This is a genomic window from Streptomyces sp. NPDC001770 (assembly GCF_053596135.1).
The window spans coordinates 57,672-114,703 of record NZ_JBSFFN010000004.1; the positions used below are offsets into that span (position 1 = coordinate 57,672).

At 71.6% G+C, this 57,032-nt stretch carries 51 protein-coding genes and 2 pseudogenes (2 of these 53 cut by a window edge); 6 read left to right on the top strand and 47 right to left on the bottom strand.

Translation table 11 applies throughout. The annotated features are described in order from the left end of the window. Positions 1-1,291 carry the 5' portion of a gamma-aminobutyraldehyde dehydrogenase gene (locus ACWCSV_RS05370; RefSeq protein ID WP_451138743.1) on the bottom strand. It extends 149 nt beyond the left edge of the window, so only the first 1,291 of its 1,440 coding nucleotides appear in the window; the start codon lies at positions 1,289-1,291; its stop codon lies off the left edge, out of view. Between the two features lie 395 nt (positions 1,292-1,686). Here ACWCSV_RS05370 and ACWCSV_RS05375 point away from each other — a divergent pair. Both ACWCSV_RS05375 and ACWCSV_RS05380 read left to right on the top strand, forming a co-directional pair. Beyond that, positions 1,687-2,340 (top strand): annotated as a pseudogene (locus tag ACWCSV_RS05375) (ABC transporter ATP-binding protein); the annotation flags it as partial. After that, positions 2,322-3,491 carry a hypothetical protein gene (locus ACWCSV_RS05380; RefSeq protein ID WP_451138745.1) on the top strand — a complete coding sequence of 390 codons (1,170 nt, stop codon included), beginning with the start codon at positions 2,322-2,324 and terminating at the stop codon, positions 3,489-3,491. The pseudogene ACWCSV_RS05375 and the gene ACWCSV_RS05380, both read left to right, overlap by 19 nt. 79 nt (positions 3,492-3,570) lie before the next feature. On the opposite strand, the gene ACWCSV_RS05385 is transcribed toward ACWCSV_RS05380, so the two are convergent. The 12 genes from ACWCSV_RS05385 to rpsB all read right to left on the bottom strand — a co-directional run bounded on the left by ACWCSV_RS05385 (position 3,571) and on the right by rpsB (position 15,638). Then, a complete protein-coding gene (locus ACWCSV_RS05385) occupies positions 3,571-4,023 on the bottom strand; it encodes an SRPBCC family protein (RefSeq protein ID WP_451138747.1) in 453 nt (150 codons plus the stop codon). A 96-nt stretch (positions 4,024-4,119) separates the two neighbouring features. Then, a complete protein-coding gene (locus ACWCSV_RS05390) occupies positions 4,120-5,031 on the bottom strand; it encodes an alpha/beta hydrolase family protein (protein WP_451138749.1) in 912 nt (303 codons plus the stop codon). A gap of 133 nt (positions 5,032-5,164) precedes the next feature. Beyond that, entirely contained in the window at positions 5,165-5,581 is a 417-nt protein-coding gene (locus ACWCSV_RS05395; protein ID WP_451138751.1) for a hypothetical protein, read from the bottom strand. A gap of 68 nt (positions 5,582-5,649) precedes the next feature. Continuing rightward, positions 5,650-6,681 (bottom strand): ABC transporter ATP-binding protein, encoded by a 1,032-nt coding sequence (locus ACWCSV_RS05400; RefSeq protein WP_451138753.1) that lies wholly within the window; start codon positions 6,679-6,681, stop codon positions 5,650-5,652. Between the two features lie 2 nt (positions 6,682-6,683). After that, positions 6,684-8,297 carry an ABC transporter permease gene (locus tag ACWCSV_RS05405; protein ID WP_451139094.1) on the bottom strand — a complete coding sequence of 538 codons (1,614 nt, stop codon included), beginning with the start codon at positions 8,295-8,297 and terminating at the stop codon, positions 6,684-6,686. Between the two features lie 97 nt (positions 8,298-8,394). Next, entirely contained in the window at positions 8,395-9,489 is a 1,095-nt protein-coding gene (locus ACWCSV_RS05410; protein WP_451138755.1) for a thiamine ABC transporter substrate-binding protein, read from the bottom strand. A gap of 299 nt (positions 9,490-9,788) precedes the next feature. Further along, the gene (gene rlmN / locus ACWCSV_RS05415; RefSeq protein WP_386894067.1) at positions 9,789-10,895 is read right to left on the bottom strand and encodes a 23S rRNA (adenine(2503)-C(2))-methyltransferase RlmN; all 1,107 of its coding nucleotides are present in this window, start codon (positions 10,893-10,895) and stop codon (positions 9,789-9,791) included. 165 nt (positions 10,896-11,060) lie between these two features. After that, positions 11,061-12,167 (bottom strand): phosphatidate cytidylyltransferase, encoded by a 1,107-nt coding sequence (locus ACWCSV_RS05420; protein ID WP_451138757.1) that lies wholly within the window; start codon positions 12,165-12,167, stop codon positions 11,061-11,063. Then, positions 12,167-12,724 carry a ribosome recycling factor gene (gene frr, locus ACWCSV_RS05425; RefSeq protein WP_327178244.1) on the bottom strand — a complete coding sequence of 186 codons (558 nt, stop codon included), beginning with the start codon at positions 12,722-12,724 and terminating at the stop codon, positions 12,167-12,169. Before frr ends, ACWCSV_RS05420 begins: the two co-directional genes overlap by 1 nt. 120 nt (positions 12,725-12,844) lie before the next feature. Next, positions 12,845-13,618 carry a UMP kinase gene (gene pyrH / locus ACWCSV_RS05430; RefSeq protein WP_327178243.1) on the bottom strand — a complete coding sequence of 258 codons (774 nt, stop codon included), beginning with the start codon at positions 13,616-13,618 and terminating at the stop codon, positions 12,845-12,847. A 160-nt stretch (positions 13,619-13,778) separates the two neighbouring features. Then, complete coding sequence (tsf, locus tag ACWCSV_RS05435; RefSeq protein WP_386894062.1) at positions 13,779-14,615, bottom strand: translation elongation factor Ts; 837 nt, start codon at positions 14,613-14,615, stop codon at positions 13,779-13,781. 102 nt (positions 14,616-14,717) lie between these two features. Further along, positions 14,718-15,638, bottom strand: a complete 921-nt coding sequence (gene rpsB, locus ACWCSV_RS05440) for a 30S ribosomal protein S2 (protein WP_451138759.1) — start codon at positions 15,636-15,638, stop codon at positions 14,718-14,720. 275 nt (positions 15,639-15,913) lie between these two features. Here rpsB and ACWCSV_RS05445 point away from each other — a divergent pair. Then, a pseudogene (locus ACWCSV_RS05445) lies at positions 15,914-16,567 on the top strand (peptidoglycan DD-metalloendopeptidase family protein); the annotation flags it as partial. 155 nt (positions 16,568-16,722) lie between these two features. Here ACWCSV_RS05445 and ACWCSV_RS05450 read toward each other — a convergent pair. From ACWCSV_RS05450 to ACWCSV_RS05530, 17 genes are all read right to left on the bottom strand, one after another. Next, positions 16,723-17,280: a TetR/AcrR family transcriptional regulator gene (locus tag ACWCSV_RS05450; protein WP_451139096.1), complete on the bottom strand. Its 558-nt coding sequence runs from the start codon at positions 17,278-17,280 to the stop codon at positions 16,723-16,725. A 118-nt stretch (positions 17,281-17,398) separates the two neighbouring features. Then, the gene (gene whiG / locus ACWCSV_RS05455) at positions 17,399-18,235 is read right to left on the bottom strand and encodes an RNA polymerase sigma factor WhiG (protein WP_266709661.1); all 837 of its coding nucleotides are present in this window, start codon (positions 18,233-18,235) and stop codon (positions 17,399-17,401) included. Between the two features lie 250 nt (positions 18,236-18,485). After that, positions 18,486-19,682 (bottom strand): DNA-processing protein DprA, encoded by a 1,197-nt coding sequence (dprA, locus tag ACWCSV_RS05460; protein ID WP_451138761.1) that lies wholly within the window; start codon positions 19,680-19,682, stop codon positions 18,486-18,488. Positions 19,683-19,777: 95 nt separating this feature from the next. Then, positions 19,778-21,400 carry a YifB family Mg chelatase-like AAA ATPase gene (locus ACWCSV_RS05465; protein ID WP_451138763.1) on the bottom strand — a complete coding sequence of 541 codons (1,623 nt, stop codon included), beginning with the start codon at positions 21,398-21,400 and terminating at the stop codon, positions 19,778-19,780. A 1-nt stretch (position 21,401) separates the two neighbouring features. After that, positions 21,402-21,764, bottom strand: coding sequence for a YraN family protein (locus ACWCSV_RS05470; RefSeq protein ID WP_451138765.1), 363 nt, complete (start codon positions 21,762-21,764; stop codon positions 21,402-21,404). A gap of 359 nt (positions 21,765-22,123) precedes the next feature. Then, the gene (locus tag ACWCSV_RS05475; RefSeq protein WP_043444228.1) at positions 22,124-22,432 is read right to left on the bottom strand and encodes a DUF2469 domain-containing protein; all 309 of its coding nucleotides are present in this window, start codon (positions 22,430-22,432) and stop codon (positions 22,124-22,126) included. Between the two features lie 64 nt (positions 22,433-22,496). Beyond that, positions 22,497-22,985 (bottom strand): NUDIX hydrolase, encoded by a 489-nt coding sequence (locus ACWCSV_RS05480; protein WP_451138767.1) that lies wholly within the window; start codon positions 22,983-22,985, stop codon positions 22,497-22,499. Further along, positions 22,975-23,811, bottom strand: coding sequence for a signal peptidase I (gene lepB / locus ACWCSV_RS05485; RefSeq protein ID WP_451138769.1), 837 nt, complete (start codon positions 23,809-23,811; stop codon positions 22,975-22,977). Before lepB (ACWCSV_RS05485) ends, ACWCSV_RS05480 begins: the two co-directional genes overlap by 11 nt. A 49-nt stretch (positions 23,812-23,860) precedes the next feature. Continuing rightward, entirely contained in the window at positions 23,861-24,748 is an 888-nt protein-coding gene (gene lepB, locus ACWCSV_RS05490) for a signal peptidase I (RefSeq protein ID WP_451139098.1), read from the bottom strand. Then, the gene (gene lepB, locus ACWCSV_RS05495) at positions 24,651-25,814 is read right to left on the bottom strand and encodes a signal peptidase I (protein ID WP_451138771.1); all 1,164 of its coding nucleotides are present in this window, start codon (positions 25,812-25,814) and stop codon (positions 24,651-24,653) included. The genes lepB (ACWCSV_RS05490) and lepB (ACWCSV_RS05495) overlap by 98 nt, the downstream gene beginning before the upstream one ends. Further along, positions 25,807-26,679 carry a signal peptidase I gene (lepB, locus tag ACWCSV_RS05500; RefSeq protein WP_451138773.1) on the bottom strand — a complete coding sequence of 291 codons (873 nt, stop codon included), beginning with the start codon at positions 26,677-26,679 and terminating at the stop codon, positions 25,807-25,809. The genes lepB (ACWCSV_RS05495) and lepB (ACWCSV_RS05500) overlap by 8 nt, the downstream gene beginning before the upstream one ends. Before the next feature lie 45 nt (positions 26,680-26,724). Then, positions 26,725-27,075 (bottom strand): 50S ribosomal protein L19, encoded by a 351-nt coding sequence (gene rplS / locus ACWCSV_RS05505; RefSeq protein WP_266709644.1) that lies wholly within the window; start codon positions 27,073-27,075, stop codon positions 26,725-26,727. A gap of 130 nt (positions 27,076-27,205) precedes the next feature. Further along, positions 27,206-28,027, bottom strand: a complete 822-nt coding sequence (gene trmD / locus ACWCSV_RS05510; RefSeq protein ID WP_451138775.1) for a tRNA (guanosine(37)-N1)-methyltransferase TrmD — start codon at positions 28,025-28,027, stop codon at positions 27,206-27,208. Continuing rightward, positions 28,027-28,623, bottom strand: a complete 597-nt coding sequence (gene rimM, locus ACWCSV_RS05515) for a ribosome maturation factor RimM (RefSeq protein WP_451138777.1) — start codon at positions 28,621-28,623, stop codon at positions 28,027-28,029. The genes trmD and rimM overlap by 1 nt, the downstream gene beginning before the upstream one ends. A gap of 199 nt (positions 28,624-28,822) precedes the next feature. Further along, positions 28,823-29,062 (bottom strand): RNA-binding protein, encoded by a 240-nt coding sequence (locus ACWCSV_RS05520; protein WP_014153811.1) that lies wholly within the window; start codon positions 29,060-29,062, stop codon positions 28,823-28,825. A 2-nt stretch (positions 29,063-29,064) separates the two neighbouring features. Further along, entirely contained in the window at positions 29,065-29,496 is a 432-nt protein-coding gene (gene rpsP, locus ACWCSV_RS05525) for a 30S ribosomal protein S16 (protein ID WP_390962406.1), read from the bottom strand. Positions 29,497-29,652: 156 nt separating this feature from the next. Continuing rightward, on the bottom strand, positions 29,653-30,246 hold the full coding sequence (locus ACWCSV_RS05530) for a hypothetical protein (protein ID WP_451138779.1): 594 nt from the start codon (positions 30,244-30,246) through the stop codon (positions 29,653-29,655). Positions 30,247-31,032: 786 nt separating this feature from the next. Between ACWCSV_RS05530 and ACWCSV_RS05535 the strand changes: the two genes are divergently transcribed. After that, on the top strand, positions 31,033-31,914 hold the full coding sequence (locus ACWCSV_RS05535; protein WP_451138781.1) for a methyltransferase domain-containing protein: 882 nt from the start codon (positions 31,033-31,035) through the stop codon (positions 31,912-31,914). 134 nt (positions 31,915-32,048) lie between these two features. On the opposite strand, the gene ftsH is transcribed toward ACWCSV_RS05535, so the two are convergent. From ftsH to nsdA, 6 genes are all read right to left on the bottom strand, one after another. Beyond that, positions 32,049-33,977 carry an ATP-dependent zinc metalloprotease FtsH gene (ftsH, locus tag ACWCSV_RS05540; RefSeq protein WP_451138783.1) on the bottom strand — a complete coding sequence of 643 codons (1,929 nt, stop codon included), beginning with the start codon at positions 33,975-33,977 and terminating at the stop codon, positions 32,049-32,051. A 269-nt stretch (positions 33,978-34,246) separates the two neighbouring features. Continuing rightward, a complete protein-coding gene (ffh, locus tag ACWCSV_RS05545; protein WP_327178228.1) occupies positions 34,247-35,803 on the bottom strand; it encodes a signal recognition particle protein in 1,557 nt (518 codons plus the stop codon). Between the two features lie 175 nt (positions 35,804-35,978). After that, a complete protein-coding gene (locus ACWCSV_RS05550; RefSeq protein ID WP_451138784.1) occupies positions 35,979-38,429 on the bottom strand; it encodes a [protein-PII] uridylyltransferase in 2,451 nt (816 codons plus the stop codon). Between the two features lie 31 nt (positions 38,430-38,460). After that, positions 38,461-38,799: a P-II family nitrogen regulator gene (locus ACWCSV_RS05555; RefSeq protein ID WP_299533529.1), complete on the bottom strand. Its 339-nt coding sequence runs from the start codon at positions 38,797-38,799 to the stop codon at positions 38,461-38,463. Beyond that, positions 38,796-40,145 (bottom strand): ammonium transporter, encoded by a 1,350-nt coding sequence (locus ACWCSV_RS05560; RefSeq protein ID WP_451138787.1) that lies wholly within the window; start codon positions 40,143-40,145, stop codon positions 38,796-38,798. Before ACWCSV_RS05560 ends, ACWCSV_RS05555 begins: the two co-directional genes overlap by 4 nt. 345 nt (positions 40,146-40,490) lie before the next feature. Then, positions 40,491-41,966: a transcriptional repressor NsdA gene (gene nsdA, locus ACWCSV_RS05565; RefSeq protein ID WP_451138789.1), complete on the bottom strand. Its 1,476-nt coding sequence runs from the start codon at positions 41,964-41,966 to the stop codon at positions 40,491-40,493. 450 nt (positions 41,967-42,416) lie between these two features. Here nsdA and ACWCSV_RS05570 point away from each other — a divergent pair, with 450 nt between their 5' ends. Beyond that, positions 42,417-43,064 carry a bifunctional DNA primase/polymerase gene (locus ACWCSV_RS05570; RefSeq protein WP_450772902.1) on the top strand — a complete coding sequence of 216 codons (648 nt, stop codon included), beginning with the start codon at positions 42,417-42,419 and terminating at the stop codon, positions 43,062-43,064. Between the two features lie 83 nt (positions 43,065-43,147). Here the strand turns inward: ACWCSV_RS05570 and ftsY are convergent, their stop codons facing one another. From ftsY to ACWCSV_RS05595, 5 genes are all read right to left on the bottom strand, one after another. Further along, entirely contained in the window at positions 43,148-44,350 is a 1,203-nt protein-coding gene (ftsY, locus tag ACWCSV_RS05575; protein ID WP_451138791.1) for a signal recognition particle-docking protein FtsY, read from the bottom strand. A gap of 228 nt (positions 44,351-44,578) precedes the next feature. Next, complete coding sequence (locus ACWCSV_RS05580; protein ID WP_451138793.1) at positions 44,579-45,997, bottom strand: sugar porter family MFS transporter; 1,419 nt, start codon at positions 45,995-45,997, stop codon at positions 44,579-44,581. 208 nt (positions 45,998-46,205) lie between these two features. Beyond that, positions 46,206-49,955, bottom strand: coding sequence for an AAA family ATPase (locus ACWCSV_RS05585; protein WP_451138795.1), 3,750 nt, complete (start codon positions 49,953-49,955; stop codon positions 46,206-46,208). 460 nt (positions 49,956-50,415) lie between these two features. Further along, positions 50,416-50,625: a hypothetical protein gene (locus ACWCSV_RS05590; RefSeq protein WP_275491857.1), complete on the bottom strand. Its 210-nt coding sequence runs from the start codon at positions 50,623-50,625 to the stop codon at positions 50,416-50,418. 438 nt (positions 50,626-51,063) lie between these two features. Beyond that, entirely contained in the window at positions 51,064-51,345 is a 282-nt protein-coding gene (locus tag ACWCSV_RS05595) for an acylphosphatase (RefSeq protein WP_451138797.1), read from the bottom strand. 166 nt (positions 51,346-51,511) lie between these two features. On the opposite strand from ACWCSV_RS05595, the gene ACWCSV_RS05600 reads away from it, so the two are divergent. Next, entirely contained in the window at positions 51,512-52,426 is a 915-nt protein-coding gene (locus tag ACWCSV_RS05600; RefSeq protein ID WP_451138799.1) for a CAP domain-containing protein, read from the top strand. Positions 52,427-52,506: 80 nt separating this feature from the next. On the opposite strand, the gene mutM is transcribed toward ACWCSV_RS05600, so the two are convergent. The 6 genes from mutM to coaD form a co-directional block, all read right to left on the bottom strand. Next, positions 52,507-53,364: a bifunctional DNA-formamidopyrimidine glycosylase/DNA-(apurinic or apyrimidinic site) lyase gene (gene mutM / locus ACWCSV_RS05605; RefSeq protein ID WP_451138801.1), complete on the bottom strand. Its 858-nt coding sequence runs from the start codon at positions 53,362-53,364 to the stop codon at positions 52,507-52,509. A gap of 132 nt (positions 53,365-53,496) precedes the next feature. Further along, positions 53,497-54,321: a ribonuclease III gene (gene rnc / locus ACWCSV_RS05610; RefSeq protein ID WP_386886188.1), complete on the bottom strand. Its 825-nt coding sequence runs from the start codon at positions 54,319-54,321 to the stop codon at positions 53,497-53,499. Between the two features lie 19 nt (positions 54,322-54,340). Next, complete coding sequence (rpmF, locus tag ACWCSV_RS05615; RefSeq protein ID WP_003965982.1) at positions 54,341-54,514, bottom strand: 50S ribosomal protein L32; 174 nt, start codon at positions 54,512-54,514, stop codon at positions 54,341-54,343. A gap of 2 nt (positions 54,515-54,516) precedes the next feature. Then, positions 54,517-55,125 carry a YceD family protein gene (locus ACWCSV_RS05620; RefSeq protein WP_451138803.1) on the bottom strand — a complete coding sequence of 203 codons (609 nt, stop codon included), beginning with the start codon at positions 55,123-55,125 and terminating at the stop codon, positions 54,517-54,519. A gap of 239 nt (positions 55,126-55,364) precedes the next feature. Further along, positions 55,365-56,468 (bottom strand): cell division initiation protein, encoded by a 1,104-nt coding sequence (locus tag ACWCSV_RS05625; RefSeq protein WP_451138805.1) that lies wholly within the window; start codon positions 56,466-56,468, stop codon positions 55,365-55,367. A 97-nt stretch (positions 56,469-56,565) separates the two neighbouring features. Beyond that, a protein-coding gene (coaD, locus tag ACWCSV_RS05630) for a pantetheine-phosphate adenylyltransferase (protein ID WP_451139100.1) crosses the window boundary here: on the bottom strand, positions 56,566-57,032 show its 3' portion. Its footprint extends 13 nt past the window's final position; the window shows 467 of its 480 coding nt (coding positions 14-480); its start codon lies beyond the right edge, outside the window; the stop codon is at positions 56,566-56,568.

Consider the following 57,032-nt stretch of genomic DNA (forward strand, 5'->3'; position numbering starts at 1 on the left):
CGAAGTCGAGGTTCTTCGACATCCGCATCGCGCGGGCGTGGTCCTTGGTCCACACCGAGGAGGCGAGCGCGTACTCGATGCCGTTGGCGAACTCCAGCGCCTGTGCCTCGTCGGTGAAGGACTGCACGGTGATGACGGGGCCGAAGACCTCGTTCTGGATGATCTCGTCGTCCTGGCGCAGGCCGGAGACGACGGTCGGCGCCCAGAAGTAGCCCTGGTCGCCGACGCGGTGGCCGCCCGCCTCGACGGTGGCGTGCGCCGGGAGGCGGTCGATGAACCCGCTGACCTGGGCGAGCTGGTCGGCGTTGTTGAGGGGGCCGTAGAGCACGTCCTCGTCGTCCGGCAGCCCCGTCTTCGTCTCCTTGGCCGCCACGGCCAGGGCCGCGACGAAGGCGTCGTGCACCGACTCGTGCACCAGCACCCGGGTCGCCGCCGTACAGTCCTGGCCGGCGTTGAAGTAGCCCGCCTCGGAGATGCCGGCCACCGCCTTGTCGATGTCCACGTCCTCGAAGACCACGACGGGCGCCTTGCCGCCGAGCTCCAGGTGGACGCGCTTGACGTCCTTGGCCGCCGAGGCGGCGACCTGCGCACCGGCCCGTACGGAACCGGTGATCGAGGCCATCGCGGGGGTCGGGTGCTCCACCATCGCGCGGCCGGTCTCGCGGTCGCCGCAGATGACGTTGAAGACACCGGCGGGGAGGATCTCGCCGATGATCCCGGCGATCAGGACGGTCGACGCGGGGGTGGTGTCGGACGGCTTGAGGACGACGGTGTTCCCCGCCGCGATGGCGGGGGCGAACTTCCAGACCGCCATCATCATCGGATAGTTCCAGGGCGCGACCTGCGCGCAGACACCGACCGGCTCGCGCCGGACGATCGAGGTCAGGCCCTCCATGTACTCCCCGGCCGAGCGGCCCTCCAGCATCCGGGCAGCGCCCGCGAAGAAGCGGATCTGATCCACCATCGGGGGGATCTCCTCGCTGCGGGTGAGCGCCAGCGGCTTGCCGGTGTTCTCCGACTCCGCCGCGATCAGCTCCTCCGCGTGATCCTCGAACGCGTCGGCGATCTTGAGCAAAGCCTTCTGCCGCTCGGCGGGCGTGGTGTCGCGCCACCCGGGGAACGCCGAGGCGGCTGCCGCCATGGCGGCGTCGACGTCGGCCGGCCCGGAGAGCGGCGAGGTCGCGTAGACCTCCTCCGTGGCCGGGTTGACCACGTCGATGGTCCGCCCGTCGGCGGCGTCCCGGAACTCCCCGTCGATGTAGTTGCGCAGACGGCGCACCTCGGTGGTCACAGCCACCACTCCTTCTCGTCGGTCTCTCGTCGGTCTCTCGTCGGCCCGGTCCTGCATGGCCAGCGTACGTACAGCAGCCGGTCGGCCGGGGCGTCCTGCGGATCGCTGCCCTCACGACCTGCGCACACCAGCTAGCCCCTCGTGGCCACCTCGGCCTGAATGCACCCGATCGAGTGAGAACAAACTCGTCCGGGCCGCGTGCTGTTCGCACACCCCGTTCCCACTCCCTACCGTGCCCAGTGACCGATCGGCCGCGTCTTCGTTCCCCCGTACGGGGGAACGGGAAACTGACCTGAACCGAGGTGTACGCCATGGTGGCCCCGCCGGACAACGACGTGATCTGGGCACGCTCCCTGCATCACTCCCACAATGGATCGCCGGGCCTCAGCGGTGTCTCGCTCGGCGTCCGGGACGGCGAGATCCTCGCGGTCACGGGGCCGCGCGGCAGCGGAAAGTCCACGCTGCTGCACTGCCTCTCCGGCCAACTGGTGCCGCAGCAGGGCGAGGTGTGGTTCAACAGCGTGCCCGTCCACACCATGGGCCCCCGCCTGCGCGAACAACTGCGTCGCGACCGGTTCGGCTGGATCGCCTCCGATCCGCAGCTCGTCCCCGAGCTCAGTGCCTGGGAGAACGCGGCGCTGCCGCTGCTGCTGCGCGGCGTCTCCCACCGCACCGCGAAGAAGGCCGCCATGGAGTGGCTGGAGCGCATGGACATCGGACCGCTCGCCAAGAAACGGCCCCACGCGCTGCTCCAGATCCAGCGTCAGCGGATCTCCGTCGCACGCGCCCTCACCGCCGCCCCTTCCGTGATCTTCGCGGACGAGCCGACCGCGACCCTGCACGGAGCCGACCGCAACCAGCTGCTGCGCACCCTCACGGCGGCGGCGCGTTCGCACGGCATCACGGTGGTGATGGCCACCCACGACGCGGAGATCGCCGCACTCGCCGACCGTACGGTCCCGATGCTGGACGGCCGCCGGGTCGCCACCGTCAAACTGCCCGCCGTGGCCGACACGGAAGGCCGTTCGGCGTGCTCGCTCTCCGTCTAGCCCGCGGCTCCCATCCCCTCGTCCTGGTCAGGCGGCTGCTGGTCGCCTCTGCCTCCGCCGGGGTGGGCTTCCTCCTGCTGAGCACGCTCGGGCACGCCTCCGGGCACCCGTCCCAGGCGGCGGGCTCGGTGCTCCGGCTGCTGTGGTGTTCGGTACCGCTGGCGGCCACCGTGCAGTTCGCCGTCGCGGTCGCCCGTACGGACCCGAGTACCAGACCGCGCCCCGGGCTCTCCGCCCTCGGTCTCGGGCCGGTCCGGCTGTCGGTGCTCGCGGCGGTCTCCACCGCGGTCGCCACCACGCTCGGCTCGATGGTCGCCCTGCTCTTCTTCCTGCACCTGCGCGGCGATCTGACCGGAATGCCCTTCGACGGCGGCGCGGCGGAGTTCCTGGGCGCCGGTACCCCGCTGCCGCTCGCCGCCGCGCTGGTGCTGCTGGCACTCGTCCCCGTCTCGGCGTCCGTGGCGAGCGCGCTGGCCCTGCGGTCCCGGCCCACGGCCCCGGCGCCGGACGAACCGTTCGCGGCGGAGGAACCCGCCTCTCCCGCGGCCGCTCCGGCTGGACTGCCCTGGGGTGTGGCGCTGGCCGCCGCCGGTCTTGCCGTGGAGGCGTACGCGAGCCGGGGTTCGGGGGGCAGTCCCTTCCCGCTGCCCGGCCGGCTCGACTCCACCCCCGCCGGTGTGCTGGCCGGCTGGGTCCTCACCGCGACCGGCCTGGCGCTCGCCGGGCCCGGCCTCACCCACCTCTGCGGCCGGCTGCTGCAGTCGGCACGGCCGGGGGCCGTGCGGCTGCTGGCGGGCCGGGTCCTGATGGACGAGGCCCGCCGTATCGGCCGGCCGCTCGGCATCGTCTGCGCCGTGGTCTCGGGCGCCGTCGCGGCGATGGCGTTGTACGAACCGGGGTCGCGCCCCTACGGCCCGCTCACCGCGCTCGGAGCGGTCCTGGTCCTGGGCTGCACGACGGCGTCCCTGCTCACCTCGGCCATCGAGGCGCGACAGGACCGGGCACGGACCTCGCAGACGCTGCACCGGATGGGTGCCCATTCGTCCGTCCTGCGCTCCGCGACCGCGCTGCGGGCGGTGGCCCTGCTGCTGGTGTTCGCCCCGCTGACCTGGGTTCTCGCCCAGCTGGCAGCCCTGCCGTTGTCGGGCTGAGAAGGCCGAGAAGGCCGAGAAGGCCCGAGAGCGCCGGGATCCCGCCGTACGCCGGGCCCCGGCGCTCTCGTGCGGGACCTCAGGGGCGCGCTGCCAGGCGGGCGGCGAGGGCGTCGAAAAAGGCCTCCCAGCCGTCCTCGGCGGCGGCGTACTGCTCGGACGTGAGGTGGCCGCCGCGCTGCTGGAAGACCAGCTCGGTGGTGGAGCCCGGGCGCTCGTGGAAGGTGGCGGTCACGGTCTCGCCGTCGCCCTCGGGCGCCGTCGCGTCCTGGAGCGTGAAGACGATCCGCTCCGGGTCCGCCACTTCGAGGTACGTCCCGTGGAACGGCATCTCGGTGCCGGGCACCACCAGCACCAGGCTCCAGGTGCCTCCAGGGCGTACGTCCATGAACATCCGGTCGAGCGGTACCTCCGCGTCGCCGCCGTACCAGGCCGCGAAGTCCTCCGGATCGGTCCACGCCCGGAAGACGCGCTGCCTGGGGGCGTCGAGTACGCGGGTGATGTCGATGCCCTCGCGCGCTGACTGGCTCATGATCCGCGTCACTGTCCTTCCCGGTCGGCCCGCTTCCGGTGCCGGCGGGGCCCGTCTCCAGCTTGCGCCGACCGCCCGGGGCTGTCGCGGCGGCGGTCAGGACGGGCCGGGGCTCGGGGACGTCCAGGAACCCGGAGTGTGTCCGGTGAGATGGTGCCGGAAGAACGCGGCGGCGTCCGCCCCCGTCCGCGCCCTGGCCCCCTCACCGCCCGGCAGGTGCTCGAAGAAGTCCTCGTGCCGGACGCCGGGTCCCACGCAGAGCCCGGTGATCCCGGGGATGTGGTCCAGGTACGGTGCGGTGTCCTCGGCGTACGGGGTGACGGCGTCGGCGCCGCCCCAGCGGAGCGCCACCGGAATCCGGATCGCGGCCAGGCTGCCGGGGGTCAGCAGCGATCCCAGGCCGGGTGCCACCTGGAAGACGGCCCGCACCCGCGGGTCGGACACGTCCGCCCCGGAGTCCTGGACGGCCGCCGCCAGCTCCTCGGGCGTCCGCTTCTTCCGTACCGCCGCGAGCAGGTCCGGGAACTCCGGAATCACCGGCTCCGGCAGCTTGCCGTCGAGCACGGCAGCCACCACGTCCCGGTCGACGCGCGCCCCCGCGAGGGCGGCTGCGGTGTACCCCCCGAACGAGAACCCGGCGACCCCGACCGGCCCCAGGGGCTCCCGGGCCGCCAGTGCGTCGAGCGCGAAGGTGACGTCCCTCGGGCGCTCCCAGCCGAGGAGGAAGCCCTCGGGCTCGTATCCGTCGACGAAGTTGTTGCCGTGGTGGTCGAGCGCGACCACCCGGAGGCCCGCCTCGACCAGCGGACGCACCAGCCAGTTCATCGCACTGCCGGAGCCGCCCGTCCCGTGCGACACCACGACCAGCGGACCGGCGTCGGTCGCGCGGCGGACCGGCTCCCACACGTAGAGCCTTACCGGGCGGGGCGCGGCGGGATCGCGCAGGTCGCGTCGGGAGTCGTCGTACAGGACGGATATGCGCGGCTCGGCCGGCCCCTGGATCGTCATGGACGGCAGCGTAGGCCCCGGTCCGGCGCTCCCGTACGCGGTTCGGCCCCTTCGGAGCCCGGACCGGCGGCCGGACCCGCTCCCGTGCGCGGTTCCGCTCTTCGGTAGAGCGGACCGGCGGCCGGAGCACGGCTCACGCCCTGGCGGCCACGGCCTCGATCCCGGCAGCCCGGAGCCTGCGGGCCAGGCGCTCCATCTCGGGCATCGTGCCCACGTACGTGCCCGAGACGACCTCGCTCAGCACGGTCCTGACATCGGCCAGAGCCAGGCCGAGGCCGGCCCTCAGCACCCGCATGACCGCGGCGCCGCTCGCCGCCGGGTCCACGCGGAGCCGCACCGGACCGTGCTCGGAGAGCAGGCGGTCCCGCAGGCCGGCGGACAGCTCACCGCCGCACACGGCCAGCCGGAGGCCGCAGGCCGGACAGTTGGTCTCCGTGTCCCAGGTCAGGGAATCGTCCACCAGCGCGTGAACGCCCGAGCACTCCGTCTCCGCACCGCAGTCCTGGCACGCGACCGGGTAGGAGAGGTACTCGACAACCATCGGCTCCATGGCCACCCCCGCGGAAAGAGTAGGCCGCGTGCCGGGACACGCCGGAACTGCCGCCGGGCAGCCGCCCGTCAGGCCCCCGGCGCCGCCGCCAGGACCACCGTCCCCGCCGCGTCGAAGGCGACCCCGACGACCGCGCCCTCGGCCGGGGTGTCGGCGAGCGCGCACTCCGCCTCCACGACCGGACCGTGCTCGGGGCTCAGCCGTACGGCGACCCGGTCGCCCCGGAACGTACGCGCTCCGGCCACGCACCGCAGGCCGTCCTCCGGGGCACCGATCCGCACGCCCGCGGGCCGTACGAGCAGGTCGCAGCGGCCCTGCGGTGATTCCTCCGGTACGGGCACCTCGCCCCACGGGGTCCGGGCGGTGGTGCCGGTGACCGTCGCCTCGACCACGTTGTCGAAGCCGAGGAAGCGGGCGACGAAGGCGGAGGCGGGGCGCTGCCAGACCTCCAGCGGGGTGCCCGCCTGCGCGATCCGGCCGTCCCGCATCACCACGACCCGGTCGGCGAGCGCGAAGGCCTCGCCCTGGTCGTGGGTGACGGCGAGCACGGTCGTGCCCAGTTCCGTGAAGAGCGAGCGGAGTTCGACGACGAGGCGTTCGCGCAGCCCCCGGTCGAGCTGGCCGAGCGGTTCGTCCAGCATCAGCAGTCTCGGGCTGGGCGCGAGAGCGCGGGCGAGCGCCACCCGCTGCTGCTCACCGCCGGACAGCCCCGCGACGGCCCGGGGGCCCGCGCCGGACAGACCCACCAGATCGAGGAGTTCAGCGACGCGATCGCGCCGGCCGGCCCGGTCGACTCCGCGCATCCGCAGCCCGAAGGCGACGTTGGCGGCCACGTCCCGGTGCGGGAAGAGCTGGTGGTCCTGGAACATCAGCCCGAGGCCGCGCCGGTGCACCGGGACGCCCTCCTGGTCCGCGCCGTCGAGGAACACCCGGCCGCCGTCGAGCGTCTGGAGCCCGGCGACGACGCGCAGCAGGGTGGACTTCCCACTGCCGCTCGGGCCGAGCACGCAGACGATCTCGTGGTCGGCGACCGAGAGGTCCACCGCGTCCAGCACCGCCCGTCCGCCGAAACGGACCGTGGCCGCGTCCAGCTCCAGCATGGTCAGAACTCCCCGGATCGGTCGGTACGGATGCGTTCGAGGAGCAGCAGGGAGGCGGCGCACACCAGCATCAGAATCGTGCTGAGGGCCATCGCCTGGCCGTAGTTGAGCTCCCCCGAACGGCCCAGCAGGCGCGCGACGGCGACCGGCAGGGTCGGGCGGTCGGGACGGGCGATGAAGACGGTGGCGCCGAACTCACCGAGCGAGACGGCGAAGGCGAAGCCGGCGGCGACCAGCAGCGCCCGGCGCACCAGCGGGAGGTCCACCTCGCGCCAGGCCCGCAGCGGCGAGGCGCCGAGGACGGCCGCCGCCTCCCTCAGCCGCGCGTCCACCGCGCGCAGGACCGGCAGCATGGTCCGTACGACGAAGGGAACGCCCACCAGAGCCTGGGCGAGCGGCACCAGGATCCAGGAGGTGCGCAGGTCGAGCGGCGGTTCGTCCAGGGTGATCAGGAAGCCGAAGCCCACGGTGACCGCGGAGACGCCGAGCGGCAGCATGAGGAGCGCGTCGAAGCCCCGGACCAGCCGCCCCGCCCGGCGGGTGAGCGCGGCGGCGGCGAGCCCCCCGACGACGAGGGAGATGCCGGTCGCGGCGAGGGCGTACTGGAGGGAGTTCCAGATCGCCTCCAGCGGGGCGACCAGGAAGGTGGAACCGCCGGCCTCGGCCGATCCCAGGGCCCGGTAGTAGGCGAATCCGTGCCCCCCGGGCTGGTCGAAGGACCGCTCCACCAGCACCCCGAGGGGCAGCAGGATGAGCACCAGCACGGTCAGCAGGAGCACGCCGAGGAGCGCCCACTGGCCGGCGCCGCGCGGGCGGCGGGCGGTCTGCGCCGGGTCGACGAGGCGCAGGGCCCGCTCCCGGCGGCGTACCGTACGCGCGTGCACGGCCAGGATGGCGCCGACGGCGACGAACTGGACGAGGGTCAGCACCGCGGCCGTGGGCAGGTCGAGCAGCTGCGCGGTCTGCCGGTAGATCTCCACTTCGAGCGTGGCGTAGGCGGGTCCGCCGAGGATCTGTACGACACCGAACGAGGTGAACGTGAACAGGAAGACCATGAGGGCGGCCGCGCCCACGGCGGGGGCGAGCGCGGGCAGCGTCACCCGGCGCCAGGCGGCGAACCGCCCCGCGCCCAGCACCCGGGCGGCCTCCTCCTGGCGCGGGTCGAGCTGCGACCAGAGCCCGCCGACCGTCCGTACGACCACGGCGTAGTTGAAGAAGACGTGGGCCAGCAGGATCGCCCAGACGGTGGTGTCGAGGCGTACGCCCCACAGCTCGTCGAGCAGCCCGCCGCGCCCGAGCAGGGCGAGGAAGGCGGTGCCGACGACGACGGTCGGCAGCACGAACGGCACGGTGACGATCGCGCGCAGCAGCTGCTTGCCGGGGAATTCGAGGCGGGCGAAGACGTAGGCGCCGGGCAGGGCGATGAGCAGGGTCAGCGCGGTGGAGGCGAACGCCTGCCAGGTGGTGAACCAGAGGACTTCACCGAGGTCCGCCCGGCCCAGGACCTCGCCGAAGCGCGCGAACTGCCAGCCGTCCTCGGTCTTCAGCCCCCGGGCGACGATCGCGGCGACCGGGTACGCGAAGAACAGCGCGAAGAACACGACGGGCACAGCCATGAGGCCGAGCCGCGTCGCGAGGGAGCGCGCGCCGCCGGTGGTGCGGCGCCGCGCTGCGGGTACGGCGGTCTTCGACACGAAAGGCCCTGGGCCTTCGTCACTTCACGACAAGCGAGGTCCAGGTCTGGACCCACTGCTCACGGTTGGCGGCGATCTTCTCGGGGGCCACGGTGAACGGCTTGTCCACGGTGGCGCCGAACTTGGTGTAGACCTCCGGCAGCTTCGCGTCCTTGACGACCGGGTCGACGAACATCTGGAGCGGCATGTCCTCCTGGAACTTCTTGCTGATCAGGAAGTCCAGCAGCGCCTTGCCGCCCGCCTCGTTCTTCGCCCCGTCCAGCAGACCGGCGAACTCGATCTGGCGGAAGCAGGTCGCGGTGGCGACGCCGGTGGGGGCCTCGGCCGGCTGCGGGTCGGCGTAGTACACCTCGGCCGGCGGGCTGGAGGCGTAGGAGACGACGAGCGGGCGGTCGGCGTTCGCCTTCTTGCCGCCGGCGGAGCCCGAGAACTCCTCGTTGTACGCCTGCTCCCAGCCGTCGACGACCTTGACGCCGTTGGCCTTCAGCTTCTTCCAGTAGTCCTGGTAGCCCTTCTCGCCGGAGTCGGCGATGGTGCCGAGGAGGAAGCCGAGGCCGGGCGAGGAGGTGGCGGCGTTCTCGGTGACCAGGAGGTTCTTGTACGCGGGCTTCAGCAGGTCCGCGAAGGACTGCGGCGGGTCCAGCTTCTTGTCGGCGAAGTACTTCTTGTCGTAGTTGACGCAGATGTCGCCGGTGTCGATCGGGGTGACCCGGTGCTTGGCGTCGAGCTGGGTGCCGGCCGGGACGGCGTCCAGTCCCTTCGCCTTGTACGGGGTGAAGAGGCCCTGGTCGAGGGCGCGGGAGAGCAGCGTGTTGTCGACGCCGAAGAAGACGTCGCCGCGCGGGGATCCCTTGGTGAGGATCTCCTGGTTGAGGGCCGCTCCGGCGTCGCCGCTCTTGAGGACCTTGACCGTGTAGCCGGTCTCCTTCGTGAACGCCTTGAGCACGTCGTCCGAGGCGGTGAAGGAGTCGTGGCTGACCAGGGTGACGGTCTTGGCGCCCTTGGACGTGCCCGAGCCGGACGTGTCGTCGTCGGAGGTTCCGCAGCCGGCGAGCGCGGTGACGCCGAGTGCGGCGGCGAGCGCGGTCGCCGCGTACTTCGTCGTGGTGTGCATGTGATTCCTCCTGGAGGTGACCAGGAAGAGACGCGGCCCCGCGCGCCCCGGCGGGTGCCGGAAGCGGGCAGGGCGCAACAGCTTGAGTAATGACCGAACTTCCTACCCGGAATGACCCGGGCGAGGTTCAGAGGGTCTGCGGCCATCCGTTCACCGGTGCCGCACTCTCAGCGCTGTGGCGCTCCCCTGTCGGAATATGAAGTTGGATGCGGGGCCAGGCTACACGGACCCTGTGCGGGGGTTCTGCCCGGTCAGGCCGGCAGAGGCGGCCTGACCGGGGCAGTCCCAGAGCCTGAGGCTCAGCGCTCGGCTGCGGCCAGCTGCCCGCAGGCGCCGTCGATCTCCTGGCCACGGGTGTCGCGCACCGTGACGGGCACGCCGTGGGCGGCGATGGCCTCCACGAACGCCTTCTCGTCCTCGGGGCGGGAGGCGGTCCACTTCGAGCCGGGCGTCGGGTTGAGCGGGATCAGGTTGACGTGCACCCGCTTGCCCTTGAGCAGCCGGCCGAGCCGGTCGCCCCGCCACGCCTGGTCGTTGATGTCGCGGATCAGGGCGTACTCGATGGAGATCCGGCGACCGGACTTCTCGGCGTACTCCCACGCGGCGTCGAGGACCTCGCGGACCTTCCAGCGGGTGTTCACGGGTACGAGGGTGTCGCGGAGCTCGTCGTCCGGGGCGTGCAGCGAGACGGCGAGACGGCACTTGAAGCCCTCGTCGGCGAAGCGCAGCATGGCGGGCACCAGACCCACGGTGGAGACGGTGATGCCGCGCTGGGAGAGGCCCAGGCCGTCGGGCTCCGGGTCGGTCAGCCGGCGGATGGCGCCGACGACGCGGTTGTAGTTGGCCAGCGGCTCCCCCATCCCCATGAAGACGATGTTGGAGAGGCGCGCGGGCCCGCCCGGCACCTCCCCGTCGCGCAGCGCCCGCATACCGTCCACGATCTGGTGCACGATCTCGGCGGTGGAGAGGTTCCGGTCGAGACCGGCCTGTCCGGTGGCGCAGAACGGGCAGTTCATCCCGCAGCCGGCCTGTGACGAGATGCACATCGTCACGCGCTCCGGGTAGCGCATGAGGACGGACTCGACGAGCGTCCCGTCGTGCAGCTTCCAGAGCGTCTTGCGGGTGGTGTCGTCGTCGCAGCTGATGTGGCGGACCACGGACATGAGGTCCGGGAACAGCGCTTCTGCGAGCTTGTCCCGCGATCCGGCGGGGATGTTGGTCCACTCCGACGGATCGTGCGCGTACCGCGCGAAGTAGTGCTGCGAGAGCTGCTGCGCGCGGAACGGCTTCTCGCCGGTCGCGGCGACTGCTTCCTTGCGCTCGGCGGGCGTGAGGTCGGCGAGGTGGCGCGGGGGCCTCTTGGCTCCGCGGGGCGCGACGAAAGTGAGTTCTCCGGGCTTAGGCATGGTTCTTCCAGTGTCGCAGACGCGACGGGAAGGGCCCGCCGTCCTGTGGACAGCGGGCCCATCGCGCGTAAAGACGCAGGTGGAGCGCGGTGTACGGAAGAGTTCCGGTCTGCGGGGCACGGCCCGTGCACCGCAGCCGGAACGTATCGCCCGAAGCCCTCGGCCTCAGCCGCTGCCGACGAACAGCACCAGCAGCAGCCAGACCACCGGAGCCGTCGGCAGGAGCGAGTCCAGCCGGTCCATGATCCCGCCGTGACCGGGCAGCAGCGTGCCCATGTCCTTGATGCCGAGATCACGCTTGATCATGGACTCGCCGAGATCGCCGAGGGTGGCGCTGGCGGCGACCGCGAGTCCGAGCAGCAGACCCTGCCACCAGGAGCCGTCGTCGATCAGGAACTGCACGCACAGCGCGCCGCCCACCATCGCGAAGACGATGGCCCCGAACAGGCCCTCGCGGGTCTTTCCGGGGCTGATGCGCGGCGCGAGCTTGTGCGTGCCGAACCGCCAGCCGACCGCGTACGCGCCGGTGTCGCTGACCACGGTCAGTATCAGGAACGTCAGCACCCGCCATGCTCCGTCGTCCGCGGCCAGCATCAGCGCGACGAACGTGGCCAGGAACGGTACGTAGAACGCGGCGAAGACACCCGCGGTGACGTCCCGCAGATATCCCTCCGGCTTCTCGGTCATCCGCCAGACGAGTACGGCGAGCGAGGTGAGCGCCATAGCGATCCAGGCGCCGTCCGCCCCCCACTCGTAGCCGGCCACGACCATGGCGGCGCCGCCCACCGCGAGCGGGACGAGCGGAGCCTTGATCGACTTCCGCTCGGCCAGCCGGGAGGTGAGCTCCCAGAGACCGACGACGACGGCGACGGCGATGACGCCGACGAAGACGGCCTTCACGACGAACAGCGAGGCGATGACGACGGCGCCGAGACCCACGCCGACCCCTATGGCCGCCCGCAGGTCACGCCCCGCCCGCTTCTTCTGCGGTGCGGGGGGCGGGGCGGGCGAAGGTGTCTGCGGGGCGGGCGAAGGTGCCTGCGGCACCTCGTCGCGGAACAGGGGGCCACTGATGTGCGTGGCGTCCCCGTCCCGGCCGTCGCGGTCGTCTGCGTCGTCTCTACCTGCGTCGGGAGTGTCCGGCACGATGGGCATGGGCCGAGTCTGCTGGGCGCCGTGCGCATCGTGGGCAGGACCCGCCGGAGCGGCCCCGATCTCGGACGTGCCCCAGTAACCGGCTCCCTGCGGGGCGCCCCAGGAGGAGTCGTTCATCAGACTTCGAGCAGCTCGGCTTCCTTGTGCTTCAGCAGCTCGTCCACCTGCGTGACGTACTTCGCGGTGGTGTCGTCGAGCTCCTTCTCCGCGCGGCGCACCTCGTCCTCGCCGGACTCCTTGTCCTTGACGAGCTTGTCGAGCGCCTCCTTCGCCTTGCGGCGGATGGAGCGGATCGAGATCTTGGAGTCCTCGGCCTTGGTCTTGGCGACCTTGATGTACTCCTTGCGGCGGTCCTGGGTGAGCTCGGGGAAGACCACCCGGATGATATTGCCGTCGTTGCTGGGGTTGACGCCCAGGTCGGAGTCGCGGATCGCCTGCTCGATGTTGCGAAGCGCGGTCTTGTCGAACGGCGTCACGACGGCCATCCGCGGCTCGGGAACCGAGAAGGAGGCCAGCTGGTTGATCGGGGTCAGCGCGCCGTAGTAGTCGGCGACGATCTTGTTGAACATCGCCGGGTGCGCGCGGCCGGTCCGGATCGCGGCGAAGTCCTCTTTCGCCACGACAACGGCCTTCTCCATCTTCTCCTCGGCTTCGAGGAGGATTTCTTCGATCACCACGTGCTCCTGCGTGTCTTGAGTGGGCCCGGCATCGTCATCGCCGGGCCCTGCGGGTCCTGCGTCGCGTCCTCACCTGCACGGTGTCCGACCGGCAGGCCGTTGTCCATCCGTGGGCCGTCAGGCCCGGGTGCTCTCGTCACTCACGAGCGTGCCGATCTTCTCACCGTTGACGGCTCGGGCGATATTGCCCGCGGCGGTCAGTTCGAAGACCAGGATCGGGAGCCGGTTGTCGCGGCAGAGCGTGATCGCGGTGGCGTCGGCGATCTTCAGATCGCGGGCGAGCACCTCGCTGTACTCCAGCGCGTCGAACTTCACCGCGCCGGGGTTGGTCTTCGGGTCGGAGTCGTAGACCCCGTCGACGCCGTTCTTGCCCATCAGGAGCGCCTCGGCGTCGATCTCCAGGGCCCGCTGGGCAGCGGTGGTGTCGGTGGAGAAGTACGGCATGCCCATGCCGGCGCCGAAGATCACGACGCGCCCCTTCTCCAGGTGGCGAACGGCACGGAGGGGAATGTACGGCTCGGCGACCTGGCCCATGGTGATGGCGGTCTGTACGCGCGAGTCGATGCCCTCCTTCTCCAGGAAGTCCTGGAGTGCCAGGCAGTTCATCACGGTGCCGAGCATGCCCATGTAGTCGGACCGGGCCCGGTCCATGCCGCGCTGCTGGAGCTCGGCGCCGCGGAAGAAGTTGCCGCCGCCGATGACGACGGCGATCTCCGCGCCGTCGCGCACCACTGCGGCGATCTCGCGGGCGATGGCGTGTACGACGTCGGGATCGACTCCGAGTCCGCCGCCACCGGCGAAGGCCTCGCCGGACAGCTTCAGCATGAAGCGTCCGGACACCTTCTCGTCGCGCTTGTGGTCAACCTGTTTGGCGTCCGCGCCCTTGTCCATGGAAATTCTCCTCGTGCACATACGAAGAAGGCCATTGCCGGTGGGTCTGGTGTCCCTCTGCGGCAATGGCCTCCTCGTCAGATCTGCGGTCGCTCGGCAGGTGTGCGGCCGACGACTGCATCAGACCCTATCCGGGTCCACCGTCATTCGCGGACGGGACTCAGATGCCGACCTTGATGCGCGTGAAGCGCTTCAGGGAGACACCGGCCTCGTCGAGAACCTTCTGAACCGTCTTCTTGGCGTCCTTGGCGAAGGACTGCTCCACGACGACAACGTCCTTGAAGAAGCCGTTGACGCGACCCTCGACGATCTTCGGGAGGGCGGCCTCGGGCTTGCCCTCCTCGCGCGAGGTGGCCTCGGCGACGCGACGCTCGTTCTCGACCGTCTCGGCCGGGACCTCGTCACGGCTGAGGTACTTCGGGGCGAAGGCGGCGATGTGCTGCGCGACGTCCTTGGCGACCTCGGCGTTCGGCTTGTCCAGCTCGACGAGCACGCCGACCTGCGGCGGGAGGTCGGGCATGGTGCGGTGCATGTACGCAGCCACGTAACCGCCGGTGAACTGCGCAAAGCGGTCCAGGACGATCTTCTCGCCGAGGTTGGCGTTGGCCTCGTCCACGTACGCCTGAACGGTCTTGCCGGCCTCGATCTCGGAGGCGAGCAGCGCGGCCAGGTCGGCCGGGGAGGTCGCGGCGACGTGCGCGGCGAGCGTGTTGGCGACGGCCTGGAACTTCTCGCCCTTGGCGACGAAGTCGGTCTCGCACTTCAGCTCGAGCAGAACGCCGGAGGTCTTGTCGTCGGAGATGAGCGAGACGACCGCGCCGTTCTCGGCAGAACGGCCCTCGCGCTTGGCGACGCCCTTCTGGCCCTTGATACGGAGCGCCTCGACGGCCTTGTCGACACTGCCGTCGGCCTCGTCGAGCGCCTTCTTGCAGTCCATCATGCCGGCGCCGGTGAGCTCGCGGAGCTTCTTGACGTCAGCGGCGGTGTAGTTCGCCATGAGTCTGTGTTTCTCTCTCGAAGTCTGAAAGATCTACGGGTGAACGGCGGGGGCGGTGCGCGTGGCACCGGCCCCCGCCGTCAGTCAGCCGTGACGGAGGTGTCAGGCCTGCTCGGTCTCGGCGGCAGCCTCGACCTCGGCGGTCTCGGCGGCAGCCTCGGCGGTCTCGGCGGCGGCCTCGGCCGGCTCGGCGTCCGCGGCCTTCTCGGTCTCGGCGGAGGCCTGGACCTCGGCGTCGTCCTTCTTGTCGCCCTCGAGCAGGTCGCGCTCCCACTCGGCGAGGGGCTCGCCGGCGGCCTTCTCGCCCGGCTTCGAGTCACCGGTGGCGGCACCGGAACGGGCGATGAGGCCCTCGGCGACGGCGTCGGCGATCACGCGGGTGAGCAGGGTGACGGAGCGGATCGCGTCGTCGTTGCCCGGGATCTTGTAGTCGACCTCGTCGGGGTCGCAGTTGGTGTCGAGGATCGCGACGACCGGGATGTGGAGCTTGCGCGCCTCACCGACGGCGATGTGCTCCTTCTTGGTGTCGACGATCCAGACGGCGCTGGGCACCTTCTGCATCTCGCGGATACCACCGAGGGTCTTCTCCAGCTTGGCCTTCTCGCGGGAGAGGACCAGGAGCTCCTTCTTGGTGAGGCCGGAGGCGGCCACGTCCTCGAAGTCGATGAGCTCGAGCTCCTTCAGACGCTGAAGGCGCTTGTAGACGGTGGAGAAGTTGGTGAGCATGCCACCGAGCCAACGCTGGTTGACGTACGGCATGCCGACGCGCGTCGCCTGCTCGGCGATGGCCTCCTGGGCCTGCTTCTTGGTACCCACGAACATGATGGAGCCGCCGTGCGCGACGGTCTCCTTGACGAACTCGTAGGCGCGGTCGATGTACGACAGCGACTGGAGCAGGTCGATGATGTAGATGCCGTTGCGCTCGGTGAAGATGAAGCGCTTCATCTTCGGGTTCCAGCGACGGGTCTGGTGACCGAAGTGGACGCCGCTTTCCAGCAGCTCCCGCATCGTGACGACGGCCATGGCCATCTCCTTGAGGTACTCGGTTCCGCGACCGCAGGATTGCTGTCGCGCCTGACGCCCCACGCGCCGTGCCACGAAGGACCGAGAGGCGCGGCCACCGTCCGCTGAGAGGGAGGTGGCGGGGCGTGCGAAGTCGACCCGGTCACCCGGGTCGCCACAAGAAGTGTACGGGACCCTTCGCCTGCCGGGTGACGGCGTTGTCCACAACCGGCGAGTACTCCACAGCCGGGGTCCAAGATCCACCGGCCGGGGGCCTCCGGGGGGAGGGTTCCGGCATGGAGCGGACACACACGCCCACGGTCTCCCCGGGGGCACAGAAGCCGGCACGGGCGCGCGTGCGGACAGGGGCACGGGTGCCGGATCCGGTACTGGATCGGGCACTGGTGCCGGAGCCGGTACGAGCACGGGATCGGGCACGGGTACGGGCACGGGTGCCGGGGGTGGTCCGCCTCGTTCCGTTGCTCCTGGTGCTCGGCCTCCTGTTGCCCAGCCTCCTGCTGCTCGGTGCCCAGGCTCCGGCCGCGGCGGCGGACGCCCCGGGTGCCCCGGGCGGCCCGCCGACCGAGGTGTCCGTCCCGACCGGTGCCGCCACCGGCACAGACTCCGGGACCGGCTCCGGCGCCAGGTCCTGGCCCCTCGTGGGTCGGCCGGTGGTCGTGCGGGGCTGGGAGCCGCCGGCCGGTCCGTACGCGCCCGGTCACCGGGGCGTCGATCTCGCCGCGCCGCCCGGCGCCCGGGTTCTGGCGGTGGCCGCCGGACGCGTCGCGTTCGCGGGCCGGGTGGCGGGGCGCGGGGTCCTCACCGTGGAGCTGGCACAGAGCGGCGCTCCGCCCCTGCGCACCACGTACGAACCCGTGCGCTCCCTGGTGCGCGTCGGCGACGAGGTCCGGGCGGGCGCACCGGTGGCGGAGGCGGAGGCGGGCCCTTCGCACTGCGCGCGGGGGTGCCTCCACTGGGGTGTGCGACGCGGGGAGACGTACGTCGACCCGCTCTCGCTGCTGCCGCCCGCCCTGCTGAGGCGGGGCCCCTCACGGCTGCTGCCGGTGTCGGGTGTCCCGCTGCCGGAAGAGGCCGGGGGGCGGGTTCAGCCCCGTACGCCGCGCAGGATCATGGCGACGGCGGTCTCGGCGATCACGCCCGGTTCCTCGGCCACGACCAGCTCGATCCGGCGCACCGCCGCGTCGACGGAGCCCTGGAGCAGCATGGCCGCGAGCCTCGGCTGGGTGTGCCCGAGGTCGCCCAGAGCCTCGACGATCATGGTGATCAGCCCGCCGTGCGCGGCCCTGATCTTCTCACGGGCCCCGGCGTCGAGCTCGCTGGCGGAGATGGCGACCACGGCACGGTGGCGCCGGTCCCCGACCAGTTCGAGCTGCTTGCGGACGTACGCCTCGATCTTCTCCTCGGGCGTGGCGGCCCGGGCCATGGCGTTCTCGACCTCGGCCGCCCACACGGGGAAGTCGACGGCGCAGAGTTCCTCGACGACGGCGGCGCGGGAGCGGAAGTACTCGTACACCGACGACCTGGCGAGACCCGTGCGTTCGGCGAGCGCGGGGAAGGTCAACGCCTCCGTCCCGCCCTCGGAAAGCAGGGAGCGCGCGGCGTCCAGGAGGGCGCCGCGCTGCATGGTCCGGTGCTCGGCCACGGAGGCCGCTCGAATCCTGGGCACGGCTCCACTGTACGGCGGGGGGTGCGCCGGTGAAGTGCCCGACCTCGGCGTCCGGCCGGAGGGGAGGCGGGCACAGAGACGGCCGGGGAGTCGGTCAGCGGCCGGCGTCGGCCAGTTTCGCGCGCAGCTGGAGGACCGACTTGGTGTGGATCTGGCTGACCCGGCTCTCGGTGACTCCGAGGACGTTGCCGATCTCGGCGAGGGTGAGGCCCTCGTAGTAGTAGAGCGTGACCACGGTCTTCTCCCGGTCCGGGAGCGTGTTGATGGCGCGGGCGAGCAGGCGTCTGAGCTCGCGGCCCTCGGCGACCTCCACCGGATCGTCGGCGGCCGTGTCCTCCAGCGTGTCCATCAGGCTGAGCCGGTTGCCGCCTTCCCCGCCCACGTGCAGCAGCTCTTCCAGGGCCACCACGTTCGCCAGCGACAACTGGCTGAAAACAGCGTGCAGTTCCTCCAGCGCGATCCCCATCTCGGCGGCGACCTCGGACTCCGACGGGGTGCGCCGCAGCTGCGCTTCGAGCGTGGCGTACGCGCGCTCGACGTTCCGCGCCTTCTGACGGACGGATCGCGGAATCCAGTCCAGCGCCCGGAGTTCGTCGATCATCGCGCCCCGGATACGGGTGATCGCGTACGTCTCGAACTTGATGGCCCGCTCGATGTCGAACTTCTCGATGGCGTCGATCAGTCCGAAGACGCCCGAGGACACGAAGTCCGCCTGCTCGACGTTGGACGGGAGCCCCACACTGACCCGGCCCGCGACGTACTTGACGAGCGGTGAGTAGTGCAGGATCAGTTGCTCCCGCAGCCGCTCGTCTCCCGTGGACTTGTAACTACGCCACAGCTCCTCGAGGGAGGAGGGGGCGGAGGGCCGCACAGTGCCACGCGCAGCGGGTGGTACTGCCGCGCGGTCAGACCCGGAGGTGTGCTGGGGCATGTGGTGCCTTGAGCCGTTCTGCCGTGAAGTACTGGGGACTTGTGGGGAGTGAAGACCTGTGAGCGTAGCGTGACTGGGGCGTGGCGGTGCGCGTCGGACGGGGGCGGGTGGAGCACGCCGGTGCCGCGCGCGCTCCCGCCGCCGGGCGCGCCGGACGACCGGGGCCGAAGCCGTACGCATCGGCCCCGGGAGTGGCGCCGCACGTACTCCGTAGGTCACCCCGCTTACCTTTTCACCCGAATGCTCCAGGTCAAGTACCGCCTCGCCGGGCAGCATCGTTGAGTCTCGGCCCGGACGCCGGACGCCAGGTGTCGCCCTCCCGTTCGACGAACCCCAGTGAGTGCAGTTCGTACAGCCGCGCGAGCGTCTCGTCGGCCGAAGTCCCTGCGGACCGCGCGACGTCACGCACTCGCGCGGTCCCTTCACGGGTCAGTGCTTCCAGGACCGCGGTGGCGACCGGGCCGAGCAGGTCCCGCGGGAGCACGGGTCCGCGGCGGAGCGGGGCGAGGTCGCCGATGTCGCCGACCAGTTCGGCCACTTCGGCCGCGTCGGTGACCAGTACCCCCTCGCCGCGCAGCAGTTCGTGGACACCGGCCGACAGTCCGCTCGTCGCGGGCCCCGGTACGCCCATGGTGAAGCGGCCGAGCCGCTGGGCGCCCCGGGCGGTCACCAGGGAGCCGCTGCGGTATTCGGCCTCGACCACGACCGTGCCCCTGGTCAGCGCGGCGATCACCCTGTTGCGGAGGACGAACCTGCTGCGGGTCGGATGGGTGCCCGGCGCCAGCTCCCCCACCAGCAGGCCCTCCCGCGCGATCCGGCCGATCAGCTCCGCGTGGCCCCGCGGGTAGGGGACGTCCACCCCGCACGCCAGGACCGCGACCGTCGCGCCTCCGGCGGCCAGCGCTCCCCGGTGCGCCGCGCCGTCCACACCGAAGGCGGCTCCGGAGACCACCACCCAGCCCCGCTCCGCGAGCCCCGCTCCCAGCGTCGCCGCCATGTGGGCGCCGTACGGGGTACAGGCCCGCGCGCCGACCACCGCGACCGAACGCAGCGCCCAGAGCCGCAGATCCGGGCCGCCCCGGATCCAGAGCCCCAGCGGGCGGGCGTCGCCGAGGTCGTCCAGCTGCCCGGGCCACTCCGGGTCGCCCGGGACGACGAACCGCCCTCCGGCCCGGGCCACGGCCTCCAGGTCCCGCTCCGGGTCCGCCGCGGCGGCCCGCATGCGGTATCCGGCGAGCCGGGTCGCCGTCATCCCGGCCAGGGTCTGGGGCGCTCCGTCGTGCGCGGTCAGGCGTCGCAGTACCTCGACGGGCCCGTGCGCGCGAAGCCACCGGCCGGCCCGCTCGTCCCCGGGCTCGACGATCCTGGTGAGGGCGACCCGTGCCAGCCGTTCGGTGTCCGGCCCGCAGCCCGCGGGAGGTTCCGGGGGCTCCGGGGGCGCGGGCATCCTCCCGGCCGCGCCGCCTCCCTCCGGCTCCCCCGGCGCCTCCGGCTCATGCGGCTCCTCCGGCTCATGCGGCCGGGTCCCCCACCGTGCCCCGGTCACGAGGCCCTCGCCTTCATCGGTACTCCGCGCTGGACGCCGGTGCGCAACTCCAGAGCGACGGTCACGTCCGAGGCGTCCGGGCGGTCCACGCCCCGCAGGTCCGCGACGGTCCAGGCCACCCGCAGCACCCGGTCCAGCCCACGCGCCGTCAGAGCACCCCGCTCCATGTCCCGTTCGGCAGCCGTCAGCGCTCCTGGGGCCGCGAGCAGCCGGGTCCGCAGCTCATGGCCCGGCACCTCGCTGTTGGTGGTCCAGGGCGTGCCGGCCAGCCGCTCGGCCGCGCGCGCACGGGCCTCCCGCACCCGGGCGGCCACGACCGCGGTCGACTCGCCCCGGCCGCCGCCTTCCACCAGGTCCGCGCGGGTGACCGGCTCCACCTCGACGCGCAGGTCCACCCGGTCGAGGAGCGGTCCGGACAGCCGGGCCTGGTAGCGGCGGACCACCGCGGGCGGGCATTCGCATCCGGCCCCGCCCAGGCTGTGCCGGCCGCAGGGGCACGGATTCGCCGCGAGCGCCATCAGGAAACGGGCCGGCAGTCTGACCACGCCCGCTGCCCGGGCCACCACGACGTGTCCGGACTCCAGGGGCTGGCGCAGGGCGTCCAGCGCCCTGACCGAGAACTCGGGGGCCTCGTCCATGAACAGCACCCCGCGATGTGCCAGAGAGACCGCGCCGGGTCTCGGCAGTCCGTTGCCGCCGCCGATGAGCGACTGCATGGTGGCCGAGTGGTGCGGGGCGCAGTACGGCGCGACGCTCACCAGCGGCTCGCCCGGCGGGAGGATTCCGGCGACGGAGTGCACCGCCGTCACCTCCAGGGCTTCCCGCCGGGTCAGCGGTGGCAGGATGCCCGGCAGCCGCTCGGCCAGCATCGTCTTGCCCGCGCCCGGGGGGCCTTGGAGCAGCAGATGGTGTCCGCCCGCCGCGGCGATCTCCAGGGCCCTGCGCGCTCTGCTCTGCCCGGCGACGTCGCGCAGGTCCTTGCGGTACGTACCACCCTGGCCTCCGGCCGGGGCGAGCCCCGCGCCGAACCCGGAGCCCGGCACCATCAGCCCGGCGAGCAGGGCGTCCGGGCGGCTCTCCTGGCCCGCCGGTTCGTCGGGGACCGGTTCGTCGCCCAGGATCGCGATCAGCTGGCGCAGGCTCCGTACGCCCAGGACCGAGACGCCCGGGACCAGCGCCGCCTCCCCGGCGGTCTGTTCCGGGACCACGACGTGGCCGTACCCCGCTTCGGCGGCGGCGAGGACGGCGGGCAGCACCCCGCGCACCGGGCGCACCCGGCCGTCCAGGCCCAGCTCGCCGATCATGACGACGTCCGCGATCGCGGACGGATCGATCCGTTCGGCGGCGCCGAGTACGGCGCACGCGACGGCGAGGTCGAAACCGGAGCCGGATTTCGGTACGGAGGCCGGGGAGAGACCGACCGTGAGCTTCTTCTGCGGCCACTCGGCACCGGAGTTGACGACGGCCGCCCTGACCCGGTCCCTGCTCTCGATCAGGCTCTTGTCCGGCAGCCCGACCAACGTGAAGGCCGCCACGCCCGGTTCCAGATCCGCCTGGACCTCCACCACCACGCCCTCCACGCCGACCAGGGCGACGGAACAGGCTCGCGCGAAGCCCATCTCAGGCCACCCCCCGGGCGTGCTCGGCGACCGGGCCGCCCCTTCGGGGCACGATCACTCCGACGAGGTCGATGCGGACACCGCCTCTCGGCGGCCCCCCGTGCGCGTCGAGCCACAGCTCCGCGAGCCGCCGCAGCCGCTCCGCCTTGACCGGGGTGACCGCCGCCATCGGGTGCTGGTACGCCGTCGATCTGCGGGTCTTCACCTCGCAGACGACGAGTGCGTCTCCGTCGCGCGCGACGATGTCGATCTCACCGGCCCGGCAGCGCCAGTTGCGCTCCACCACGGCCATCCCGGCGTCGGTCAGCAGCCGCGCCGCCAACTCCTCGCCGTACCGCCCGAGTGCCCCTCGTGCGTTCTTCATCCGGCACCACCTCCGGCACCGACTCTGCGCGGAGCGGCCGATCCTTGTGGATCTTGGTGGACAAGTTCCCGGATGTGGAAAACCCGGCCACCCTTGAGGATGACCGGGTCGCCCGGATTGACGGTCCGGGGAAACGATCCGTCTCACGCCCGCGGTCCGCTTCACACACCCCGCGTCCGGCGCCGCACGCCCCGCTTCACACACCCCGCATCCGGTGCCGCACACCCCGCTTCACACACCCCGCATCCGGTGCCGCACGCCCCGCGGTCCGCTTCACACACCCGCATCCGGTGCCGCACATCCCACGGCCCCGCTCCACACACCCCGCGGAACGGTTCCCGCCCTCGCGAGGCGGTCCGTCAGCCTCCTGGGAGTTCGAGATCGCTCTTGTTGAGCTCCTCGATGTTCACGTCCTTGAAGGTCAGCACACGCACCTGCTTGACGAACCTCGCCGGCCGGTACATGTCCCAGACCCAGGCATCCGCCATGGACACCTCGAAGAACACTTCTCCCTGGACCGAGTGCACCTGCATCTCGTAGTCGTTGGTGAGGTAGAAGCGACGTTCGGTCTCGATCACGAATTTGAACAGACCGACGACGTCGCGGTACTCCCGGTAGAGCTTCAGCTCCATCTCGGTCTCGTACTTTTCGAGGTCCTCGGCGCTCATGGCATGCGTCCCCTTCAGCCGTGCGTTCCCCCATTGTGCTGCAGCCGGTGACGCTCCCGGACGTTCAGGCGATTTCGGGGGCGAGAATCAGCGGAACACTCGGAGAACCCTCGTCGAGCAGCCTGCGCAGCAGCTCGGCGAGCTTGGTCGGGTACACCGTCTCACGGGTCGCCCGGAGTTCGGCGGAAGTCCACCACCTGAGACCTGTGACACTGCGGCGTTCCAGGTCGGTCAGGCCCCCCAGGTCGGTGGCGGTCCGTTCCGTTCGCGCGAGAAAGTACGACTCGTCCTGTTCCCAGCGGCGCCCGTCGAACGGGAAGGAACATCGTCGCTTCCAGAGCACCGGTCCGAGTTCGACATCCGTGATGCCGGTCTCCTCGGCGAGCTCGCGGCGGGCGGCCTCCTCGTGGCTCTCGTCGCCCTCCAGCCCGCCGCCGGGCGTGAACCACCAGGTGGTGCCGGGGTCATCGGGCTCGAAACCGTGCATCAGCAGAATCCGGTCCTGCGGGTCGAGGAGCACGACCCGTGCGACCGTCCGGATCTCAGCGGGCACCCGCCACCGCCTTCGCCTTCGCGGACTTCCCGCGCCTCGTCCACGCGGCGACCGGTCCGTAGGCGCAGCCGGCCAGGATCAGCAGCACACCCACCACCACGGCACCGAGCTGAAGCGGCAGCGGGCCCTGGGAGGAGATGCCGCCGGGAAGTCCGGCGAACCCCTCGGGCCGGTCGAGCATGTGCCCGGACGGCCAGGCCACCGCGTCGACCCGTGCCTCGACCGCGGCGCGCGGCACCGAGCCCTGCCCCTCCTCCGTCAGATGGACGCGGGAGTCCAGGGAGATCGCGCGGTCGTCGCCGAGCAGAAAGAGTTCCCCCTGGGGGACCTTCGCGCTGAACTCCGTGGAAGCGGCCTGTCCGGAGGAACCGGAGTCACTGGAGTCGCCGGACGGTCCGGAGTCGCCGGAAGAACCGGCATCCCCGGATCCGCCGAGGCTGCCGGAGGCTCCCGCCGGCGTCCGCAGATACGGTTCCTCGACGGGCTGGTCGTTGACGGTGAGCCGGCCCCTCGCGTCGCAGCAGACCACCGTGTCGCCGCCGATCCCGACGACCCGCTTGACCATCGGGGAGCCGCTCCACGCCTTGTCGGTGAAGACCACGACGTCGCCGCGCCGCACCTCGTCGCCCGTGATCCGCTGCGCGAGCACCTTGGCCCCGGTCTCCACGGTCGGGGACATCGACCCGGTCGGCACGGTGTACGGCCGGTACACCAGCGCCGCCCAGGCGAACCCGCCGAGGAAGAGCACACAGCCGACGGCCACGGCCAGGCCCGACAACACGTTGCCGAGCCGGCCGCGGCCGTCCGTACGTCCTGCACCACTCATCCCAGCGTCCCCCATCGGAGATCGACAATCGCTGATCCGAGTCGGCACACTACCCGTCGGTACGGTCCCGGGTCAGCCTCCTGCGACGCCAGAAGACCAGGGGCAGCGCTCCCGCCACACCGAGCGCGGCCGGAGCGGCCGCCGCCGCGGCGTTCAGGCCGGGCTGGTCGAAGGTGCTGGGCACGGGAAGGGTCGCCCAGCGGTTGACGGGCCAGGCCACCAGTACGGCACGGCCCACGACGTCGTCCACGGAGACGGTGCCCTGGCCGGGGAGGCTCTGGTGGTAGCGGGAGTCCAGAGAGTTCTGGCGGTGGTCTCCCATGACCCAGATCCGGCCCTTCGGAACCTTGATCGGGCCGAACGGCTTGTCGTCGCAGGGGGTGTTGCCCGGGTAGATGAACGACTTCTCGTCCAGCGCCTTCCCGTTCACCGTGACGGGGCCGTTCAGCTTGCACTCCACCGTGTCGCCGCCCACCGCGATGACCCTCTTGATCAGGTCCTTCTCCTCGGCGGAGGGCATGAGCCCGATGAAGCTGAGGAACTTCTGCGCGATGTTCGGGTCGGGCGTGGTGGTGCCCTCCAGCCAGCCGCCGGGGTCGTGGAAGACGACGACCTCGCCGCGTTCCGGCTCGGAGCCGAACCACGGGGTCAGCTTGTCCACCAGCACCCGGTCGCCACGCTGGAGCGTGTCCTGCATGGAGTCCGAGGGAATCGAGAACGCCTGGACCAGGAAGGTCTTGATCAACAGAGCAAGAACGAGCGCGATCCCGATGAGGAGCGGCAGCTCCTTCCAGAAGGAACGCTGCTTGGGGCCCGAGGCGGCGCCGTCCGGGGCGTCGTCATCCCCCGTCCGGTCCGCCGCCGCCTCCGAGGGGTCCCCGGTCCGTCCGGGCCGGTCCTCGGGTTCGTCGTGTCCGGATCGTGCGCCGACCGCCAAATCCCCCACATCCACTCCTCAATCCGTGCCACCGCCCGCGCCGGATGCGACGCAGGCCCATCACTCCCATAACGAGCGGGAGTTCCGCAGGGGTCGGGAGCGGGATCATTCCGTAGGGATCCTGGTGGGACACACTATGCGAGAGACCGGGCGCGGCCGACGCTCCCGACGCGGCGTCCGGCACCCCCGCGAACGCGTCCCGCTGCCCCAGCGTGGCCCAGTTCTTCGCAGGCCAGGCGATGACCACGGCGCGCCCCACGACGTCCGAGAGCGGCACAGTGCCGTGGAAGCCGTTGCCGAGGTGGTAGCGGGAGTCGGCGGAATTGGACCGGTGGTCGCCCATCACGAAGATCCGGCCCTCGGGAACCTTTACCTCGAATTGGATGGCCGATGGCACATCCCCAAGGTTCAGGTAGGGCTCGTCGACGGCCACCCCGTTGACGGTGAGCCGGCCGTCCTTCCCGCAGCACTTCACGGTGTCCCCGCCGACCGCGACCACCCGCTTGATCAGGTCCTGTTCGTCGGCGGAGGGCAGCAGTCCGATGAAGGTGAGGAACTCCTTCGCCTGCCGGATCCCGACCGGTGCCGTGCCGGTGTCCGCCGTCTCGCCCTCCCCCAGCCAGCCGCCGGGGTCCTTGAACACCACCACGTCGCCCCGCTGCGGCTGGGCGCTGAACCACGGCGTCATCTTGTCGACCAGAACCCGGTCACCGATCTGGATGGTCTGTTCCATCGAGCCGGAGGGGATCACGAAGGCCTGCACCACGAAGGTCTTGAGGAACAGGGCTATGAGCAGCGCGAACACGAGCAGGAGGGGGATCTCGGTCACCTTGGACCTGCGGCGCCGCCGGGCGACCCGGCGCGCCAGCCTCCGGCGCTCGGCTCGGGTCGGTGCCGGACGCGCGCCCCCGGTCCCGGCCGGGGAGGCGGACCGGTCCGCCTCCCCGGTGCCGTACGAGGTCGAGGCCCCCTCCTCGGAAGCGGTGCCGTACGAGGACTCCTCGGAACCGGTGCCGTACGAGGACTCCTCGGAACCGGAGCGGTTCCCGATGCCGCGGCTACCCATGCGGGCCCCCCGGCTCCGGTACGCCGTCGAACGCGGCGCCGGAACCGGCCAGGGATCCCGCCCGGCTCCAGGGCCAGCCGATCCAGTCCACCCGGCCGATCACCTCGTCGACGGGCACCATGCCGCCCCCGGGTTCCCCGAGGTGACTGCGCGAGTCGCTGGACCGGTCCCGGTGGTCGCCCATCATCCACAGGGTGCCGTCGGGGACGACGATGTCGAACGGCACCCGGGAGGGGGCGTCCCCCGCGTGCAGGTACTCCTCGTCCAAGGGGGCACCGTTCACCTCGAGCCGGCCCTTCGCGTCGCAGCAGACCACGTGGTCCCCGCCCACCCCGACGACGCGTTTCACGAAGTCGGTGTCCGGGGGGTCGGCGAGCCCCAGGACCGCGGCGGCCCCGCGCAGCAGCCCGGAGACAGGGTTCCCGCCGGCGCTCTCGGGGAGGAAGGATCCGGTGCCGTCGAAGACCACCACGTCGCCCCTCCCCGGCGCGGAGCCGAATCGGTACGCCAGCTTGTTCACGAACACCCGGTCCCCGACCCGCAGCGTGGACTCCATGGAGCCGCTCGGGATGAGGAAGGGCTGCACGACGAAGGCGCTGAGGAGGAGTACGGCAACGGGCAGGGCGGCGCAGATCAGGGCCGCCCGCCGCAGCGCGGGGCCGCGCTCGTTCCGCTCGCCGCCGTCCTGCCCCGGCCCACCGGACTCGCCTGCCTCACCGGACTCGGCGGGGGACCCGTCGGGACCGGGGCAGGTACCGCCGGAAGGCCCGAGAGCCCCGGAACGCGAAAAGCGCGACCGCGCCACCGGACCTTTCGCAGGTCCGGCGGAGCGATCGCGCCTCGTGTGCTGTTCTTCCGTGTCCATCGCGGCCGAAGCCTATCCGGCCGCGCTGTGGACGCCGGTGTCGGATCAGCGGTCGCGCTTCTCCTTGATCTTCGCGGCCTTGCCGCGCAGCTCACGGAGGAAGTACAGCTTGGCGCGACGGACGTCACCGCGGGTGACGAGCTCGATCTTCTCGAAGATCGGGCTGTGCACCGGGAAGGTGCGCTCGACGCCGACGCTGAAGGAGACCTTGCGGACCGTGAAGGTCTCGCTGACGCCCGCGCCCTGGCGGCGGATGACGATGCCCTTGAACTGCTGGATACGGGAGCGGTTGCCCTCGATCACGCGCACGTGGACGTTGACGGTGTCACCGGCGCGGAACGCCGGGAGGTCCGAACGCAGGGAGGCGGCGTTGACGCCATCGAGCAGGGAAGCCATTGTGTCTGCTTTCTTCGCCGATGCCACAGGTCATCGACGGGAGATCGTCTGGAAGATCGAAGCGCTGATCACGCCGGTCGGACGTCGTTCCCCCTGTGGCAGGGGCGCACGCCGGACGGACAGCAGCTGCTCATTCTTCCACGTCGGACGGCCTGCGCCAAAATCGGCCACCGGGCTCCGGTGCCCAGCCGAGGATCGAGAGGATCTCCCGGTCCTTCTTGTCGAAGTCGCTCGCGGCACAACGCTCGATCAGGTCGGGCCTGTTCAGCGCGGTACGCGCGAACGCCTGGTCCCGGCGCCACCGCGCGATCTTCCCGTGGTGGCCGGTGAGCAGCACGTCGGGGATGGCCCGGCCGCGCCACTCGGGCGGCTTGGTGTAGACGGGGCCCTCCAGCAGGTTGGCCATGGCGCCGGGGGCGAAGGAGTCGTCGCGGTGCGACTCGGCGTTGCCGAGGACACCGGGCAGCAGGCGGGCCACCGCCTCGGTGATCACGAGGACGGCGGCTTCCCCGCCGGCCAGGACGTAGTCGCCGATGGAGACCTCGACGACCGGCATGCGCGTGGCGTACTCCTCCATCACGCGGCGGTCGATGCCCTCGTACCGCGCGGGGGTGAAGACCAGCCACGGCCGTTCGGAGAGTTCGACCGCGAGTTCCTGGGTGAAGGGGCGTCCGCTGGGCGTGGGCACGACCATGACGGGGCCGTGTGCGCCGCTCTCGTAGCCGTCGGCGAGCACCTGGTCGAGGGCGTCGCCCCACGGCTCGGTCTTCATGACCATGCCGGGTCCACCGCCGTACGGGGTGTCGTCGACCGTGTTGTGCCGGTCGTACGTCCACTCCCGCAGGTCGTGGACGTGCACCCCGAGGCTTCCCCGGGCCCGGGCCTTGCCCACGAGCGAGACGTTCAGCGGGTCGAGGTACTCGGGGAAGATCGTGACGACGTCGAGACGCATTACGCCTGGCCCCCCGCGCCGGTGGCGGAGCCGCCCCCGGCCCCGTCCTCGGCCTCCTCGTCGCGCGAGGAGACGACGACCGCCTCGCTCTCGTCGAGCAGGCCGGGCGGCGGGGTGATGACGGCCCGCTGCTCCTCCAGGTCGATCTCGGTGACGATCTCCTCCACGAAGGGGATCATCACCTCGCTGCCGTCCGGGCGCTCCACGATGAACAGGTCCTGCGAGGGCAGGTGGGTGATCTCGGTGATCCGGCCGATCTCGGTGCCGTCCGCGAGTACCACGTCGAGGTCCATCAGCTGGTGGTCGTAGAACTCCTCCGGGTCCTCGGGGAGCTCGTCCGGGTCGACCTCGGCGATCAGCAGGGTGTTGCGCAGCGCCTCGGCGGCGGTCCGGTCGTGCACGCCCGCGAAGCGGAGCAGCAGCCGGCCGCTGTGCACCCGGCCGGTCTCGATCGTGAGCGGCCCCGTTGCCGCCGGGTCGGTGGCGAGCACGGCACCGGGGCCGAGCCGCAGCTCCGGCTCGTCCGTGCGGACCTCGACGGTGACTTCGCCCTTGATGCCGTGGGCGCGGCCGATCCGCGCAACTACCAACTGCACGCTGATTCTCCGATTGATGGGGCGGACGCGGGCGTCCGGCGTGAGCCGGGCGACAGCGCCGGGGGTACGGGAGGGCGGCCCCGGACGTCCCCGGGGCGGGTCCTGCGGACACCGCCCGGCGGGGGCCGGAGCCGGAGCGACGACAAGGGCCGGGGACGGCTGTGAAGCCCTCCCCGGCCCTTGCCGGTGTTCAACTCTTTCAGCGCACCTGGTCCACGTCGACGAGGTCGACGCGGATGCCGCGGCCGCCGATGGCGCCCACGACCGTGCGCAGAGCACGCGCGGTGCGGCCGTTGCGGCCGATCACCTTGCCGAGGTCGTCGGGGTGTACCCGGACCTCGAGCACGCGCCCGCGGCGCAGGTCGCGCGAGGCGACCTGCACATCGTCGGGGTTGTCGACGATGCCTTTCACGAGGTGCTCAAGAGCCTCCTCGAGCATGCTCAGGCCTCGGTCGACTCGGCAGCGTCGGCCGCCTCGTCAGCCTTCTTCTCGGACTTCTTGGCCTTCGGGGTGATGGCTTCACCCTTGGCCTCGTCACCGTCGGAGGCCAGGGCCTCGAACAGGGCGCGCTTGTCAGCCTTGGGCTCCGGCTGCAGCAGCGGCGCGGGGGCCGGGAGGCCCTTGTGGGCCTGCCAGTCACCGGTGAGCTTGAGGATCGCGAGGACGGGCTCGGTCGGCTGGGCGCCGACGGACAGCCAGTACTGCGCGCGCTCCGCGTTGACCTCGATGCGCGACGGGTTCTGCACCGGGTGGTACAGACCGATCTCCTCGATGGCCCGGCCGTCACGGCGGGTACGGGAGTCGGCGACGACGATGCGGTAGTGAGGCGAACGGATCTTGCCCAGACGCTTCAGCTTGATCTTGACTGCCACGGAAGTGGTGTCTCCTGGTCTTGACGGGATTGGGCACAACAAAATGCCACGTGGGGTTGTGGCACTCGAGGTGCCCGATGGACGCGTCAGCCGGAGGAGAGAGGGGTCCTGTGCGACTGTCGAGTGCAGCTGTCCATTGTGCCACACACCATCGGCTCACCCCACCGCGACGGTGGCTTCCGGAATGCGGAACGGCTTCCCGCAGCCCCCGCAGACGATCGGGGCCTGGGCGAGGACCGAGGGGACGACCCGGACGTTGCGTCCGCAGTCGCAGACGGCCTTGACGCGGACGCCGCCGCCGGACGAGCCGTGCCGGGCCGCCGGGCCCCGGAAGGACCGCTTGGTGTCGGCAGCCGTCGCCACGGTGTGCGCCTTCAGCGCGCGCTGGAGGCGCTCGGCCGTGGGCCGGTACCGCCGCTTCGCCTCCGGATTGAGAGTGACCAGCGAGAAACCGCTGCTGGGGTGGGGCTCGTCGGTGTGGTCGAGCCCCAGCTCTTCGGCGATCGCGAGAAAACGTCGGTTGTGGTAACGGCCGGCGCGGGAGGTGTCGCGTACACCTCGGGCGGCGGCGATGCCGTGGACTGCCTCGTGGAGCAGTCGCTCGAAGGAGAGTTCGGCGCCACAGGCGGACGAGGACTCTCCGATCAGGGACTCGGGTGCGGCGAGATCGGGCAGCTCGGGGTGGTACCGCTGAATGTCGGCCCACGCCTGCGCCAGCTCTGCGGCAAGTACAGGTGGTGTCGTGCTCACGTCGTGATAACGAGCCTGGGGGCCCCGGTGTTCCTATTCCGGGGCATCCCAAATAATTTGCACGTACCAGCCGGTTGGCGGCGATGCCCCGTGTACGCGCACGGGTACGCCGATCTGCGGAGAAGCCTCACAGCTCCCACCAAGGCCGTACGTAATAACGCGTAGACACCCTGGTCGGAGTGCATGGTTCCGTACCGCTTTCGCACGCTTTTGCGAGCGCCGGGCCCGGGGTCCGGACCGTCACCGCAGCCTGCGGCGGCGGCTCGGGGCCGAGGGGATCCACCCGTGTCCGCGCGCGGTCGGGGCGAGGCTACCGCTCCCGCCGCCCGAACGGAGCACCGGCCCCGCCCGCCGCTCCCGTACGCGGCCGGCCCACCCGCGGGCGGTCCGCCGAGCTCCTCGGCCACCCCCGTGACCACGGCGTACGCGGACCCCGGGGCGTTCGACGTGCTGCGCTCCGGGTGTCGGGTGAGACTGGGCGGAAGGAACGGGAGGCTCGCGTTCCGGATGGCCGCCGCCCACCGCGGACCACCGGACCCGGGTGCCACCCGGCGGACCGCAGGGTCCGCGAAGAGAGTCGGTACCGCCTTCCCAACGGCGAGAGTCGGCGGTGCGGCGCACCCCCGCCCCCACAGGGCGCACGACCGGGGCGCGCAATGAATGACCCTGCGCCCCCTGGACGCGGCGGCTGATGCGCAGTTCCCTGACATACGGGGATGCGGACGCCCGCACGCGGGGGCGCCCATTCGGGCACGACCGAACCCTCTTGGCGATTGGGGTACATCCATGACACCAACGCTCGTCCGGAACCACAGGTACGCGGACACCCCCGCTCCGGTGGACACCGGTACCCGTGCCCGCGACTGGGCAGAGATCCAGGAGCGGATGCTGTCACCGCTGTACGAAGCGGTCTACGAACGGCTCGAAGTCGGATCCGGCACGCGCATGCTCTCCCTCGGCTGCGGTTCCGGGCTCGCCCTGCTGATCGCGGCGGCCCGCGGAGCCAGGGTCACCGGGGTGGACACCGACCACGACCGGCTCGCCCTGGCGCGGGAGCGGCTGCTGCCCCCGGGCATGGAGTACTCGGGCGGAAGAGCCGGGCCCCTCGGCCCGAGTACCGGCGCGGCGGCACGCCTGGTCGACGGCCTCCCGGCGGCGGCGCCCGCGGACGGGGCACCGTACAACCTGGTCACCGCCTTCGACCCGATCGGCTGCACAGCGGGCGACGGGGAGGAGCTCACCCCCGCGCTGGAGTCCGCCGTACCGCTGGCGGCCCGGGGCGCGACCGTGGTGCTGACCGGCTGGGGGCCGCCCGAGCGGTGCGCCACGGCGGCGGTGCTGGAGGTGGCGGACCGGCTCTCGAACCCGTCCGGCGGTGCGCGCTCCGGCGCCCGGCGCCCGGCACGGCGGGACGATCTGGAGGAGGTCGCCTCCCGGGCGGGGCTGAAACCGGACGGATCGGGCCGGGTGTCCTGCCCGTTCGGCTACGCGGACCTGGACAGCGCGGTCCGCGGGCTGCTCTCGACGGGGCTCTTCGACGCCGCGGTGGCGGCCACGGACTGCGGACAGGTCGCCAAAGAGGTAGCCGAGGCGCTCCATCCGCACCGGCGGTCCGACGGCACGGTGTGGATGCCGAACGTCTTCCGCTACCTGGTCTGCGTCTGCTGAGATCCGCTCCCGGCAGCGGGCGTGCGAGTGGCGGACGGGACGGTCCGTCGCCCCTCGCACGCTTCCGCGCCCCATCTGGTCGATGGCGTGGCGCTGCCCAGCGGGGCGGTCCGCCCCGTGCACCGGGCGCCCGCTCACGCCGGATGCGGCTTCTCCAGCCGGGTGATCCCCGCGGCGCGGTACGCCTCCGCCTCCTCCAGCGTCTCGTTCGCCAGCAGCGCCTCGGCGAGCGAGTCGAGCCGGTCGCGGTTCTCCCGCAGCAGCCGGCAGGCGTCCTCGTAGCACTCGTCGACGATGCGCCGCATCTCTTCGTCGATCGCGTCCAGCGTGGCGGGCGCCGCCGACAGGCCGTACGCCTGCTGGGCGTCGGCCGGGATGGCCGTGAGGCGGCCGACCCGGTGGCTCATCCCCCAGCGTCCGACCATGCCGCGCGCCAGGCTGGTGACCTGTTCCAAGTCGCTCTCGGCGCCCGTGGTGATCACGTCGTAGACCACGTGCTCCGCGGCCATGCCGCCGAGGGCGCCGATGATCCTGCCGCGCAGGTAGTCCTCGGTGTACGCGTACTTGTCGGCGTCCGGGGTGGAGAGCGTCACGCCCAGGGCCCGGCCGCGCGGCACGATGGTGACCTTGCGCACCGGGTCGGCGCCCGGCTGGAGCATGCCGAGCAGGGCGTGGCCGCTCTCGTGGTACGCGGTCCTGCGGCGCTCCTCCTCCGGCATGACCAGCGGGCGTTCGGCGCCGAGCTGGACCTTCTCCAGAGCCTGGGAGAGGTCTGTCTGCTCCACTTCGGAGCCCTTGCGCTTGACGGCGAGCAGCGCCGCCTCGTTGGCCAGGTTGGCGAGATCGGCGCCGGTCATGCCGGGGGTGGAGCGGGCCACCCGGGACAGGTCGACGTCGTCGGCGAGCGGGATCTGCCGGGTGTGGATCTTCAGGATGGCCTCGCGGCCGCCGCGGTCCGGCGGGCTGACCTGCACGATGCGGTCGAACCTGCCGGGCCGGGTGAGGGCGGGGTCGAGGACGTCGGCCCGGTTGGTCGCGGCCAGCACGACCACACCCTCCGAGCCGGAGAAGCCGTCCATCTCGGTGAGGATCTGGTTGAGGGTCTGCTCGCGTTCGTCGTGGCCGCCCATGCCGGCGCCGCCGCCCCGGACGCGCCCGATGGTGTCGATCTCGTCGATGAAGACGATGGCGGGCGCGACCTTGCGGGCCTCTGCGAAGAGTTCGCGCACCCGGCCGGCGCCCACGCCCACGATCATCTCGATGAACTCGGAAGCCGACGCGGAGAAGAACGGCACCCCGGCCTCCCCCGCGACGGCGCGCGCCAGCAGCGTCTTGCCGGTGCCGGGCGGACCGGCGAGGAGGACCCCGCCGGGCATGCGGGCGCCCATCTTCCGGTAGGCGTCCGGGTTCTTCAGGAAGTCGACGACGTCGTTGAGCTCGCCCTCCACCTCGTCGATGCCGGCCACGTCGGCGAAGGTCGTGCGGGTGCCGCTCTCCAGGGCGACCGGCTTGGGCGGTGCCTTGCGTCCGAAGCCGCCCATGCCGCCGCCGGGGCCGCCGCGCGACATCCGCCGGGCGATGAACACCCAGAGCAGGACGAGGAGCAGCATCGGCGCGAGCGAGATCAGCAGGTTGGCGAGGAAGCTGCGCTGCTGGACGACGGGCTCGGCGGTGACGGTGACGTCGTCGTCGACCAGTTCGTCCCAGAGGTTGTCGTCGGCGAAGGCGGGCCGCTGGGTGGTGAACTTGGTGTACTCGGTGTCCTCGCCGGGGACCTTCGCCTTCTTCTTCAGCTCGCCCTGGATGGCGTCGCCCTTGGAGTAGATCTTGGAAACGTTCCCGGCGCCGACCTGCTTGGTGAACTCGGTGTAGGCGATGGTCGGCTCGTCGTCGCCGTTGAAGAAGGAGAGCACCAGGTTGGCGAGGAGATAGACGATCAGCGCGGTGAGCAGCAGCCGCCCCCAGCCGCCCGGCATCTTCCGGCGCTGCGGTGCGGGCGGGGGTGCGCCCTCGGAGCGCCAGGGCTGGTCGGGGCGATCGCGGGGAGGTACGGGGGTGGTCACACGCTCTCCTCTGCCGACGACCGTGAGTGGCGACATTCGCGACATTAGGGGAGAAAACGCGCCGAAGCTCCCGGAGAGTCCACTCCATGGGCCGTACGCGGCATGCCGGAGCGAGCGGTCCCCGGGCCGTACGCGGCACGCCGAGCGCGCCGTACGCGGCACAGCACACCGATCCGGGCGTGCACGGCATGCCGAAGGGGCGCGCACCATCGCGGTGCGCGCCCCTTCGGACGTACTGCTACGCCTGGGAGACAGGCGTCCCGCAGTGGTCAGCCCATGAACTTCTTGAACTCGTCCGGCAGCTCGAAGTCCTTGCCCGGCGCACCCTGGTCCGGCACGCCGAAGGCGTTGCCCTGGGCGGCCGCCTGCTCGCGGCGCTCCGCGGCGGCCTGCTCCTCGGCCTTGCGCTTCATCGGGTTGCCGCTCTTGCGCTTGCCCTTGGCCTGCTTGATCTGCTTCTTCTGCCGGCCGGGGCCGCCACCCATGCCGGGCATCCCCGGCATGCCGGGCATGCCGCCGCCCTGGGCCATCCGCGACATCATCTTGCGGGCCTCGAAGAAGCGCTCCACGAGGTTCTTCACCGCGGAGACCTCGACGCCCGAGCCCTTGGCGATACGGGCCCGGCGCGAGCCGTTGATGATGGTCGGCTCGGCGCGCTCCTTGGGCGTCATCGACTTGATGATCGCGGCGGTGCGGTCGACGTCGCGCTCGTCGATGTTGGCGATCTGGTCCTTGATCTGCCCCATGCCGGGCAGCATGCCGAGCAGCTTGGAGATGGATCCCATCTTGCGGACCTGCTCCATCTGCGCCAGGAAGTCGTCGAGCGTGAAGTCCTTGCCCTTGCTCGACGCCAGCTTGGAGGCCATTTTGGCGGCCTCTTCCTGGCTGAACGTCTTCTCCGCCTGCTCGATGAGGGTGAGCAGGTCACCCATGTCGAGGATGCGGGAGGCCATGCGGTCCGGGTGGAAGGCGTCGAACTCGTCGAGCTTCTCGCCGTTGGACGCGAACATGATCTGCTTGCCCGTGACGTGGGCGATCGACAGGGCGGCACCACCGCGGGCGTCGCCGTCGAGCTTGGAGAGCACCACGCCGTCGAAGCCGACGCCGTCGCGGAAGGCCTCGGCGGTGTTGACCGCGTCCTGGCCGATCATCGCGTCGACGACGAAGAGGATCTCGTCCGGGCTGACGGCGTCGCGGATGTCCGCGGCCTGGCGCATCAGCTCCTGGTCGATACCGAGGCGGCCCGCGGTGTCGACGATGACGATGTCGTGGACCTTGTTCTTGGCGAACTCGATGGAGTCCTTCGCCACCTGCACCGGGTCGCCGACGCCGTTGCCCGGTTCCGGCGCGTACACGGCGACGCCCGCGCGCTCGGCGACGACGCTCAGCTGGTTGACGGCGTTGGGGCGCTGGAGGTCACAGGCGACGAGGAGCGGGGAGTGCCCCTGTCCCTTGAGCCAGAGGCCGAGCTTTCCGGCGAGGGTGGTCTTACCGGCACCCTGGAGGCCCGCGAGCATGATCACGGTGGGCGGGTTCTTCGCGAACCGCAGCCGCCGGGTCTCCCCGCCGAGGATGGAGACGAGCTCCTCGTTGACGATCTTGACGACCTGCTGGGCCGGGTTCAGCGCTCCGGAGACCTCGGCGCCGCGCGCCCGCTCCTTGACGTTGGCGATGAAGGCACGGACCACCGGAAGCGCGACGTCCGCCTCGAGCAGGGCGATACGGATCTCGCGAGCCGTGGCGTCGATGTCCGCCTCGGACAAGCGGCCCTTGCCCCGGAGGTTCTTGAAAGTCGCGGCAAGGCGGTCGGAGAGAGTATCGAACACGGCGCTCGTCGGTCCTCAGGGTCGGGGGCGTGGCAGGTCGCCTACTAGAGTATCCGGCCCGGACGAGCGGCCGTCCTCGCCGGTGGCGATCGGTGCGGAGCGGGGAAGCGAGCACGGGCACGGCCCGGCGGGCGGGGGAGCGGCCGCGCCCCTCCCCCGCCCGCCGGCCCGCCCCTCAGCGGAGTGCGGTCTCCAGCGACTTCGCCACGGTGGCGGCCTCCTCGTCGGAGAGGACCGTCCCGTCGGTACGCGTGACGTAGAGGGTGTCCACCGCGTTGGCGCCGAGCGTCGCGACGTGGGCCGAGCGCACCCGTACCGCGCTGTCCTCCAGCGCCTGGCCGATCCGGTGCAGCAGCCCTGGGGCGTCCTGCGCGCGGACCTCGATGACCGTGGCCTGCCGGGAGGCGGCGGACGCGACCGTGACCCGGGGCGGCGGGGCCTTGATGCCGCGCCGCCGGGGATAGGCGGATTCCCGTTCGGCGAGGCGGGCCTGGATGTCGAGCGTCCCGTCGAGCACCCGCAGCAGGTCGGCGCGGAGGCGGGACGCCTGCGGCAGCGAGCCGTACTCGGCGGCCACCCGCCAGCTGAGCAGCAGGAGGTCGGCGGACTCGCCCAGCTCGGTGGGGAGCTCGACGGCGCGCAGGTCGGCGGCGCGGACGGTGAGGCGGTGCAGGGCGAGCACTCCCGCGACGGCGGGCAGCACGCCCGGCCGGTCGGGCAGCGCGATGAGGAGTTCCACGCCGACCGGGCCCGGTTCGCCCGACTCGGAGGGCGGTTCGGGCTGGGTGTGCAGGGCGAGGACGGGTTCGCGGGTGCGCAGCGCCTCGATGGCGAGGCGCTCCTGTTCGGCGTCGGGGACGGCGGGGCCGGGGTCGGCGGGTGCCTCTCCGGCCAGTACGGCGGCCACCCGCCCGACGAGGTCGTCGACGAGGGAGGCGCGCCAGGTGCTCCAGGCGGCCGGCCCGGTGGCCAGTGCGTCGGCCACGGTGAGCGCGTGGAGCAGCTCCAGGGTGGAGAGGGAGCCGACGGCCTCGGCGACCGCGGTGACGGTGTCGGGGTCGTCCAGGTCGCGGCGGGTCGCGGTCTCGATGAGCAGCAGGTGCCGGCGTACGAGGGTGGCGATGACGGCGACGTCGGCCTTGTCGAAGCCGATGCGGGTGGCCATGTCCCGGGCGATGACCTCGCCGGCGACGGAGTGGTCGCCCGGCCAGCCCTTGCCGATGTCGTGCAGCAGGGCGGCGACCAGCAGCAGGTCGGGGCGCCCGACCCGGCGGGTCAGGGAGGCGGCGCGGACGGCCGTCTCGACGAGGTGGCGGTCGACGGTCCAGGTGTGGACGGCGTTGCGCTGGGGCCGGCAGTGGACCCGTTCCCAGTCGGGCAGCAGCCGGGTGACGATGCCCTCGGCTTCGAGGGCCTCCCACACCGCGACGGTCGCCTCGCCCGCGCCGAGCAGGGTGACCAGCTCCTCGCGGGCCTCGGGGGGCCAGGGCACGGAGAGGGGTGCGGCCGCTCCGGCGAGATGGCGTACGAGGTGGCGGGAGAGCGGGAGCCCGGATTCGGCGGCGGCGGCCGCGGCCCGCAGCGTCAGTACCGGGTCGCGCTCGGGGCGTGCCGAGCGGGCGAGGACGACCTCGCCGTCCGCCTCGACGACTCCTTCGGCGAGGGGGGTGCGCTCGGGGGCGGGTTTGGCGCCGCCGAGCATGGCGCGGAGCCGGGGGCGCATAGAGCGGGCGCGCAGGACCCGGTCGACCTCGCGCCAGGTGACGTCGGAGGCGTACGAGACGGTGCGGGCGGCCTCGTACACCTGGCGGAGCAGGGCGTCGGCGTCGAGCAGGCCGAGCGCGGCGGCGACCTGGTCCTGTTCCTGGAGGGCGAGCCGGTCGGTGGCCCTTCCGGTCACGAGGTGCAGGGCGTCGCGGGTGTCGAGGAGGACGCGGCGGGCTTCGACGAGCCCCTCGCGGGGGGCGTCGGCCACCCAGGAGGCGGCGACGGCGCGCAGGGCGGTGGCGTCGCGGAGGCCGCCGCGGGCCTCCTTGAGGTCGGGTTCGAGGAGGAACTGAAGCTCGCCCATGCGTTCGGCCCGCTCCTGGCAGAGCTCGTGGAGGGCGGGGAGCCGCTTGGGGGCCTGGTTGCGCCAGTCGGCGAGGACGTGGGTGCGCAGGGCGGTGACGAGGCCCACGTCGCCGGCGACCGCGCGGGCGTCCAGCAGGCCGAGGTGGACCTTGAGGTCGTCGGCGGTCGCCTTGCGGGCCTCCGCCGGGGTGCGTACGGAGTGGTCGAGCGCGAGGCCCAGGTCCCAGACGGGGTACCAGATGCGGTCCGCCAGGGCGGAGACGGCCGCGGCCTCGGCCGAACCGTCGTGCAGCAGGAGGAGGTCGAGGTCGCTGCGCGGGGAGAGTTCGCCCCGGCCGTAGCCGCCGACGGCGACGAGGGCGGCACCGCGTACCCCCGCGTGTTCGGCGGCGGCGGTGAAGAGGGCGTTCAGCCAGTCGTCGGTGAGGCCGGCCAGGGCCGAACGGCGCGGCGGCCCGGACCGCGTCTCCTGCTGGAGGAGGCGCAGCCGGGCCGCCGCATAGCCGCTGGGTCCCGAGTCTTCGGATTCGGTGGTCACTTCGGTACTCGTCACCCAGTTGCCTTCCGTTCCACGGGCGTCGGTGTCAGAGAGCGTCCGGGCCGCGTTCGCCGGTCCGTACCCGGACCGCCGTGTCGACCGGCACGCTCCAGACCTTGCCGTCACCGATCTTGCCGGTCCGGGCGGCCTTCACGACGACGTCGATGAGCTGTTCGGAGTCCTCGTCCTCGACCAGGACCTCGATGCGGATCTTCGGTACGAGGTCGACGGTGTACTCGGCACCGCGGTAGACCTCGGTGTGGCCGCGCTGGCGTCCGTAGCCACTGGCCTCGGTCACGGTCAGCCCCTGGACGCCGAAGGCCTGGAGGGCCTCCTTGATCTCGTCCAGCCGGTGGGGCTTCACGACCGCCGTGATGAGCTTCATGCGTCCACCTTCTTGTTCGGAGCTGCCGGGGTGTCCAGGACCGGTGCCGCGGTACGGGAGGCCGCGCCGCCGCCGGCTCCGCTGAAGTCGTACGCGGTCTCGGCGTGCTCGACCTGGTCGATGCCGGAGATCTCGTCGTCCTCGGTGACCCGCATTCCGATCGTCTTGTCGACGAGGAAGGCGAGGACCGCGGACACCACCAGAGAGTAGGCCAGGACGGAGAAGACTCCTACGGCCTGCTTGCCGAGCTGGTCGAGGCCGCCGCCGTAGAAGAGGCCCTTGGCGTCGGACTGGACGCCGCCGGTGGCGAAGAAGCCGATGAGCAGCGAGCCGACGACACCGCCGACGAGGTGGACGCCGACGACGTCGAGCGAGTCGTCGTAACCGAACTTGTACTTCAGGCCGACCGCCATGGCGCACAGGACACCGGCGATGACGCCGACGGCGATGGCGCCGAGCGGGCTGACCGCACCGCCCGAGGGGGTGATGGCGACGAGTCCGGCGACGGCGCCGGAGGCGGCACCGAGGGTGGTGAAGGAGCCGTGGCGCAGCTTCTCGTAGCCGAGCCAGGCGAGCATCGCGGCGGCGGTGGCGACCTGCGTGTTGACGAACATCACGGCGCCCACGCCGTCGTCGTTGCCCAGCCAGGAGCCGGCGTTGAAGCCGAACCAGCCGAACCACAGAAGACCGGCGCCGAGCATGACGAGCGGCAGGCTGTGCGGGCGCATCGGGTCACGCTTGAAGCCGACGCGCTTGCCGATCACGAGGATCACACCGAGGGCCGCGGCACCGGCGTTGATGTGGACGGCCGTACCGCCGGCGAAGTCGATGACGCCCAGCTCGAAGAGCCAGCCGCCGGCGCCCCAGACCCAGTGGGCGACCGGGAAGTAGACCACGGTGACCCAGAGGGTGATGAAGAGCGCCCAGGCGGTGAACTTCACGCGGTCGGCGAGGGCGCCGCTGATCAGTGCGGGGGTGATGATGGCGAACATCAGCTGGAAGACGGCGAAGACGTACACCGGGATGGTGTAGCCGTCCCAGAGCTCGGTCAGACCGATGCCGCTGAGTCCGACGTAGTCGGAGGACCAGCCGATGATGGAGCCGGAGTCGGTGCCGAACGCGAGGCTGAATCCGTAGAGCACCCACAGGATCGTCACGATCCCGAGGCTGATGAAGCTCATCATCAGCATGTTCAGGCTGCTCTTGACGCGGACCATGCCTCCGTAGAAGAAGGCCAGGGCCGGGGTCATGAGCATCACCAGGGCCGAGCAGATGAGCATGAACCCGGTGTTGGCGGCAGACAGCTGAGGGGTGTCTGCGGCAAGCGTCGTGATGCCTGGGGGCATCGGCGTCTCCTCGTCGTCGGAGCGGCCGCGGCGTGCGGGGGAAGGCTGCGGGACCACTGGGAAAAGGTGCGGTTCCTTATGCGCCATGAGATTGGCGGAGCACCGTTTCCACGGATGCCGCTCGGTGTTTCGCCGCAGTGACGAAGCCGCCGGGAGTGTTACGTCGGCATGAACCCGGAGCGACGTAACCGGTGTCCCGCCTACCATGCGGTCCATGCCGCATACGGTGCGGTTGAAGTCCCGCGACACGCGAACCGGCCACGGCGGCCCCCCGCCGACCTGGCACGGAGGGGCCCGGCCGGTGGTACGGGACGGTCGCCGCGGCCGCTGGGCGCGGGGGCCGGGTCAGACCGCTTCGGCGGTCTCCGGCAGCTGCTCGCTGAGCACCTCGGTGAGGTGCGCGACGTCGGCCACGTCACCGAAGTCCCTGGCAGCGGCGTCGACGGTCTTGCGCAGACGGGTGTTGACGCGCTCGGAGCGGACCTTCTTGGCGACGTCCAGCGCCTGGCCGGCCAGTACCGTGGCCTGCTCGGGCTCGCGCTGGAGCAGATGGACGGTGGCCATGCCGATGAGGTTGAGCGCGTAACTGCGGCAGTGCTCGTCGTCCTCGGCGAAGAGCTTGACGGCCCTGGCCATGACGGGCTCGGCGAGCGAGGCGTACGTGGGGCTTCGGCCGGCGACATAGGCCAGGTCACGGTAGGAGTGGGCGTTCTCGCCGTTGAGCTCGGCCTCGGAGAAGAACTTGATCCAGTCGGGCTCGGGCTCGTCGTCCAGACCCGCGTCGAGGAAGGTGTCCTCGGCCATGCGGACCGCGCGCTTGCACTTTCCGGGCTGGCCCATGTTGGCGTAGGCGCGGGCCTCCATCGCATACAGCATCGCCTGGGTGCGGGCCGTCGCGCATTCACGGCTGCCGTACTGGGCGAGGTGGATGAGCTCCAGGGCGTCGTCCGGGCGGCCGAGGTGGATCATCTGGCGGCTCATGCTGGAGAGGATGTACGAACCCAGCGACTTGTCGCCGGCCTCCTTCGCCGCGTGCAGGGCGAGGACGAAGTACTTCTGCGCGGTGGGCTGGAGACCGACGTCGTAGCTCATCCAGCCCGCCAGTTCGGCGAGTTCGGCGGCGCATCTGAAGAGCCGGACCGCGGTGGCGGCCGGCTGGGGCTCCTGCAACAGGTCGGTGACCTCGTGGAGTTGGCCGACGACGGCCTTGCGGCGCAGTCCGCCGCCGCACTGCGCGTCCCACTGGCGGAACATCGCCGTGGTGGACTCCAGCAGGTCGAGTTCGGGCTTGGAGAGGCGGGACGGGCGGCGGGCGGCGGCGGGCGACTCGGGTTCGGCCGGCCCGGCGGGGGCGACGGGCACCAGCCAGCGCTGCATGGGCTCGATCAGCGCGGGTCCCGCCGCGAGCTGGAGCGAGGAGCCCAGGAACCCGCGGCGGGCGAGCATCAGGTCGCTGCGGGAGAACTCGCTGAGCAGGGCGACGGTCTGCGGGCCCGCCCAGGGCAGGTCCACCCCGGACACGGAGGGCGACTGGTGGGCGGTCCTCAGCCCGAGGTCCTCCACGGCGACGACGCTGCCGAAGCGCTCCGAGAAGAGTTCGGACAGGATGCGGGGGATCGGCTCGCGGGGCTGTTCGCCGTCGAGCCAGCGCCGCACGCGCGAGGTGTCGGTGCTGATGTGGTGGGCGCCCATCTGGCGGGCGCGCCGGTTGACCTGGCGGGCGAGCTCACCCTTGGACCAGCCGCTGCGCACGAACCATGATCCCAATTGCGCGTTGGGACGCTTTCCGGCATTCGTATCGCCTGCGCCACTGCCACTCACCGGTACGCCCCCACTCTCGCCGAAACCTCTTCGCGCGAACCTCTGCCCAGCAAAGGGCTGTCCCAGAATGCCGTAACCAGGTACCGCCCGTACGGAAGTTGCCCGTCATCGAACAAGAAATCGGGTTGCCACCGGCATACCCGTGGGTGCTCATACTTCCAGAGTCCGTGTACCGACGGTAATCCTACGATCACCCTTGCCGCGAGGGCGAATTCAGAAACGCCACCATTCGCCACCCCCTCGCTCGAACCCGTCCGGGGCGAGGCGCGCTTGACTTGACAGGCGCCGAACAACAGGGGCGTGAAGGAGTGTTCAGGGTGGTGCGGATCGGCTCGCACCACCACCGGGCGCTCCAGTGCGCCGCCCATTCGGGGCGGCCACGGGCGGGTTGCCGGACCACGGGACCCGCCGTCACGTAACCATCGGCGCGCCGGACCCGTTGGAGGGGGCATGGGCTTCACGATCGGCGGCATCCGCGAGCGGCGGTCCGGGTCGCGGCGACGCGACCGTACGGCCGGGAGCACGGCCGTGGCGGAGTACACGGGACTGTGGGGGTGGGCCGTACGGCCCGGGGCCCGCGCACGGACCGGCTCCTGCTCCTGCGGCGACCGGCGCTGCGCCGCACCCGGCGCCCATCCGCTGGAGTCCGCCCGCGAAGTTCCCGCCGGAGCCTCCCTGGACGACGCGGCATGCGCCTGGGCCGAGGTCCCGGGAGCCTCGATGATGCTGCCGGTGGGCCGTGCCTTCGACATCCTGGAAGTGGCGGAGGCGGCCGGCCGGCGGGCACTGGTCCGCCTGGAGCGGATGGGGCTGCCGCTCGGTCCGGTGGCGGTGACCCCGGACGGCCGGGCCCAGTTCTTCGTCGCCCCGGGAGCCGCCGCCCAGCTTCCGGAGCTGCTGTACCGGATGGGCTGGGACGACGCCCCGCTGGACCTGCGCGCCCTCGGGCCGGGCACCCACATCACGGCGCCGCCCTGCGACCTCGGCGGCCTCGGCCCGGTGCGCTGGCTGCGCCCTCCGGCCCTGGACACGGCGGCCGCTCCCCCGCCGGCCCGGCTGCTGCTGGGCACCCTGGCGTACAGCTGCCACCGCACCTGAAGCCGCGAGCGAAAACGCCGATGGGCGGCGGTCCCCGGTCGGGGCCGCCGCCCATCGGCGTATGTGCGGGTCGCGGAGAGCGGTCAGTCGCCGATCAGCGCGTCCACGAAGGCGCCCGGCTCGAATGGGGCCAGGTCGTCCGGACCCTCGCCGAGCCCGATGAGCTTCACCGGGACGCCCAGCTCGCGCTGGACGGCGATGACGATTCCGCCCTTGGCGGTGCCGTCGAGCTTGGTCAGGACGATGCCGGTGATGTCCACGACCTCGGCGAAGACGCGGGCCTGGACCAGTCCGTTCTGGCCGGTGGTGGCGTCGAGCACGAGCAGGACCTCGTCGAGCGGGCCGTGCTTCTCCACGACGCGCTTGACCTTGCCGAGCTCGTCCATCAGGCCGGTCTTGGTGTGCAGCCGGCCGGCCGTGTCGATGAGCACGACGTCCGCGCCCTCGGCGATGCCCTCCTTCACGGCGTCGAAGGCGATCGACGCGGGGTCGCCGCCCTCGGGGCCGCGTACCGTACGCGCTCCGACGCGCTCGCCCCAGGTCTGGAGCTGGTCGGCGGCGGCGGCACGGAAGGTGTCGGCCGCGCCGAGGACCACGCTGCGGCCGTCCGCGACGAGCACGCGGGCGAGCTTGCCGGTGGTGGTGGTCTTGCCGGTGCCGTTGACGCCGACGACCATGACGACGCCCGGGGTCTCGGCGCCGCCCTCGGTCCTGACCTCGCGGTCGAAGTCGGGGCTCAGCAGGGTGATCAGCTCTTCGCGCAGCAGCGCGCGGAGCTCCTCGGGCGTCCGGGTGCCGAGGACCCGGACACGTTCGCGCAGCCGCTCGACGAGCTCCTGGGTGGGGGCGACGCCGACATCGGCGGTGAGGAGGGTGTCCTCGATCTCCTCCCAGGTGTCCTCGTCGAGGTTGTCCCGGGAAAGGAGCGTGAGCAGCCCCTTGCCGAGGGAGTTCTGCGAGCGGGCGAGCCGGGCCCGGAGCCGTACGAGACGGCCCGCGGTGGGCTCGGGGACGTCGAGGGCGGGGGTCTCCTCGGCGGCGGACGGAGCCTCCGCGGCGGGGGCCTCGGTGTCCGGGGTTCCGGCGTCCTCGGTGGTGCGCCGCGCTTCGTCGCGCGGCGCCTCGGACTCCTCACCGGCACGGGGTCCGGCGGGAGGAGTGATGGTCGGCGTGCTCGACGGTGCCGAGGGCGGCAGCTGCTTCTTCTTGCGGCTGCTGACCACGAGCCCGCTGATCAGGCCGACAGCGACCAGGGCGATGACTACAGCAAGGATGAGGATTTCCATAACCCGTCCAGTATCGGCCACGGGCGCGGCCGGGGAGCTGCCTCGGACAGCCCCTTCGCATCCGATGCACCACTTTGCACCTTTTGGCCGTCATGGGGTGAGCGGGGACACGAGGGACACGACACCCGGACCGCGCCGGGAAACGCCGCCGCCCCGGCCGGAGCCGGGGCAGCGGGGAGAGTGCGGGCGGGCGGTGCGGGCGGCCCGCCGTGCGGGCGGTGCGGGCGGTCAGCCCATCTCCTCCAGGGCCTTGCCCTTGGTCTCCTTCACGAACAGCACCACGAAGGGGATCGAGAGGGCGGCGAAGCAGGTGTAGATGATGTACGTCGCCGAGAGGTTCCAGTCCGCCAGGCTCGGGAAGCTCGCGGTGATGGCCCAGTTCGCGATCCACTGCGCGGACGCCGCGACACCCAGGGCCGCCGCGCGGATGCGGTTGGGGAACATCTCGCCGAGGAAGACCCAGACGATGACACCCCAGGAGAGGGCGAAGAAGAGCACGAAGACGTGGGCGGCGATCAGCGCCACGGTGCCTTCGGTGTTGGGCAGCTTCCCGTCGACCAGCTTGGCGGAGAAGGCCCACGCCTCGAAGGCCAGCGCGATGGCCATGCCGATGGAGCCGGTGAGGGCGAGCGGCTTACGGCCCACCCGGTCGACCAGGACCATCGCGATGACCGTACCGATGATGTTCACGATCGAGGTCGTGAACGAGTAGAAGAAGGAGTCCGTCGGGTCGATGCCGACCGACTGCCACAGCGTCGCCGAGTAGTAGAAGGCGACGTTGATGCCGACGAGCTGCTGGAAGACCGACAGTCCGATACCGACCCAGACGATGGGCAGGAAGCCGAAGCGGCTGCCCAGCAGGTCCTTGAAGGAGGACTTGTGCTCGCGGTGCATCGCCGTCTCGATCTCGGTGACGCGGGCGTCCAGGTCGACGTTCTTCCCCTCCACCTCGGAGAGGATCTTGCGGGCCCGGTCCTTCTTCCCGACCGAGATCAGGTAGCGGGGCGACTCCGGGATGGCGAAGGAGAGCAGCCCGTACAGGACCGCGGGCACCACCATCACGCCGAGCATCCACTGCCAGGCCTCCAGCCCGCCGATCTTGCCGCGCTGGTCGCCGTCGGCGATCTGGAGGATGCCGTAGTTGACCAGCTGCGAGATGGCGATGCCGATGACGATCGCGGCCTGCTGGAAGGAGCCGAGCCGGCCGCGGTAGGCGGGCGGCGAGACCTCGGCGATGTAGGCGGGGCCGATGACGGAGGCCATGCCGATGCCGAAGCCGCCGATGATGCGCCACATCGCCAGGTCCCAGAGCGCGAAGGGGAGAGCCGAACCCACCGCGCTGATCGTGAAGAGCACCGCGGCGATCTGCATGCACCGGATACGGCCGATGCGGTCGGCGATGCGTCCCGCCGTCGCGGCACCGATGGCACAGCCGATCAGCGCGATGGCGATGACCTGGGCGAGGGTCCCCGACCCGATGTCGTACCGGTCACGGATGGCCTCGACGGCCCCGTTGATCACGGAACTGTCGTAGCCGAACAGGAAACCGCCCATCGCGGCGGCGGCCGTGATGAAGATGACGTGCCCGATGTGGTCCGGGTGAGCCCCCCTGGCTCCGGACTCCGGTCCTTGCACTCTGCTGGTCACATGAACTCCTGGTGCCTGCCCGCAATGTCAGACGTGGACGGATGAGCCCTTTAAGTGGCGCATACGAAACCGTTCGCCACCACTTGAATACGCAGGGGATGCGCCGGAGACCATCCGTCCACTCGTTGAATTCGGGCTCGTACGGAAGTCGACACCTACCCGGGCATCCTCCATTCGCGTGAAGCAGCCCGGGGAATTGCGTGAAGATTCAGCGAAGACGCTGACTGATGACTTTCGATACACCGTCACCCTGCATGGAAACCCCGTACAGCGCGTCGGCGACCTCCATCGTCCGCTTCTGATGCGTGATCACGATCAGCTGGGAGCTTTCCTGGAGCTCTTCCATAATGCGGATGAGCCGCTGCAGATTGGTGTCGTCGAGGGCCGCCTCCACCTCGTCCATCACGTAGAACGGGCTCGGCCTGGCCTTGAAGATGGCGACCAGCAGGGCAACCGCCGTCAGGGACCGCTCACCGCCGGAGAGCAGCGACAGACGCTTCACCTTCTTGCCCGGCGGGCGTGCCTCCACATCGACGCCGGTGGTGAGCATGTGCTCCGGATCGGTGAGGATCAGCCGTCCGTCACCGCCCGGGAAGAGCCGGGAGAAGACGCCCTCGAACTCGCGGGCGGTGTCCCGGTACGCCTCGGTGAAGACCCGCTCGACCCGCTCGTCGACCTCCTTCACGACCTGGAGGAGGTCGGCCCTGGTCTTCCTCAGGTCGTCGAGCTGCTCGGCGAGGAACTGGTGCCGCTCCTCCAGCGCGGAGAACTCCTCCAGCGCGAGCGGATTCACCTTCCCGAGTTGCTGGTAGGCCCGTTCGGCCGACTTCAGCCGCTTCTCCTGCTCGGCCCGGACGAAGGGCCGGGGCTGGTTGCGCGGGTGCTCCGGGTCCTCGGGCAGCTCCTCGCCCTCGGCCGGGGGCGACGGGGGCACCGGCCGGCCGGGGCCGTACTCGGCCTCCAGCGCCGCCGGCTCCACCCCCAGCTCCTCCAGCGCCTTCGCCTCCAGCTGCTCCACGCGCATCCGCTTCTCGGCGCCCAGCACCTCGCCCCGGTGAACCGAGTCGGTGAGCTTGTCCAGCTCCCCCTTGAGGTCCCGGCCCGCGGCCCGGGCGGCGGAGAGCGCGTTCTCGCCCTCGGCCTTCGCCGCCTCGGCCGCCGCCCGCTCCTCCTGCGCCCGTACGACGGACACCTCGACGTGCGCGAGCAGCTGGCGGGCGCCCGAGGCCACGGCCGCGGCCACCGACACCTCGTGGCGCAGCCGGGCGCGGCGCCGCTCGGCGCGGGCGCGGGCCTCGCGTTCGGCCCTGGCTCCCCGGTCGAGGGAGTCGGCCCGGCCCGTAAGGCCCTTCACCCGCTCCTCGTGGGTCCGGACCTGGAGGCGGGCCTCCATCTCGGTCTGGCGGGCGTTGGCCCCGTCCGCCGCGAGCCGGTCGCGCCGCGCGGTGTCCGGCTCCTCCTCCAGGGGCGTCTCCTCGGCGACCAGCAGCCGCTCGGCCAGCACCTCGGCCTCCTCGGTGGCGCGCTCCAGTGCCTCCTGGGCGCGGGCCGCGGAGGAGGCGGTCCGTTCGGCCTCGCCGGCCGCGCCCCGGGCCTGTCCGGCGAGCCGGCCGAGTTGCTGGGCCACCTGGGACTTCTCCCGGTCCGCCGTCCTGCGGCGCTCCTCCAACGCCTCGACGCGGGCGGCGGCTTCCTTGCGCCGCTCGCCCGCCAGGCGCTGGGCCTCGGCGAGTTCCTCGCAGCGCACGACGAGCGCGGCCAGTCCGGCGGCGGCCTCGTCGACGGAGGCCTGCACCTCCAGCAGGCTGGGAGCCCCGGCGGAGCCGCCGTGCGCGAAGTGGGCGGAGAGCACATCGCCCTCGCCGGTGACGGCGGTGAGTCCCGGTCCGGCGGCGACGAGCCGCTCGGCGTCCTCCAGCGTCTCCACCACGACCATGTCCCGGGTCAGCGTCCGTACGGCCTCCATGAGCCCGGCCGGCGCGCGCACCAGCCCGGCGACCGGCCGGGCGGTGCCGGTAAGGACACCCGTGCCGGTGTCGTACGTTCCCGTACCGTCCGGCTCACCGAGGGATACGGACGCGGGGACGGCCGACGCGGCGGCGACGGCCTGCGGGGGAACCCCGGCGGGGTGTCCCGGCGCGTGGTCACCGCCCTGCGCCGGAACCCGCCCGGCTTCCCCGTACGCGCCTGGGAGCGGCTCCGCACCGCCGCCCGGCTCCGGGTCGGCGAGCGAATCCTTCGTACCCCCGAGCAGCAGTGCGGCGCGGCCCGCGTCCTGTGCGCGGAGCAGCCGGATCGCCTCGGCGGCCGCCGCGGTCCCGGTCACCGCGACCGCGTCGGCCGCCGCTCCGAGTGCGGCGGCCACCGCCACCTCGTACCCGGGCTCGACGTCGAGGAGGCGGGACGCGGGACCGAGCAGTCCGGCCAGCCGGTCCCCCGCACCAAGCAGCACCCCGGTGCCGTCCTTGCGGCGCAGCCCGAGGGCGAGGGCATCGTGGCGGGCCGCGGTGGCGGCCCGGCCCCGTTCCGCCTCGGTCGCGGCGTCGCGCGCCGCGCCGTGCGCGGTCTGCGCCGCCGCGAGGTCCCGCCGCGCGTTCGCGTGCTCTTCGGCCAACCGGTCGTCGTCCGCGTCGAGTCCGTCGACCTCGGCCTTGAGCTGCTCGTACTCCTCCTGGGCCGCCGCGGCCCGTTCCCGCGCCCCGTCCCGGGAGTCGGCGAGGCGGCCGATCTCGGCCTGGGCGGCGGCGGCCCGGCTGCGGGCGGCGTTGACCTGGCCGCCGAGCCGGGCGAGGCCTTCCCTGCCGTCCGCCAGGGCTCGCGCTGCGTCCTTGAGCCGGCGCTCCTCGGAGGCCAGTTCGCGTTCCAGCTCGGCCCGGTGGGCGGCGGTGTCCTCCAGCGCGTGTTCCGCGGCCTCCAGGGCGGCGGTCAACTCCGCTTCCTGCTCGCGGATCCGGGCGGCCTCGCGCTCCATCTCCTCGGGGTCCCGTCCGCGCCGCTCCTCCTCCGGTGCGGCGGCGGCGCTCTTCACCCGGGCGTCCGCGAGCGAGACGGTGCCCCTGACCCGTTCGGCCAGTTGCGACAGCTCGTACCAGCTCTGCTGGGCGCGTTGGAGGCGCGGGGCGAGGCGGCGGACCTCGTCCTCCAGCTCGGCCTCGCGGGCCAGGGCTTCCTTGAGGCGCGCCTCGGCGGACTCCTTGCGGCGTTTCAGCTCGGCCTCGTCGGCGATCTCCTCGCGCAGCGCGTCCCGCAGGGTCACCAGGTCGTCGGCGAGCAGCCGCAGCCGTGCGTCGCGCAGGTCGGCCTGGATGACCGCGGCCCGCCGGGCGACGGCGGCCTGCCGGCCGAGTGGCTTGAGCTGTCTGCGGAGTTCCTCGGTGAGGTCCTGGACGCGGGCGAGGTTGGCGCCCATCGCGTCGAGTTTCCGCAGCGCCTTCTCCTTGCGCCTGCGGTGTTTGAGGACCCCGGCGGCTTCCTCGATGAACGCCCGGCGGCCCATCGGGTCGGCGTGCAGGACGGAGTCCAACTGGCCCTGGCCGACGATGACATGCATTTCGCGGCCGATGCCGGAGTCGGAGAGGAGCTCCTGGATGTCGAGCAGCCTGCAGGTGTCGCCGTTGATCTGGTACTCGCTGCCGCCGTTGCGGAACATGATCCGGGTGATCGTCACCTCGGCGTACTCGATGGGCAGCGCGCCGTCCGAGTTGTCGATGGTCAGCGAGACTTCGGCGCGGCCGAGCGGCGGGCGGCCGGTCGTCCCGGCGAAGATCACGTCCTCCATCTTGCCGCCCCGCAGCGATTTGGCCCCCTGTTCACCCATGACCCAGGAGAGCGCGTCCACCACATTGGACTTGCCCGACCCGTTGGGGCCGACGACGCAGGTGATCCCCGGCTCGAAGCGCAGTGTAGTGGCGGAGGCGAACGACTTGAAACCGCGCAGGGTCAGGGCCTTGAGGTGCACGCCGCCGGACTCTACCTTTCGCACACGGTTTCACCGCTGAGGGTGCAGGGCACATCTGACGTTAACCGCACCACTGATCGGCCCGGGAAAAGGGATGCGGGGCAGGGGGACACGGCGGGGGCGGACCCGGTGCGCGGATTGACGCCGGTTGACGCACGTCGGTGCGGGTTGACGCACGGGGGAAGGAAAGCGCGAGGGGGAAAGAAAGAAGGGACGCCGAAGCGTCCCTGGTGAAGCGTGGAGCGTCTGCGAACCCGTACCGGGGAGCGGTCCTGTGGTCCAGGTCCGTCCCGTGGTCGAGGTCCGCGGATCGTCCCGCACGGCGGATCAGTGGCCGGACAACCGTGATCGCGGGCGATCACGAAGTCCGGTACCGCCGATCCGCGGTGAGGAGATCAAGAAACGCTCCCGGGCCGCCGATGAGGAGTGCGGGCCCGGCCGGCCCCCTGCGGGCGACCGGTCAGGTCAGAGCGGGCTCTGCCTGGGGTACATCGATGTCGATGCTGTCGAGCAGCGACTGGTGCTGGGCGGCGGCGTTGAGCGCGTCGTTCTCGTCCTGGATCCGTACGAGCTCGGATTCCAGGTCCTGGACGCGCTTCTGGAGCCGTCGCATCTCGGCGAGGAGTCGCGGGTCGGAACCGCCGACGTAACCGAGAAGCGCCTTTGCCATGATGGATGGTCCTCCACACTGAGTGACCGACCGATGCGGTGTGGGTCGTGAGGGAATCGCACCCGCGGTGCCCGGCAGTGCTCTTGATCATCACTGCGGTTGCTGCGGAAACAGCCCTGTCGAACAGCTGAGGTGCGCGGGGATTTCAGAGTCTCACCAAAAAGTTTGACGGTCAACACGATCACACCCCGTGGGCGCCGCCATCACCGGGGCGGCCCGCCCGACGATCACGCGGACCGCAGCCGCCGGGCGATCGCCGAGCCCCGGCGATCTTGGCCAACCGGGTAGCTTCGCATGCCCGCGAGCCTTTGGCAACAACGGGGCTCCCCCGGACTCCGCCGCAGGTCACTCCGGGTGCCGCCGCCCCCGCACGCACTACCGCGGAGCGTCGCGGGCGCCGCGCGGAGGGCGCCCGGAACCCGACGCCCCACGCGCCGGTCACCGGATGGCGAACCCGTCGTAGCCGCCGCGCGGGGTGTCCCAGATCTCAGTGACTCCGTCCACGCGTCCGGGCGTGTCGTCGGACCGCAGCCAGTCCAGCAGACGGTGGCAATTCTCACGTGGTCCCTCGGCGACGACCTGCACCCGGCCGTCGTCCAGATTGAGGGCGAAGCCGGCCAGCCCCCCGATCTCCAAAGCGTTTGCCCTGGTGAACCAGCGGAACCCTACTTGCTGTACTCGGCCGCGTACCCACACCACGAGTCGTGCATCTTCGCTCATACGGAAACGCTAACCGGGCCGGGTCGCCCGAAGCCTCTCGCAGCCGTTCCGTCATGGCGTACAGTCCGGTCGCAATGACCTCACCCCATCGGGTGAGTACCACGGACTCGATGACGTCCCCGGAGACCTCGGGGCCGGCCCGAACGGCATGAGGAAGGCACAGCGCATGGGACGCCACCGACGATCCGCCGCAGGCGCCGCCGCTGACGAGACCGCCCCGGTGCCCTCCGGAGGACGGCACGGCGGCGGTGCCCGCCGGACGAAGCGCCGGGTACCCCTGCCGGTACGCGCCGGGCTGCTCGGGGTCTCCGCGGCGGTGGCGGTCGGCGCGGTCGCGGCCGCCTCCGGCATGCTCCCGGGCGGGGCGACGTACGGCCTGAGCGACAGCTCGCACGCCGACCGCGCGGACTCCGGCGGCGCCCCGGACCTGCTCACGCAGGGCACCGCGAGCGCCGACCCGACGGGCCGTACCGCCGCCACCCCGGCGAGCCGGGGCAGCGAGCGCCCCGGGGCCCCGTCGAAGCCGGCCTCGCCCTCCCCCTCCGCGTCACCCTCGGAGAAGACCACGAGCCCGACGCCGTCGCCCACCCCCTCCGTGACCAGGACGACCACCGCCCCGGCACCGGCGAAGTCCGCCGCCCCCGCGACACCGGCGCCCACCACCCCGGCCGCCTCCGCGACCGAGGAAGCGAAGCCGGCCGCCGGCACCTCCGTCCAGACGCAGGTACTGACCCTGGTCAACCAGGAGCGCGCGACAGCCGGCTGCAGCCCGCTGACCCTCAGCTCCTCACTGACCTCGCTCGCCCAGAGCTTCAGCCAGGACATGGCGGCCCGTGACTTCTTCGACCACACGGACCCGGACGGCGACACCCCCTGGGACCGCGCGGCGGCGGCCGGGATAACCAACCTCGGCGGCGAGAACATCGCCCGCGGCCAGGCGGACGCCCAGGCCGTGATGGACAGCTGGATGAACAGCGAGGGCCACCGGGCAAACATTCTCAACTGCGATTACACGACCATGGGCCTCGGCGTCTACATCGCCGACGGCGGCCCGTGGTGGACGCAGGACTTCGGCTTCTGACGCAGGCAGCCCGACCGGCTCCCCGAGGGTGCGGCGCTTCCCGGTCCGGGGGGCGCCATATCCGTAGGCGTCCCCGTCCCTCACCGCCCCCGCGGCACCCGCTGGCAGTTCGGGCAGAAGTAGCTGGAGCGGTTCATCCAGGGGCTCCGGCGCATCGGGGTTCCGCAGCGGTGGCAGGGCTCGCCCTCGCGGCCGTACGCGTCGAGCGAGCGGTCGAAGTAGCCGGATTCGCCGTTCACGTTGACGTACAGGCTGTCGAAGCTGGTGCCGCCCTGGGCGAGCGCCGCGTTCATCACGTCCCGGACGTGGCCGAGCAGTTCGGCGGACTTCGGGCGGGTGAGGGTCGCGGTGGGGCGGTCGTAGTGGAGCTTCGCGCGCCAGAGCGCCTCGTCCGCGTAGATGTTGCCGACGCCGCTGATCAGCGACTGGTCGAGCAGGGCCCGCTTGACCGTCGTACGGCGCAGGCGCAGCGCGGTGTGGAAGGCGGCGTCGTCGAAGGCGGGGTCGAGGGGGTCGCGGGCGATGTGCGCGATGACGTCGGGGAGCCCGTCCGGAGTGGTGGGGTGCAGCGAGAGCCCGCCGAAGGTGCGCTGGTCGACGAAGCGCAGATCGGTGCCGAGGGTGTCGGCGAACCGCATCCTGATCCGCAGGTGCTTCTCGGTCGGGGCGTCGCCGGGCCGCACCAGCAGCTGACCGCTCATCCCGAGGTGGCCGAGGAGGGAGACGGGCTCCTCCTCCAGCGGGATCCACAGGTACTTGCCGCGCCGCATCGCCGCGCCGAAGCGCATCCCGCGCAGCCGGGCCGCGAAGTCCACCCCGCCCGCGAGGTGCCGGCGCACCGCGCGCGGGTGGAGGACCTCCACCTCGGAGACGGTCCGGCCGGCGACCCAGCGCTCCAGACCCCGGCGTACGACTTCGACCTCGGGCAGCTCGGGCACGGTGACGCTCCTCCAGGAACAGGGACACCAGGGGCACGGAAACGCACGGAACAACCGTACGGAGACGCACGGACCGTACGGGAAATGCCGTGACCCCCCGGCGCACAGGGCACCGGGGGGTCACGAACGGGGTCAGGCCGGAGCGACGTCCGTGTTCTGCGGGGGGTCGGCAGGGGTGTCGGCGGCCCCTGCGTCGGCCGCGGACTTCTCCGCGGTCGCCCTCGCTTCGGCGGCGGCGCTGATCTCGCGCCAGGCGGACTCGGCCGCCTGCTGCTCCGCTTCCTTCTTGCTACGACCGGTGCCGGTGCCGTACGAGACACCACCGACGCGAGCGGCAGCAGTAAAGATCTTCTCGTGGTCCGGGCCGGTCTCCGTGACGAGGTACTCGGGGACTCCGAGACCCTCGCTGGCGGTGAGCTCCTGGAGGCTGGTCTTCCAGTCCAGGCCGGCGCCGAGGTTCGAGGACCTGTCGATGAGCGGGTCGAAGAGCCGGTGGACCAGCTCCGAGGCCGCGTCGAGGCCCTGATCGAGATAGACCGCGCCGATCACCGCTTCAAGGGTGTCGGCGAGGATGGAAGCCTTGTCCCGGCCACCCGTGCCCTCTTCACCACGGCCGAGCCGGATGAAGGAACCGAGTTCTAGGCCGCGGCCCACTTCCGCGAGTGCACGTGAGTTGACCACCGCGGCCCGCAACTTGGCCAGCTGGCCTTCGGGCAGGTCGGGGTGGGTGCGGTACAGCGTGTCCGTGACCACCAGGCCGAGCACCGAATCCCCGAGGAATTCGAGCCGCTCGTTGGTGGGCAGACCGCCGTTCTCGTACGCGTACGAGCGGTGGGTCAGCGCACGCACCAGAAGGGCGGACTCAAGGTGATACCCGAGCCGCCCTTCCAGAAGCGTGTGGGACGAGGCTGTGTTGACGTTGTCTGCCTGCTTCTTGGCGTGGGACAACTCAGACATCGGGCCTCTCACCAGCCACTCAGACTTCGAGGACCTGGCGCTTGTTGTACGTGCCGCAGCTCGGGCACGCAATGTGCTGGAGCTTCGGCTCCTGGCAACGCTCGCACGAAACCAGGGTGGGGACCGCAGCCTTCCACTGCGACCGGCGGTGGCGCGTGTTGCTGCGCGACATCTTCCGCTTCGGAACAGCCACGGCTACTTCTCCTGCTTCTCGTCGACGCCAGGTTCGGCGCCGCCCATGTTGTCCTTCTCGCCGTCCTGAACGGTCTCGGCGAGTCCTTGCAGTGCCGCCCACCGGGGGTCGGCGGCATCGTGGTGGTGGCCAGGATTCTCGTCCAGCCTGATTCCGCATTCGGAACACAGACCGGCACAGGTCTCCGTGCACACCGGCTGCATCGGCAGTGCGAGCACTACCGCGTCACGCAGCACTGATTCGAGGTCGAACAAGCCGTCCTCAAGGAAAAACTCGTCCTCGTCGTCCTCGGCGTCGTCGGCCGGGTCCGCCGTCTTGCTGCGGCCCCGGTCGTCGGCGTCAGGGTACGAGAACATTTCCTGGAAGTCCGCTTCGACCTCGAAGGTCAGCGGCTCCAGACACCTTACGCACTCCCCCTCGGCGGTCGCACGGGCGGTGCCTGTGACGAGCACCCCTTCCATGACCGATTCGAGGCGGAGGTCCAACGCCAGCGGTGCGCCTTCCGGCACGCCGATGACGCCGTCGATACCCAGGTCCCTCGGTGCTTCCACCGAGCGGGTCAGCCGCTTCAGAGCACCGGGACGCCGACCCAGCTCGTGCGTATCGAACACGAGAGGATTGCGGTGGTCGAGGTGGCCGTTCAGGGCTTCTCCTGCTTTCGGGATTCGTGTGCATCGCACTGCGTCGGGAGGGGCCGGCCGTTCCGGAGTCGAAACGGGCAGCCGGGATCGCGGAGATACGCGCGACCGAGGAGCCAGGATACTTGACGTACCGCTCAGCACCCAATCCGGACCGGTCGGGCCGGCGGGAGCCGTGCGGGCGCCGGGGTCGCCGACCGGTCAGTGGCCGGTCAGTGACCCTGCTCGTACCGGCGCAGCTGCTCCAAGTCGATCATGCTGGTGTCGAAGAAGCTGGTCTCGTCGAGCGCCGGCTGCGACTGCTGGGGCAGCTGGGCCTGGGGCTGCTGGTCGGCCCAGCCGTACTCGGGCTGACCGGTCTGCGCGATCTGCCCCTGCTGCGGCTGGTACGCGCTCGGGTCGTACGCCTGCTGCTGGTAGGCGTACACGTCCTGCTGGGGCTGCTCGTAGCCGTCCTGCTGCGGCTGCTCGTAGCCGTACGGGTCCTGCCGGGCCGGCGGCGGGTAGTCGTAGCCCTGGGCGCCCTGGGCGTACTGGGGCCGCGCCGGGTAGTTCGGGGAGGCCTGCGGCGGCTCGGGGTCGGCCAGCTCGGCGAGGCCGGCCAGGTAGTCGGCGTCGCTGGTGTGGCCCTGGGCGCCCGCGGCGTCCTGGGCGGCCATGTGCGCGCCGAGGTCGTCGGTGGCCACCCGGCCGTGCAGCTTCTGCCGGCCGCGGCCGACCGCCTCCAGGGTCTTGCCGAGGACGGCCTCGAAGGCGCCGAGCTTGGTGTCGACGTACTCGTCGGCGCGGCGCCGGAGCGTCTCCGGGTCGGCGCTGCGCTCGGGGGCCTCGGCGAAGTCGGGGTCCTCGTAGCCCTGCTCGTCGATCCCCTCGCTCCGGCCGAGCAGCTTCTCGCGGCCGCGGTCCACGGAGCCGATGGTCTTGGTGAGGACGACCTCGAAGTTGGCGAGCTTGCTGTCGACGTACTCGTCGGCCTCCGCCTTGACCTCGGCGGCCTCGCGGCGGGCCTCGGCCAGGATGCGGTCGGCCTCGTCCTGGGACCGTACGACGACCTCGGTGCCGGAGATCAGCGAGCCGCGCTCGGCGTGGGCGGACTCGATGATCCGCTCCGCTTCCTGGCGCGCCCGGTCGACGAGCTGTTCGCTGCCGCCGATGACCTCCTCGGCGTGGGCCAGTGAGCCGGGCAGCGCTTCGCGGAGCTCTTCGAGCATCCCGAGCAGATCGGCGCGGTTGATCACGCACGAGGCCGACATGGGCATGGACCGGGCGTTCCCGACCGCCTCGACGATCTCGTCGAGCTTCTTCTGCACGTCCACCGTGTGCTCGCCACTCTCTGCCGCTGTTGGAGACGGACGGGACGACTGTAAGGCCAGTCGGCTCCCGTCCGACACCGGGTGACGGTCCCTCAGGCGGTCACTTCGCTCCCAGTCGCTCCTGGAGCGCCGCGTGGACGGTCTCGGGCAGCAGGTGGGAGACGTCTCCGCCCCAGGTCGCGACCTCCTTGACCAGGGAGGACGACAGGAAGCTGTAGGTGGGGTTGGTGGGGACGAAGAGCGTCTCGACACCGGAGAGGCCGTTGTTCATCTGGGCCATCTGCAGTTCGTAGTCGAAGTCGCTGACCGCCCGCAGGCCCTTCACGATGGCGGGGATCTCCCGCTGCCTGCAGAAGTCGACCAGCAGGCCGTGGAAGGACTCGACCTCGACGTTGCCGAAGCCGGAGGTGACCTCGCGGATCAGCTCGATCCGCTCGTCGACGGTGAACAGCCCTTTCTTGGACTGGTTGATCATCACCGCGACGTGTACGACGTCGTACAGCTTCGAGGCTCGGCCAATGATGTCGAGATGTCCGTTGGTGATGGGGTCGAACGACCCCGGACAGA

Bases quoted from the DNA above. Each gene is read 5' to 3' on its own strand.
- tsf (WP_386894062.1), bottom strand. From the start codon at position 14,615: ATGGCGAACTACACCGCCGCTGACGTCAAGAAGCTCCGCGAGCTCACC.
- ACWCSV_RS05395 (WP_451138751.1), bottom strand. From the start codon at position 5,581: ATGGAGCCGATGGTTGTCGAGTACCTCTCCTACCCGGTCGCGTGCCAG.
- ACWCSV_RS05385 (WP_451138747.1), bottom strand. From the start codon at position 4,023: ATGAGCCAGTCAGCGCGCGAGGGCATCGACATCACCCGCGTACTCGAC.
- ACWCSV_RS05410 (WP_451138755.1), bottom strand. From the start codon at position 9,489: ATGCACACCACGACGAAGTACGCGGCGACCGCGCTCGCCGCCGCACTC.
- lepB (WP_451138769.1), bottom strand. From the start codon at position 23,811: ATGAGTGGTGCAGGACGTACGGACGGCCGCGGCCGGCTCGGCAACGTG.
- ACWCSV_RS05520 (WP_014153811.1), bottom strand. From the start codon at position 29,062: ATGCTCGAGGAGGCTCTTGAGCACCTCGTGAAAGGCATCGTCGACAAC.
- ACWCSV_RS05390 (WP_451138749.1), bottom strand. From the start codon at position 5,031: ATGACGATCCAGGGGCCGGCCGAGCCGCGCATATCCGTCCTGTACGAC.
- ACWCSV_RS05595 (WP_451138797.1), bottom strand. From the start codon at position 51,345: ATGAGCGAAGATGCACGACTCGTGGTGTGGGTACGCGGCCGAGTACAG.
- rplS (WP_266709644.1), bottom strand. From the start codon at position 27,075: ATGGCTTCCCTGCTCGATGGCGTCAACGCCGCCTCCCTGCGTTCGGAC.
- whiG (WP_266709661.1), bottom strand. From the start codon at position 18,235: ATGCCCCAGCACACCTCCGGGTCTGACCGCGCGGCAGTACCACCCGCT.
- ACWCSV_RS05555 (WP_299533529.1), bottom strand. From the start codon at position 38,799: ATGAAGCTCATCACGGCGGTCGTGAAGCCCCACCGGCTGGACGAGATC.
- rnc (WP_386886188.1), bottom strand. From the start codon at position 54,321: ATGTCTGAGTTGTCCCACGCCAAGAAGCAGGCAGACAACGTCAACACA.
- lepB (WP_451138771.1), bottom strand. From the start codon at position 25,814: ATGGGTAGCCGCGGCATCGGGAACCGCTCCGGTTCCGAGGAGTCCTCG.
- ACWCSV_RS05465 (WP_451138763.1), bottom strand. From the start codon at position 21,400: ATGGGCTTCGCGCGAGCCTGTTCCGTCGCCCTGGTCGGCGTGGAGGGC.
- ACWCSV_RS05560 (WP_451138787.1), bottom strand. From the start codon at position 40,145: ATGCCCCCAGGCATCACGACGCTTGCCGCAGACACCCCTCAGCTGTCT.
- rpsB (WP_451138759.1), bottom strand. From the start codon at position 15,638: ATGGCCGTCGTCACGATGCGGGAGCTGCTGGAAAGCGGCGTCCACTTC.
- pyrH (WP_327178243.1), bottom strand. From the start codon at position 13,618: ATGGACAAGGGCGCGGACGCCAAACAGGTTGACCACAAGCGCGACGAG.
- ACWCSV_RS05400 (WP_451138753.1), bottom strand. From the start codon at position 6,681: ATGCTGGAGCTGGACGCGGCCACGGTCCGTTTCGGCGGACGGGCGGTG.
- trmD (WP_451138775.1), bottom strand. From the start codon at position 28,027: ATGCGTCTCGACGTCGTCACGATCTTCCCCGAGTACCTCGACCCGCTG.
- rlmN (WP_386894067.1), bottom strand. From the start codon at position 10,895: ATGCCTAAGCCCGGAGAACTCACTTTCGTCGCGCCCCGCGGAGCCAAG.
- lepB (WP_451138773.1), bottom strand. From the start codon at position 26,679: ATGGACACGGAAGAACAGCACACGAGGCGCGATCGCTCCGCCGGACCT.
- dprA (WP_451138761.1), bottom strand. From the start codon at position 19,682: ATGCCCGCGCCCCCGGAGCCCCCGGAACCTCCCGCGGGCTGCGGGCCG.
- ACWCSV_RS05405 (WP_451139094.1), bottom strand. From the start codon at position 8,297: ATGGCTGTGCCCGTCGTGTTCTTCGCGCTGTTCTTCGCGTACCCGGTC.
- ACWCSV_RS05590 (WP_275491857.1), bottom strand. From the start codon at position 50,625: ATGGCAAAGGCGCTTCTCGGTTACGTCGGCGGTTCCGACCCGCGACTC.
- ACWCSV_RS05420 (WP_451138757.1), bottom strand. From the start codon at position 12,167: ATGAACGACTCCTCCTGGGGCGCCCCGCAGGGAGCCGGTTACTGGGGC.
- ACWCSV_RS05600 (WP_451138799.1), top strand. From the start codon at position 51,512: ATGGGACGCCACCGACGATCCGCCGCAGGCGCCGCCGCTGACGAGACC.
- ACWCSV_RS05475 (WP_043444228.1), bottom strand. From the start codon at position 22,432: ATGAGCGCCGAGGACCTCGAAAAGTACGAGACCGAGATGGAGCTGAAG.
- ftsY (WP_451138791.1), bottom strand. From the start codon at position 44,350: ATGGAAATCCTCATCCTTGCTGTAGTCATCGCCCTGGTCGCTGTCGGC.
- ACWCSV_RS05570 (WP_450772902.1), top strand. From the start codon at position 42,417: ATGGGCTTCACGATCGGCGGCATCCGCGAGCGGCGGTCCGGGTCGCGG.
- ACWCSV_RS05470 (WP_451138765.1), bottom strand. From the start codon at position 21,764: ATGAAGAACGCACGAGGGGCACTCGGGCGGTACGGCGAGGAGTTGGCG.
- ACWCSV_RS05535 (WP_451138781.1), top strand. From the start codon at position 31,033: ATGACACCAACGCTCGTCCGGAACCACAGGTACGCGGACACCCCCGCT.